Genomic DNA, 57,671 nt, shown 5'->3' with positions numbered 1-57,671 from the left:
GACCACGACCACCTCGGGCCCGGCTGCGGCGAGCTCGGCGATGATCGGGTCCGGTGCCGCCGTGTCCGTGACGATGAGGTCGAGCTCCGAGACCGCCGCGAAGGAGCAGAACGAGTTCCGCCCGAGCTTCCCCGAGATCACCGGGACCACCCGTCGTCGGGCACTGAGGAGCATCGCGCGCTTGGCCGACGCCTCCTCGGGATTGGTCGTCGTCACCCCCTGGGCCGCGGTCATGCCGTTCACCCCGACGATGGCGATGTCGACGGTGAGCGACTGGAGCCGTCGGCTCGTCCATGCGTCGACGGCGGCGCTCGTCAGGCCGCGGACCATGCCCGGCAGCGTGATGACGCCGACGTTCGGGTAGTCGGCGAGGTGTCGGGCCGCCGGCAGGTTGTTCGTCACCACGGTCAGGGCCGACTGTCGCGGGATCGCCTGCGCGGTGAAGAGCGTCAGGGACCCGGAGTCCAGCACGAGCACCCCGTCCTGGGGCAGCTCGTCGATCAGGCGGGCGGCGATGCGCCGCTTGTCCTCCAGCTGCTCGGCGTGGCGTGCGGCGAGGGCGACCTCGAAGGGCACGGCGTCCAGCAGCTGGGCCCCGCCACGGATCCGGCGCAGCAGCCCGCGCCGCTCGAGGGTGTCGAGGTCGCGGCGGACCGTCTCGGTCGTCACCTCGAGGTGCTCGCTGATCTCGGTCACGGTTGCGCGGCGGTCCTCCTCCGCGAGCAGGAAGTCGGTGATCGCCCGCTGCCGTTCCGGCGGGTACCTGGTCAGCATCATCACCTCTTCGTCCTCCGGCCGGCGTGCGCCATCTTCGCAGGTCACCCACCCGGCGCCCGCCGACCGGTTGCCTGAGGTCGGGCGCGCAGGCAAACGATCCGGGCATGCGCGCGGAGCGTCTCGGGCACCCCCGCGTACGCTCGCCACGCGCGAGAGCCCCACGAGGACCTCGCGGCGAAGCATCCGACGAGGCTCGAGGAGGCGCCCGTCATGACCGCTCGACGCACGGCCGCCGGAGCGACCGCGGGGCCGACCCCTGAGCAGCGGTTCGAGCGCCTGGTCGGCTGGTTGACCGCGGAGGGGCGGATCGACGTCGGCGACGCGGCGACGCGGCTCGGTGTCGCCCAGGAGACGGTGCGCCGCGACCTGCGCGTCCTGGAGTCCAGGTCCCAGCTCGTCCGGGTCCACGGCGGGGCGGTCGCGGTCGAGCCCGAGAGCCTGGCCTCCCCTGCGGCGGGTCTGGCGGTCACCCCGGGGAGCGGTCCGGTCGTGTCCGAGGACCGTGCGCTCCTCGAGGCGCTGTGGACGGAGCTCCCCCACGCGGGCACCCTGCTGCTGGGCACCGGGCGGCTCACGCTGGAGCTCGCCCACGTGATCGTCAACGCGCCTCCCGACGACGACCTGACGGTGGTGACGAACTCCCTCGACGTGGGACTCGTCCTGTCCCGGGTGTCCAGCCTTTCCGTCTACAACATCGGGGGGACGGTCAGCCCGCGGACGCGCGCCCAGGAGGGCGACTGGGCGCTGACGGAGCTGCACCGGGTGCACACGGACGTGAGCGTCGTCTGCCCCGTCGGCATCAGCGTCGAACGGGGGCTGAGCCAGCCCACCCCCGCCGCGGCCGCCGTGTCGCAGGCCGAGGTCGCCGCCGGCTCCCGCGTCCTGGCGCTCGTCGAGGGAGCGGCACTCGGCCGGCCGTCGTTCGTGACGTTCGCGGGGATCGACGAGATCGACCAGATCGTGGTCGCCGGGGACCCGTCCCCGGCGACCGTGCAGGAATTCACCGAACGAGATGTCGCATGCACCGACCGTCGCACGATGGTCGGCACCGGGAGAGGACGAAGAAGTTGACGCTGGTCGCAGGGGTGGACTCGTCCACCCAGTCGGTCAAGATCGTGGTCTGCGACGCCGAGACGGGGGCCGTCGTGCGCTCGAGCCGGGCGCCGCACCCCGAGGGCACGGCCGTCTCGGCCGCCGCCTGGTGGGACGCCTACCAGACCGCCGCTCGGCAGCCGGGGCTGCTCGAGGGCGTCGAGGCCATCGCCGTCGGGGGCCAGCAGCACGGGATGGTGACGCTCGACGCCGACGGCGGTCTGGTCCGCGACGCCCTGCTGTGGAACGACACCCGTTCGGCGCCGGACGCCACCGACCTCGTCGACGAGCTCGGCGGTCCGCAGGCCTGGGCGGACGCCGTCGGTACGGTACCGGTGGCCTCGATGACCATCACGAAGCTCCGCTGGCTGGCGCGGTCCGAGCCCGAGCTGGCCGACAAGGTCGCCGCGGTCGTCCTCCCGCACGACTACCTCACCTGGGAGCTGGGCGGCCGCTCCTTCGCCCCGACCACCGACCGCGGTGACGCCTCGGGCACCCTCTACTTCGACGCGGCGACGAACACCTACCGCGAGGACCTCGTACGCCGGGCCTTCGGCCGGATGATCGACCTCCCCCGCGTCGCCGCTCCCTCCGAGGTCGTGGGGCACACCCCCGACGGCATCGCCATCGCGGCCGGCACCGGCGACAACATGGCGGCCGGCCTCGGCCTCGGGCTGGAAGCCGGCTCGGCCGTGGTGTCGCTCGGCACCAGCGGGACCGCCTTCGCCCGGACGACGACCCCGACGCACGACCCGACCGGCACCGTGGCCGGCTTCGCCGACGCGACCGGGGAGTTCATGCCCCTGGTCTGCACCCTCAACGGGGCGCGGAACCTGGTCGCGACGGCCGACGTCCTCGGGGTCACGCTCGACGAGCTGGCCCGGCTAGCGCTCACCGCACCCCCCGGCAGCGGCGGACTGGTGTTCCTCCCCTTCCTGGAGGGAGAGCGCACGCCGTCTCTGCCGAACGCGAACGGCGAGCTCGTCGGCCTGACCCTGTCGAGCATGAAGCCGGCCAACCTCGCGAGGGCGGCGATCGAGGGCGTGCTCTGGAGCCTGGCTTATGGGGTCGACGTCTTGCGTGACCAAGCGGGCACCATCTCCGCCATCACCCTGACCGGCGGAGCCTCGCAGTCCGAGGCCGTACGCCGTATCGCCACGAGCGTCTTCGGGCTACCCGTCGTGGTCACCGAAGCCTTCGAGAGCGTTGCCGTCGGCGCTGCGCGCCAGGCGGCCTGGGCTTTGTCCGGGGAGCTGCCGACGTGGAAGGTGCCCGTCGCCGGCCGGTACGACCCCACCGACGCTGACGTCGCCGCGGCTGACGACCTCATGGGCCGCTACACCGAGGTCCTGCGACAGCACTTCGATGTTCCCGCGTTGAAGGGCTGAACGCTTCCTCCTGATCAGGAGACCTGGAGAACGAGAAAGGGCCCGGTCGGTTCGTCAGACAGCTGACGAACCGGCCGGGCCCCTTCTTCTTGCGCACTTGCAGCACCTCCAAGAAGGCCCCGAGCGCTGTCCGCAGGTGTACACCTGCGGTTCGCGAGCGGTAGCTTGCGGTGCCGATCGGCGTTCTTTTCGCGCGGCAACCTACCGTTCGCCATAGTCGACGACTGAATGATCCTTGAATGCGATTGAGTCTACGGAATGCGTCTGGACGTAGAAACACCTCAGGGTCGACCACGAATGGTTGACCCTGAGGAGTTGTGTTGTCCGGCGACGTCCTAGTCTCCCACACGGTCTCCCGTGCAGTACCATCGGCGCTGTAAGGCTTAACTTCCGGGTTCGGAATGGGACCGGGTGTTTCCCTGACGCTTTGATCACCGAAACTCTATGGAGATGTGGTGCGAAACCAGTCTCGATCGGAGACGACTGGTCTTTCGACCGTGTCTCGAGAGACCTCACAGTGGACGCGTAGCATATTTGTAGGAACAAGCCCTCGGCCTATTAGTATCGGTCAGCTCCACACATTGCTGTGCTTCCACATCCGACCTATCACCCAGTGTTCTGCTGGGGGCCTTACCAGGCTATCCTGTGGGAGCCTTCATCTTGGAGCGTGCTTCCCGCTTAGATGCTTTCAGCGGTTATCACTTCCGAACGTAGCCAACCAGCCGTGCCCTTGGCAGGACAACTGGCACACCAGAGGTTCGTCCGTCCCGGTCCTCTCGTACTAAGGACAGCCCTCCTCAAGACTCCTACGCGCGCAGCGGATAGGGACCGAACTGTCTCACGACGTTCTAAACCCAGCTCGCGTGCCGCTTTAATGGGCGAACAGCCCAACCCTTGGGACCGACTCCAGCCCCAGGATGCGACGAGCCGACATCGAGGTGCCAAACCATGCCGTCGCTATGGACGCTCGGGCAAGATCAGCCTGTTATCCCCGGGGTACCTTTTATCCGTTGAGTGACGGCGCTTCCACATGCCACCGTCAGATCACTAGTCCCGACTTTCGTCCCTGCTCGAGGTGTCCCTCTCACAGTCAAGCTCCCTTGTGCACTTACACTCGAAACCTGATTGCCAACCAGGCTGAGGGAACCTTTGGGCGCCTCCGTTACCTTTTGGGAGGCGACCGCCCCAGTCAAACTACCCATCAGGCACTGTTCCTGATCCAGATAATGGACCTAGGTTAGATATCCAGAACAACCAGAGTGGTATTTCAACGTTGACTCCACGACAACTGGCGTCGCCGCTTCACAGTCTCCCACCTATCCTACACAAGCTGTACCGAACACCAATACCAAACTATAGTGAAGGTCCCGGGGTCTTTCCGTCCTGCTGCGCGTAACGAGCATCTTTACTCGTAGTGCAATTTCGCCGAGTCCGTGGTCGAGACAGCGCCCAAGTCGTTACGCCATTCGTGCAGGTCGGAACTTACCCGACAAGGAATTTCGCTACCTTAGGATGGTTATAGTTACCACCGCCGTTTACTGGCGCTTAAGTTCACCGCCTCGCTCGTGAGAGCTAACAGTTCCCCTTAACGTTCCAGCACCGGGCAGGCGTCAGTCCGTATACATCGTCTTACGACTTGGCACGGACCTGTGTTTTTAGTAAACAGTCGCTTGGGCCTGGTCTCTGCGGCCTTTCACGCCAACCACAGCTTGTGTGGCGAACGCGTCCGGCCCCCCTTATCCCGAAGTTACGGGGGCATTTTGCCGAGTTCCTTAACCACGGTTATCTCGATCACCTTGGTATTCTCTACCTGACCACCTGTGTCGGTTTAGGGTACGGGCGGCTCTAGAACTCGCTCACGAAGATTTTCTAGGCAGCATAGGATCACTCACTCGCCGGTCCGTAGACCGACCAGCCGTCACGTCTCAGGCATCATGAAGTGCGGATTTACCTACACTTCGCCCTACACGCTTAGCCCGGGATCACCTTGCGGATACCATCGCCCGGGATGAGCTACCTTCCTGCGTCCCTCCGCAGCTTGCCTAATACAAGTCTGGTTCGCAGACTCGTCGACACATCACCCGAAGGCTCCGTGCGACTCGCGTGCTTAGCATCGCTCGCCTCGGCATGATCGCGCTAGCGCCGGTACGGGAATATCAACCCGTTGTCCATCGACTACGCCTGTCGGCCTCGCCTTAGGTCCCGACTTACCCAGGGCAGATTAGCTTGACCCTGGAACCCTTGGTCTTTCGGTGGAGGAGTTTCTCACTCCTCATTCGCTACTCATGCCTGCATTCTCACTCGTGTGCTCTCCACGGCTAGGTCACCCTGCCGCTTCATCGCGCACACGACGCTCCCCTACCCATCCACGCCCCTGCACAAATGTGAGGGTGTTACGTAGATGACACAGCTTCGGCGGATGGCTTGAGCCCCGCTAAATTGTCGGCGCGGAATCACTTGACCAGTGAGCTATTACGCACTCTTTCAAGGGTGGCTGCTTCCAAGCCAACCTCCTGGTTGTCTCCGCAACTCCACATCCTTTTCCACTTAGCCATCGCTTAGGGGCCTTAGCTGGTGTTCTGGGCTGTTTCCCTCTCGACTACGAACCTTATCGCCCGCAGTCTCACTGCCGCGCTTGGCTTACCGGCATTCGGAGTTTGGCTAATTTCGGTAAGCTTGTGGGCCCCCTAGACTATCCAGTGCTCTACCTCCGGCAAGAAACACGCGACGCTGCACCTATATGCATTTCGGGGAGAACCAGCTATCACGGAGTTTGATTGGCCTTTCACCCCTATCCACAGCTCATCCCCCAGGTTTTCAACCCTGGTGGGTTCGGGCCTCCACGACGTCTTACCGTCGCTTCACCCTGGCCATGGATAGATCACTCCGCTTCGGGTCTAGAGCATGCGACTCGACGCCCTATTCGGACTTGCTTTCGCTACGGCTTCCCCACACGGGTTAACCTCGCCACATACCACTAACTCGCAGGCTCATTCTTCAAAAGGCACGCCGTCACCTCACCCTTACGGGCTCAGCTCCGACGGATTGTAGGCAATCGGTTTCAGGTACTATTTCACTCCCCTCCCGGGGTACTTTTCACCTTTCCCTCACGGTACTAGTCCGCTATCGGTCACCAAGGAGTATTTAGGCTTAGCGGGTGGTCCCGCCGGATTCACAGCCAATTTCAGGGGTTGGCTGCTACTTGGGGTGACACTCAGCAGTGACACACTTACGTCTACAGGGGTGTTACCTGCTATGCCGCGCCTTCCCAGAACGCTTCGACTTCATGTGTCATTTTTGACTGCTCGACCGGTCGACAGCACGGTCAGAATGGCCCCACAACACCGCACATGCAACGCCTGTCAGCTATCACACACGTACGGTTTGGCCTCTTCCGCGTTCGCTCGCCACTACTGACGGAATCACTGTTGTTTTCTTTTCCTGTGGGTACTGAGATGTTTCACTTCCCCACGTTCCCTCCAACCGCCCTATATATTCAGGCGGAGGTCGCCGGACATTACTCCGGTCTCTTTCGAGGTTTCCCTATTCGGAGATCCCCGGATCGAAGCTCGTTTACCAGCTCCCCGGGGCTTATCGCAGGTTACGACGTCCTTCATCGGCTCTTGGTGCCTAGGCATCCACCGATTGCCCTTAGTAGCTTGTTGTTACTACAAAGATGCTCGCGTCCACTGTGAAGTTCTCAACACACGGGCGGTAGCACAGCCCCACCACCGAGGTGGCGGGGTCTGAGTCCGCACAGAAAGAAAGGCTGCCACCCCAACCCCTTGACGGGGTTGGAGGGCGACCGAACCTTCAGGACCCAACAGCGTGCCCAAACCGACCCCCACCCTCGCCCCGGATTTCCACTCCCACGACTCCTCCTTACAAAGAAGAGCGGGTTGTACTCACGAGGCCAGCAGCAGACGCCGGCTCAATAGTCAATGTTCCACATTCCAGAGCTGCCCAGCCAGACACGAACGGCCTGGCACTGAGCGCATGGACCCACCCGAAGGCGAGCCGCAATGCTCCTTAGAAAGGAGGTGATCCAGCCGCACCTTCCGGTACGGCTACCTTGTTACGACTTAGTCCTAATCGCCAGTCCCACCTTAGACGGCTCCCTCCACAAGGGTTGGGCCACCGGCTTCGGGTGTTACCGACTTTCATGACTTGACGGGCGGTGTGTACAAGGCCCGGGAACGTATTCACCGCAGCGTTGCTGATCTGCGATTACTAGCGACTCCGACTTCATGGGGTCGAGTTGCAGACCCCAATCCGAACTGAGACCGGCTTTTTGGGATTCGCTCCACCTTGCGGTATCGCAGCCCTTTGTACCGGCCATTGTAGCATGCGTGAAGCCCTGGACTTAAGGGGCATGATGACTTGACGTCATCCCCACCTTCCTCCGAGTTGACCCCGGCAGTCTCCTATGAGTCCCCACCATGACGTGCTGGCAACATAGAACGAGGGTTGCGCTCGTTGCGGGACTTAACCCAACATCTCACGACACGAGCTGACGACAGCCATGCACCACCTGTACACCGACCTTGCGGGGGCTACATCTCTGCAGCTTTCCGGTGTATGTCAAACCCAGGTAAGGTTCTTCGCGTTGCATCGAATTAATCCGCATGCTCCGCCGCTTGTGCGGGCCCCCGTCAATTCCTTTGAGTTTTAGCCTTGCGGCCGTACTCCCCAGGCGGGGCACTTAATGCGTTAGCTTCGGCACGGAGAACGTGGAATGTCCCCCACACCTAGTGCCCACCGTTTACGGCGTGGACTACCAGGGTATCTAAGCCTGTTTGCTCCCCACGCTTTCGCTTCTCAGCGTCAGGTGATGCCCAGAGAACCGCCTTCGCCACCGGTGTTCCTCCTGATATCTGCGCATTCCACCGCTCCACCAGGAATTCCGTTCTCCCCTGCATCCCTCTAGTCCGCCCGTATCAAAAGCAGGCTCGGGGTTAAGCCCCGAGTTTTCACTCCTGACGCGACGGACCGCCTACAAGCCCTTTACGCCCAATAATTCCGGACAACGCTCGGACCCTACGTATCACCGCGGCTGCTGGCACGTAGTTAGCCGGTCCTTCTTCTGTAGGTACCGTCACTTGTGGCTTCGTCCCTACTGAAAGCGGTTTACAACCCGAAGGCCGTCATCCCGCACGCGGCGTTGCTGCATCAGGCTTGCGCCCATTGTGCAATATTCCCCACTGCTGCCTCCCGTAGGAGTCTGGGCCGTATCTCAGTCCCAGTGTGGCCGGTCGCCCTCTCAGGCCGGCTACCCGTCGAAGCCTTGGTGAGCCATTACCTCACCAACAAGCTGATAGGCCGCGAGCCCATCCCTGACCGCCGGAGCTTTCCACCCCAGTCCAGGAGGACCAGGGTCATATCCGGTATTAGCAGCTGTTTCCAGCTGGTATTCCGAAGTCAAGGGCAGGTTGCTCACGTGTTACTCACCCGTTCGCCACTCGTATGACCCCGAAAGGCCTTACCGTTCGACTTGCATGTGTTAAGCACGCCGCCAGCGTTCGTCCTGAGCCAGGATCAAACTCTCCGTTGAAAAATATCGGAAGACGACCCACACCCAGAAGGCGCAGACCGTGGAACCGTCAAAAACAACGAGCTTGACCTTGACATTAGACCCAACTGGGTCAATCAATTTCAATCTCAAAGGAACCACACCCGACCAGAACAACCCCCCAAATAGGAGGCAGCCTCGCCGAGCACGGGTTCGATAGTGCTATTTGGCATTGACTTTTAAGCACGCTGTTGAGTTCTCAAACTTCGCTCGCACACCGCACCAGACCCTTACAGCCTGACTTGGGGCAACTCGATAAACATTACCCGGTCTCATCCAGCAGATCAAATCCGCCTTTTTCGACCCCCACCGGAGACATCTCAGTTCCGGATCTTCGTGGGCTCAGACAAGAGCGCGCACCGATCCGGTCCTTCTTTGGCCCAGTGGTTCCCGCCCGGTTCCGGCCGAGTCATCCGGTGGCCCGAAGGCCTCCGTCTTGCTCGTCCGCGTCCCCGGGGGGCGAGATGGAACATTACGCCCGTGTGACACCCCGGTCAACCTGAGGTGTCGTGCCGGTTCTCACACGGCCTCCGCCTTGCCCGCCCTTCGGTTCAGCTGCCGGTGATGGTAATGGCACCCACCGTGCGCTTGCCCCGCCTGACGATGACCCAGCGACCGTGCAGCAGGTCGTCTGCGCCGACCGTCGCGTCGCCGTCACCGGCTCTCCGGTTATTGAGGTACGCACCCCCCTCGGCTGCCGCCCTCCGACCGGCGGACCGGCTCGCGACCACCCCTCCGGTCTGGAGCACCTCGGCGACGGTCGGCCATCCGCCGTCGACGTCGATCGCCCCTCCCCCCAGCTCCGCCACCACTCCGGCCAGCACGGACTCCGGCAGCTCAGCAAGGTCGTGCTGACCGAAGAGCGCTTGGCCGGCGGCGACCGCAGCGTCACGCTCCGCCTCGCCGTGCACCAGCGCGGTCACGTCGTCGGCCAGCGCCTTCTGCGCCGCCCGGCGGAACGGCTCCTCTCGCGTGAGCCGCTCGAGCTCGTCGATCTCCTCCCGGCTCCGAGGGGAGAACACCTTCAGGTAGTCGACGACCTTCTCGTCCTCCGCCTGCAGGAAGAACTGGTGGAAGGCGTACGGGGACGTCATCTCGGCGTCGAGCCAGACGGTCCCGCTCTCGGTCTTGCCGAACTTGGTCCCGTCCGCCTTGGTCAGCAAAGGGGTGGCGACCGCGTGCACCCGCGCCCCCTCGGCTCGTCGGATCAGCTCGACGCCGGCCGTGATGTTCCCCCACTGGTCGCTCCCGCCGAACTGGAGCGTGCACCCCTGGGACCGGAAGAGCTCCAGGTAGTCCATGGACTGCAGCAGCACGTACGAGAACTCGGTGTACGAGATCCCGTCCTCGAGCCGGTTGCGCACGACGTCCCGCGCCAGCATCCGATTCACCGGGAAGTGCTTCCCGATGTCCCGGAGGAAGGTCAGCACCGACATCGGCCCGGTCCAGTCGAGGTTGTTGACCAACCGGGCCGGATTGGCGCCCTCCAGATCGATGAACCGCGCCACCTGGGCCCGGATCTGCTCGACGCGACCGGCCACCACCTCCGGGCTGCTCAGGACCCGCTCCCCCGACTCCTTGGGGTCGCCGATCATTCCCGTCGAGCCCCCGACGAGCAGCAGGGGCCGGTGCCCGGCACGCTGGAAGATCCGTGCCACTACGAGCTGCACGAGGTTGCCGAAGTGCAGGCTCGGCGCCGTCGGGTCGAAGCCCACGTAGAACGTCGCCGGCCCGGCGTCGAGGTGCGCGGCGAGCGCTTCCTCATCGGTCGAGTTGGCGAGGAGTCCTCGCCACTTCAGCTCGTCCAGCACAGTGGTCACGGTCGTCAACCCTATGCGTCACCGTCGCCGTGAGCCGCCTCGTTTCCGCGGGCTCACGGGTACCGGTGCTGCGCTCGCAGCTGCCAGTGCCTCCTCCTCCCGCCGCTCGAGCTCGGCGAAGCTGGCCTCGTGACCCAGCCACGGCAGCTCGTCCTTCTCGGCGTAGCCGGGGTCCCAGGGCATCCGCTCGCCCCTGATCAGCGTCGTGCGGGTCATCTCCCCGTGCTCGACCGTGAGCGAGAACAGCTCTCGGTTGTCGCCCTGCTCGCCGACCACGACCCCGTTGACGTCGTGGTCGAACGTGAACCGCCGGAACCAGTGGTCCCCGCTGGCCTCCGCGTGCGCACCGGGCCGCAGGAAGTGGTCGATCAGGTACTCCAGCCAGGCGGCGCCGGCGTAGAACTTCTCGGTGCCGTTCCACGACAGGCAGCAGCCCCGCGGGCACGGCACCCACTGGCACCAGTAGCCCGGCTGGCCGTCGGCGATCCGGTTGTAGCGCTCGGCCGCTGCGTCGCCGTGCAGCGTCGGCGCCTCCTCGTGCGGGTCGGCGGGAACACCTCGTACGGTCCCCGGTCGCGGTAGCTCCGACGGCTGTGCGAGAACGCCCGCAGGTAGTCGTACTCGTCCTGGTTGAGCGGCGGGCTGATCTGAACGTGGCCCAGGTATCTCGTGGTGACGCCCATGACGGTCCTCTCGACGGTGTTGGTCACCGAGAGCATCAGGACATCGCGCCGGACGTGCCGGTCCGACCGTCACCTGTGGACGACGGTCACTGCACCCTGTGGACAGCCCAGGTCTTCGCGGCCTCCAGGGCGCTCGCCACCTCGTCGAGCTGCTCGCGCACCCGGACGGTCGCCGTGCCGCCTCGCCCGGTGCGGCTGTCGATCGAGCCGGGGACAGTGAGGACGTCGAGCACCTCAGCCTGCAGCAGCGGCGAGATCGCCTGCAGCTGATCGGGCGTCAGGTCCGACAGCTCCAGCCCGCGCTCCTCGCAGTAGCGCACGGCGGAGCCGGCGACGTCGTGCGCGACGGCGAAGGGCACCCGCTGCCGGACGAGCCAGTCGGCGAGGTCCGTCGCGAGGGAGAAGCCGCGCGGCGCGAGGCTCGCCAGCCGCTCGGTGTCGAAGGTGAGCGTCCCGACCATGCCGGCCACCGCCGGGAGCAGCACGAGCAGCTGGTCGACGGAGTCGAAGAGCGGCTCCTTGTCCTCCTGCAGGTCACGGGCGTACGCGAGCGGGAGGCCCTTGAGCGTGGTGAGGAGGCCGGTCAGGTTGCCGACCAGGCGCCCCGCCTTGCCGCGGGCGAGCTCGGCGACGTCGGGGTTCTTCTTCTGCGGCATGATGCTCGACCCGGTGGACCAGGCGTCGTCGAGCCGGGCGAAGCCGAACTCGTACGTGCACCACAGGATGACGTCCTCCGACAGGCGCGAGAGGTCGACCCCGACCTGGGCCAGGACGTAGGCCGCCTCGGCGGCGAGGTCACGTGCCGACGTGCCGTCGATCGAGTTGGCCACCGCGTCCTCGAAGCCGAGCTCGTGCGCGACGAAGGTCGGGTCGAGCCCCAACGACGTCCCAGCCAGGGCCCCGGACCCGTACGGGCTCAGCGCGAGCCGGGCGTCGAGGTCGCGCATCCGGTCGACGTCACGCAGCAAAGGCCAGGCGTGCGCAAGCAGATGGTGCGAGAGCAGGACCGGCTGGGCGTGCTGCAGGTGGGTGCGCCCCGGCATCGGGACGCCGAGGTGCGTGGTCGCCTGGTCGTGGAGCGCGACGACCACCTCCGAGACGGCCGCGGCGACCAGGCGCAGGTGGTCACGAAGCCAGAGCCGCAGCAGGGTGGCGATCTGGTCGTTGCGCGAGCGCCCGGCGCGCAGCCGTCCGCCCAGCTCCGGGCCGAGGACCTCGGTCAGGCGCCGTTCCAACGCGCCGTGCACGTCCTCGTCGTCGGGCGCTGGTGCAAAGGCGCCGGCGTCGACCTCGTCCCGGAGCGTGGCGAGGCCGGTGAGCATCCCGGCGAGCTCGTCGTCGGTGAGCAGCCCGGCACGGTGCAGCGCGCGGGCGTGCGCGACGGAGCCGGCGAGGTCGTACGGGGCGAGCCGCCAGTCGAACTGGGTCGACCGGCTGAGCGCCGCCATCGCCGGTGCGGTGCCGCCGGCGAAGCGGCCGCCCCAGAGGCGTCCGGCGTGCCCTTCGACAGGCTCGGGGAGCGGTGTGTCGTGGTCGGTCACTCGACTCTTCCTGTCAGGGGCTTGCCGGTCTCGCTCATCTGCATCAGGTCACGGGCCAGCTGCTCCCCGCCGCCCGGGCTCCGGGTGATGAGCAGGATCGTGTCGTCGCCGGCGATCGTGCCGAGCACGGAGCCCCAGCCGACGCGGTCGATGGCGGAGGCGAAGTACTGGGCCGCGCCGGGCGGGGTGCGCAGCACGACGAGGTTGGCGGAGGACTCGGCGGAGACGAGCACCTCCTGGCAGAGCCGCGCGAGACGGTTCTCGAAGGTGGCGAACTCGCCGACGAACGGGGTCCGGTCGCCGCCGTCACCGGGGACGGCGTAGACGAGGTGGCCCGAGGTCCCCCGGACACGCGAGGCGCCCAGCTCGACCAGGTCGCGCGACAGCGTGCCCTGCGTGACGTGCAGACCCTCGGCGGCCAGGAGCTCCGCCAGCTCGGCCTGCGACCGGACCTGGTGCGTGCCGAGCAGCCCGACGACCCGGGCGTGCCGGGCGGTCTTGGTCGGCGGCGCGGCGTGGGTCACGGCGCTCACGCCGTCTCGCGGACCGGGGCGAGCAGGCCGGAGGGGTCGACGAGCCCGGAGCGCTCGAGCAGGAAGGTGAGCACGGCCTTCTGGGCGTGTCGCCGGTTCTCGGCCTCGTCCCAGACCACCGAGCGCGGGCCCTCGAGGACCGCGTCGCTGACCTCCTTGCCGCGGTAGGCCGGCAGGCAGTGCAGGAACAGGGCGTCCGCGTCCGCGTGAACCAGCAAGGCCTCGTCCACCTGGTACGGCGCGAAGGCCGCCTCGCGGTCGAGACCGTCCTCCTCCTGCCCCATCGAGACCCAGGTGTCGGTGGCGACGGCGTCCGCGCCGGCGACGGCCTCGGTGGGCGAGTCGGTGACGGTGACGCTGCCCCCGGTCGTCGCGGCAAGGGCTCGCGCCCGTTCGAGCAGCCCGGACGCCGGGTGGAACCCCTCGGGTGCCCCGATGCGGACGTGCATCCCCGCGGTGACGCCGCCGAGGACGTACGAGGCGGCCATGTTGTTCGCGCCGTCGCCGACGTAGGCGAAGGTCAGCCCGGGCAGCGACCGCCCGTGCTGACGCAGGGTCTGCAGGTCGGCCAGGATCTGGCACGGGTGGTAGTCGTCCGTGAGCGCGTTGACCACCGGGACCCCGGCGTACGCCGCCATGGTCGCGAGGTCGGCCTGGGCGAACGTGCGCCAGACGATCGCCGAGGCCTGGCGGCCGATCACGCGGGCCACGTCGGGGATGGACTCGCGCTTCCCGATCGCCGCCAGCCGGCCGTCGACCATCATCGGGAAGCCGCCCAGCTCGGCGATGCCCGCGCTGAACGACGCCTGCGTGCGCAGCGTCGGCTTGTCGAAGATCACCGCGACGCTGCGCGGTCCGCCGAGGGGGTGGGCGGCGTACGGGTCGGTCCGGAGACGTTCCGCGAGGTCGAGCACGACCGCCTGCTCGTCCTGGCTGAGGTCGTCGTCGGCGAGGAGGTGCCGCACCTCGGAACCAGCCACAGCGTGGGTCCCGGTGCCGGTCACGAGGTGGCCCCGGCCACGGCGGCGTCCAGGAAGCCGGGCAGCGCGTCGACGAACGTGTCCAGCTGGGCCGCGGTGATGATCAACGGCGGGGCGATCCGCAGCACGTGCGGACGCGGTGCGTTGATCACGAACCCCGCCTCGAGCGCGAGGTCGGAGACGGCCGGCCCGAGGTCGGCGGTCAGCACGATCCCGCGCAGCAGCCCCCGTCCGCGGACCTCGGAGACGAGCGGGTGGCCCAGACCCTCAACCCGCGCGACGAGGTGCTCGCCCATGGCCCTCGCGTTCTCGAGCAGGCCGTCGCGCTCGATGACGTTGATGACGGCCAGCCCGGCGATCGAGGCGACCGGGTTGCCCCCGAACGTCGTGCCGTGGCTGCCGGGTCCGAGCAGTCGCGACGCCCGCCCGGTGGCCAGGCAGGCCCCGACCGGGAAGCCGTTGCCGAGCCCCTTGGCCACCGTGACGACGTCCGCGACGACGCCCTGGGCCGTGTGGACCAGCCAGGACCCCGTCCGGCCCATGCCGGTCTGCACCTCGTCGATCCAGAGCAGCGCTCCAGCGGCGTCGCACAGCTCGCGAGCCTGGGCGAGGTAGCCCGCCGGCGGGACGATCACGCCGTTCTCGCCCTGGATCGGCTCGAGCACGACGGCGGCCACGGTCTCGTCGACCACGGCCGCGAGGGCCTCGACGTCGCCGTACGGCACGAAGGTCACGTCACCGGGCAGCGGCTCGAACGGCGCGCGGTACTTCGGGTTGTGCGTGATCGCGAGCGCGCCCATCGACCGGCCGTGGAACGCGCCCTCGGTCGAGATGATCTTCGTCCGCCCGGTCATCCGGGTGATCTTGAACGCGGCCTCGTTCGCCTCGGTGCCCGAGTTGGTGAAGAACACCTTGGCGTCGGGGTCGCCGGTGAGCCCGGCGAGCCGCGTGGCCAGGGCGACCTGGGCGGGGGTGGCGAAGAAGTTCGACACGTGGCCGAGCGTCGAGATCTGCCCGGTGACCGCCGCGAGCACCGTGGGGTGGGCGTGGCCGAGGGCGTTCACCGCGATGCCCGCGAGCAGGTCGAGGTGCCGGCGTCCGTCGGCGTCCCAGACGTAGCAGCCCTCGCCGCGCACGAAGACGCGCTTGGGCGGGCCGAACGTGTTCATGACCGACTGCGCGTAGCCCTCCAGCACGCCGGCGGAACCGCGCGGCGCCGGGCCGGCCAGCTCGGCGCTGACCATGACGTCGCTCGTCCCGACGCCGTTCACGAGAGCCCCGCCGTGTCGTCGAGGGCCGACGGCGCCGGATCGTGCGGAGCGGGCTCCGGCTCAGGCTCCGGCGTGCGCAGGAACTCACCGTTCTCGTACTCGTGCTCGGGGATGCCCTCGGCGGCGGAGAAGACCCGGCTGCCGAGCCGGACGAGGCCGTCCTGCGTGACCATCGTGCCGATGCCGGCGTTGGTGAAGATCTCGAGCAGCAGCGCGTGCGGGACCCGGCCGTCGGTGACCGTGGCCCGGGTGAGCCCGCCCTCGACCGCGCGGAGGCAGGCCTCCATCTTGGGGAGCATGCCCGACTGCAGCGACGGCATCAGCGCGCGTAGCTCGGAGGCGCTCAGCTCCTCGATCACCTCGGTCGAGCTGGGCCAGTCGCGGTAGAGGCCGTCGACGTCGGTGAGGACGACGAGACGTTCGGCGCCGAGGGCCACGGCGAGCGCGGCCGCCGCGGTGTCGGCGTTCACGTTGTGCACGACGCCCTCGGCGTCGGGGGCGATGCTCGCCACGACCGGGACGCTGCCCGCGTCGATGAGCCCGCGGATCGCCTCCGTCCGCACGGAGACGACGTCGCCGACGAGGCCGAGGTCGATCTCCTCGCCGTCGACGACGGTGCCGCGACGGGCCGCCGTGAACAGGCCGCCGTCCTCGCCGGAGAGTCCCACGGCCAGCGTGCTGTGCCGGTTGATCAACCCGACGAGGTCACGCCCGACCTGGCCCACGAGCACCATCCGGACGACGTCCATCGCCTCGGGTGTCGTCACCCGGAGACCGCCACGGAACTCCGAGGCGATGCCGAGCCGGCCCAGCATCGAGGAGATCTGCGGGCCGCCGCCGTGCACGACGACGGGGTGCACGCCGCAGCGCTTCATGAAGACGATGTCGGAGGCGAAGGCGCGCTTGAGATCCTCGTCGACCATGGCGTTGCCGCCGTACTTGATCACGACGGTCTTGCCGACGTACGTCTCCAGCCAGGGCAGGGCCTCGGTGAGGATCGACGCCTTCTCGATCAGCGAGAGCCGTTCGAGGGCCCGGGGGGCTGCGTTGCTCACGTGGAGTACTCCGCGTTCTCCTTGACGTAGTCGTACGTCAGGTCGTTGGTCCAGACGGTCGCCTTGGCGCGACCGTTCCGCAGGTTGACGTCGACGCGCACGTCGCGGGTGGAGAGGTCCACCTGGCTGCGGTCCTCGCCGATCGCGCCGTCGCGGCACACCTCCACGCCGTTGAAGGCGACGTCGATCCGGTCGGGCTCGAAGTCGGCGCCGGTCGTGCCGATCGCCGCGAGGACGCGGCCCCAATTGGGGTCGCCCCCGAAGACCGCGCACTTGAAGAGGTTGCTGCGGGCGACGGCGCGGGCGACCTCGAGGGCGTCGGCCTCGGTCGCGGCGTGCTCCACGGTGATCGCGATGTCGTGGGCGGAACCCTCGGCGTCGCGCAGCAGCTGCAGGGCCAGGTCGTGGCAGGTCTCGTCGAGCGCGGCCTGGAAGTCGCGCGCGTCGGGGCGGACACCGGAGGCGCCGCTGCTCATGAGCACCACGGTGTCGTTGGTCGACATGCACCCGTCGCTGTCGACCCGCTCGAAGGTCGTCGAGCACGACTTCCGCAGGTACGTCCCGGCCGCCTCGGCGTCGAGCACGGCGTCCGTGGTGAGGACGACGAGCATCGTGGCCAGGCCGGGCGCGAGCATCCCCGCGCCCTTGGCCATGCCGCCGACCGACCAGCCCTCGTCGGCGTAGGCCGCCGTCTTGGGCACGGTGTCGGTGGTCATGATCGCCCGCGCCGCGTCGGCGCCGCCGTCCTCGTCGAGCGCGCCCGCCGCGGCCGTGACGCCCGCGGTGATCAGGTCCATGGGGAGCCGGGTGCCGATGAGGCCCGTCGAGCAGACCGCGACGTCGCCGGCCCCGACCTCGAGCCCGAGACCCGCCAGCGCGTCGGCGACGTGCTCCGCGGTGTGGTGGGTGTCGGCGAAGCCGGCCGGGCCGGTGCACGCGTTCGCGCCGCCGGAGTTGAGCACGACGGCCTGCAGCCGGCCGTCCGCGACGGCCTGCTGCGACCACAGCACGGGTGCGGCCTTGACCCGGTTGGTGGTGAACACCGCGGCCGCGACGTGGTCGGGCCCGGTGTTGACGACCAGCGCAAGGTCCGGCTTGCCGCTCGGCTTGAGGCCGGCGGTGACGCCGGCGGCGCTGAAGCCGGCGGCTCTCGTGACGCTCACGCGTTCCTCCAGGTCATGGCGCTACTCCTACCCGGGGCAGCCCGGTGGTCTCGGGGAGGCCGAGGGCGAGGTTCATGCACTGGACCGCGCCCCCCGCCGTGCCCTTGGTCAGGTTGTCGAGGGCGGCGACGGCCACCAGCCGACCCGCGGCGCGGTCCACGGTGACCTGCACCTGGACGACGTTCGAGCCGAGCACGGACTGCGTCTGCGGCCACACCCCCGGGGGCAGCAGCTGGACGAACGGCTCGTCGGCCAGCATCTCCGCGTACACCGCGTACGCGGCCTCGGCCGTGATCTCGGGGTCGACGAGCGGGGCCGTGCAGGTGGCGAGGATGCCCCGCGACATCGGCACGAGGACGGGGGTGAAGGAGAGGGTCGGCGTGCCCGTGGCCCCGGCGACGCGGAGGTTCTGGAGGATCTCAGGGGTGTGCCGGTGTCCCCCGCCGACCCCGTACGCGCTGGCCGAGCCCATCAGCTCGGCGCCCAGCAGGTGCGGCTTGAGGGACTTCCCGGCCCCGGACGGGCCGCTGGCCGCGACCACGACGACGTCGTGCCCGTCGACCAGGCCGCCCGCGACGGCCGGCAGCAGGGCCAGCGTGGTCGCGGTCGGGTAGCAGCCGGGCACCGCGACGCGCCGGGTGCCGGCGAGCAGCTCGCGCTGGCCGGGGAGCTCGGGCAGCCCGTACGGCCACGAGCCCGCGTGCGGGGAGCCGTAGAACTGCTCCCACGCCGCCGGGTCGGTGAGCCGGAAGTCGGCCCCGCAGTCGACGACGAGCACGTCCGGGCCGAGCGCCTCGGCCACCGCCGCGGACGTTCCGTGGGGCAGGGCGAGGAAGACGACGTCGTGCCCGGCCAGCGTCTCGGGCGTCGTCGCCTCGATCACCCGGTCGGCCAGCGGCGTGAGGTGGGGCGACACGTCGCCCAGGCGTGAGCCGGCGCTGCTCGCGCCCGTCAGCGCACCGATCTCGACGTGCGGGTGCGCGAGCAGCAGCCGGAGCAGCTCGCCACCCGCGTACCCGGTCGCGCCCGCGACCGCCACCCGAAGAACCATGTGCATGATTATGGCTTTCCCTGCAAAGTTACTCAAACCCGGGGGGTCTTTTACGCTCGCAAGCAGGAGCACGACCCCCTTCTGTCGCCTAGGATTCGGGCGTGACCTCGCCCGACGCCCCGCACGTCGCCGGGTCACGTCCCGTGGTCGGCGTCGTCGTCCCCGCCTACCAGGCTGCGGACTTCGTCGTCGAGACCCTCCGGTCGGTGCAGGCCCAGACGTTCTCGAGCTGGGAATGCGTGGTGGTCGACGACGGCAGCACCGACAGCACCGCCGAGAAGGTGGCAGAGGTCGCCAGGAGCGATCCGCGGATCAGGCTGGTCCAGCAGGAGAACAAGGGACTCTCGGGGGCGCGGAACACCGGCATGTCAGCGCTCTCGGACGACGTGGAGTACGTCGCTTTCCTCGACTCCGACGACGTCTGGTGCGACACCATGCTCGAGGTGCTGCTGAAGGCGATGAGCGACGACGAGGCGGCGGTCGGGGCCTACGGCTACGCCGAGTTCCTCGACGAGACCGGCGCATCGATCCAGCCGGGCTTCCACTCCGCACGGCAGCGTTCCCGCCACGGACTGACGGGCCGTCTGAAGAGGCCCGTCGAGGAGGGTACGCCCGTCCGGTTCGACGAGATCGTGGTCGACAACCCCATCTGGCCCCCGGCGGTCGCCCTGCACCGATGGGAAGTCGTTCGGTCGGTGGGTGGTTTCGACACCGCGCTCAAGCAGCTCGAGGACGTCGACTTCCTGACCCGGATGTGCCGGTTCGGGTCTTACGTCAGCTGTGCGACACAGGTGGCCTGGTACCGACAGCATCCCGGGCAGATGACGCGACGTCGGGCCGAGTTCTGGCTGTCCTACGACACGCTCCGGCGCAAGACCTGGGAGTCGGAGGAGAACACCGAGGAACAGCGGCTGTCGGTCGAGCGTGCCTGGCAGATCGCGCAGGGGCGTCGACTTGCGCGCTGCTCGGTCCGGCTGGCCCAGTCCGCGGCTCGGCGGGACTGGCCGGCCGCGAGACGCCTCTTCCGTGGCTGGCGGGTCCTGGTCGGTCAGCTCGCCCACCGCGTACCACCCCTGCCGAACATCGATCACGTCCTCTGGACCGGCCGGGACATCTGAAGGAGATGGACGAGTTGGCGAGCGAGCGCCTGGACGGGGCACCGGGCCAGAACGCGGCCTCCGACGAGGGTAGGACGCGTCCCTCGAGCCGCACACCCACGATCGGTCTGGCCATCGCCACCATCGGACGTCCCGAGATCGGCGACCTGCTGGAGTCTGCGGGCGCGTCGAACATCCGACCGCTGGTCGTCGCGATCGGTAACCAGTCGGGGGGTCCGCTGCCGATCGACCTGCACGCCTTCCCGTTCGAGGTCGTCGAGGTCACCAGCTCGGGCGGGGCGAGCCAAGGCCGGAACGACGCGGTGCGGGCGATCGCCGACCGGGTCGACGTCCTGGGCTTCCCGAACGACGACAGCACCTTGCCGCCCGACAGCCTGGGCGAGATCGCCAGGGCTTTCGCCGAGAATCCCCACGAAGCCCTGGCCGGCGCCCTGGTCGAGTTCGGAATCACCCGTTTCGCGCTCCCCCCCAAGGGGACCCTGCTCGACCCGGTCTCGGCCTGGCGGGCCATCGAGCAGACGTCGTACGTCCGGACGGAGGTCTTCCGACGCCTGGGCGGGTTCCGGGCCGACCTTGGGACAGGCTCGGCCGGGGCGTGGCAGTCGGGAGAGATCACCGACCTCCTCCTGCGCATCCTGGAGGACGGAGGTTCGATCGTGAGTCGACCGGACATCGCGGTGCTTGGCCGCGGCGAGCAGCGGCAGCTCTCTGTCGATGCCATCGTGGCCAAGCACCGGCGGTACGCCCGGGGCACGGGCTACGTCTACCGCGTCCACCCGTACCCGGCAACGACCCGCCTCAAGACCGTCCTCGGGCCTTGGCGTCGCCCCCTCGAGCACCACCCCGATCCGCGCGTCTCGCTCCGGATCGCCACTGCGCGCTCGGCGGGAAGGATCGAGGGCCTGCTCGGGCGCGTCTTCCCCAGCCCACGCCGGGAGCCCGGACCTCGGTCCTGAGGGCTGTGACCGATGGCACCAGGCGGCTTCTCGTGAACCGCACCCCGAGCACCGACGAGCATTAACATGGACACCTGAGCAACGCAGCTTGCGTCCGACTGTTCATCACACGCATTGTCTCGGGGAGTAAAGAAGTGACGCAGGTTATGCCGAACACCACATCAGATTCGGAGATATCCGAGGGTCTGAACCGGATGCTCGACGAGGGCGGAACGCCTCACAAGCGAAGCCTCATCCGCACCATGCTCCCCCTCCTGATCTGCATCCTCATCGGCGCCGAGGTCGGCCTCGGCCTCGGCCTGCTCTCGGCGCCCGACCCGCAGGCGACGGCTCGGATCCAGGTCGTCCCGGACCCCTCCGTCAGCGGCAACCTCCCCGACACGTCCCAGGCCAACCGCTTCGTCCAGGGCGAGGTCCTGAAGATCTCCGGGGACGACCTCCAGGAACAGGCGCAGAACGCCGTGGGCGGTGCTCCCGCCCTGTCGATCACCGCCACGCAGGTCGAGTCGACGGACGTCGTCGAGGTCACTGTCGTCGCCTCTACCGCCGATGAGGCGGTCCAGCTCACCCAGGCGCTCATCCAGGCGTACGCCGACGGGCGCGAACAGGCGTTCGACCAGGGCATCGACGCCAGTCTCGCGGTCGTCAACGGCCAGCTCACCAGCCTCGCCAAGTCGTCCGCGCCGCGGTCCGACACCGGCCTCGAGTACACGCGTCTCCTCGCCCAGCGCAACGGTCTCCAGCTCGCCCGTGACTCCCGCCAGACCGCTGTCCCCGTCATCCTGCGTCCCCGGGTCGTCGAGCAGAGCAGGTGGCCGACAGCCGTTCGAGACGCCTTCGTCGGTCTGGTCCTGGGCGGACTTCTCGGTCTGGTCCTCAAGCTTCTGGTCGACCGTTCTTCGCGTCGTCCGGGTGAGGCACCTCGGTCCTGGTCGTGAGCAGGACCAGGAAAGGCTCGTCCGGTCCCTGGTGGCTGTCCCCCGCCGGGACGGTGGGCCTCATCGTCCCCTTCACGCTGGCCCTGGCTGCGTTCAACTCAGACGGACACTTCCGCGCCAGCTGGCGGACCGGCAAGTTCCTGACCTCGGCTGACATCGCCCTCTTCGCCGCTGCAGCCGCCGTGTTCGTCGTCGGTCTGGTCTGGCCGATGCTCCTCAGACGCAATCCCCGGCCCGACGCGCAGTGGCCGGGCTCTGCGGAGGAGCGGCACGTCCGGCTGACCAAGGCGGCCGGGGTGCTCTTCTGGGCCACCATGTTCGGCTACATCAGCTTTCTTGTGGTCGGGGCCGCACGCGGCGTCCGACCGGCCGACCTCATCACGTTCATCACGAAGCAGGACGCCTACGACTCCCCGTTGCGCACCTACTTCGCCCCTGTGGCCGGCCTGACGACCTTCACGCAGGTGGGGATCGCCTACGTCATCGTGGCCGCGCTCCTGCTCAAGCAGCAACGATCGGCCAAGGTCCTGCGCCGTGTCGTCCTCGTCGTGTTCCTGGGTCTCCTGCGAGCGCTCTTCCTCAGCGAACGGCTCGCGCTCATCGAGCTCGCTGTGCCCGTCGTGGCGGTCGTGTTCGCGGTCGGGACCCCGGTGCGACGACGGTCGCGCCAGGTGCTCCTGCAGCTGGGACCGGTCCTCTTCCTCCCGCTGGTCATCGGCGCCTTCGGTGTCTTCGAGTACTTCCGCAGCTGGGTGTTCTACTCGGCCCTGAAGCAGCAGTCCTTCCTCGAGTTCATGCTCGACCGGCTCGCCGGCTACTACGCGACGGCGTACAACAACGGAGCACTGGCCCTGCAGGCGGCGCACGGCATCCCTCGGTTGCCCTACCAGAGCGTCGAGGTCCTGTGGACGGCGCCGGGCGTCGGCGCGCTCGACCTCTACGGACGTCTGAGCTATCACATCTCGCCCACGAGCTACGACACCCTGCTGATGCAGCATGCAAACCCGGAGTTCAACAGCCCCGGCGGGCTGGCCATCCCGTTCCTGGACTACGGCACGGTCGGCGGCTTCGTCTTCCTGCTGCTGGTCGGCAGCCTCATCGGACTGGTGTACCGCGAGCTGCGGGACGGGACGAGCTGGGCGACGCTGCTGTACCCGCTTCTCGTGACGGGGCTGTTCGAGCTGCCGCGCTACCTCTACTGGGCCCAGGGACGCATCACCCCGGCCCTGCTCGGCCTCGTCCTCACGCACTGGTGGATGAAGTCCGCCAAGGTGCCACCCTCGGCGGCTGCACCGGCCCCAGAGCTGCAAGACGCACACGGCCGATGACGGACGAACCTGCCGGCGACCTGGACGGCGCAGCCCCCGAGCCTCCTCTGGTCGGTGTGGTCATGCCCGCCAGGGACGCGGAGGAGTGGATCGAGGCCTCGCTCGGTTCGCTGCAGGCGCAGACGATGGAGCGTTGGGTGTGTGTCGTCGTCGACGACGGCTCGCTCGACCGCACGCGGAGCATCGTCCAGGCCTTGGCAGCCACCGACGACCGTGTGGTCCTCCTGCGGCAGCCGGGTCGCGGGGTGGCCGCGGCACGGAACGCCGGGCTCGACGCGCTCCCACCCGGGTGTCGCTACGTGGGGTTCCTCGACAGCGACGACCTCTACCTGCCCGACGCGCTGGCCGGGCTCGTGGCTGCGCTCGAGAGACGTCCCGACGCTGCGGCCGCGTTCGGGCTCGCCGACTACATCGACGAGGCCGGCCGGCTCCTGAACCCCGGTCTGCACCCGAGCCGGCAGCGCTGGCATCGCCAGCTCCGGTCCGGCCGGCTGGTCCTCCAGGAGGCCGAGGAGGACGTCACCTTCGACTCGCTCGTGGTCGACGACCCGGTCTGGCCGGCCGCCGTGGCCCTGCACCGCACCGAAGCGGTCTCGAGGGCCGGCGGCTTCGACGTGTCGTTCCCGCTCCTGGAGGACTGGGAGCTGCACCTGCGCGTCGCTCGCCAGGGCCCGTACGTCGCCACCGACCAGCACGTCGCCCTCTACCGGCGGCACAGCTCGAACCTGACCGGCCGTCATCATGACGCCGAGTTCCATCGCGCGCGCGTCCGCCGGCTCGCCTGGGCCGCCGACGAGGCCTCTCCACGCGAACGGGCGGCCGTCGCGACAGCGTGGCGGCTGCTCGAACGTCGGCAGGTGCTCGTGCTCGGCAAGCACGTCGTCCGCAGCGTTCGATCCCGGCGCTGGCGCTCGGCGCGGCGGGCGTCGGTCGGGCTGGTCGTCGCCGGTGTGACGTCGCTCGGCCGTCGGCCACCGGCCGCCTCCCTGCGACGGACCCGTCTGACCCGTCCCGACGACCTGCTGGGGATCCCGCTCTGAGGCGTCCTCTGCTACGCGCAGTAATCCCAGCGACGGTCGGGCCGTCCCGTTAGTCTGAGCCATCGTGACGAGGCGGCCGGCGGTGTTGAGCGATCCGCTCCGGATCACCCATGTCGTGACCAACGCCAACTTCGCCGGGACCGAGCGCTACGTGGTGGACGTCAGCAACGAGCTGGCGGCCCGCGGTCACGACGTGCTCGTGGTCGGCGGCGACCCGGTCGTCGTCCCCCGCGAGCTGGCAGGCCCACGCTGGTCCCCCGGTGCGACGACGTGGGAGGCGCTGCGCGAGCTCCGGCGGTCAGGTCGTCGTGACGTGGTCCACAGCCACATCGCCAGGAGCGACTTCGTGGCCCTCGCCGCAGACCCTTGGACGCGTGCCCGACGGATCTCGACGCGGCACATCACGGCACCGCGTGGTTACCGGGCGCCGGTCCGCCTGCTGGGCCGAGGGGTCCGTAGGCTGCTCCACCGCGAGATCGCCGTCAGCGCCTGGACGTCGGCCCAGCTCGATCGCCCGGCTGATGCGGTCCTGATCAACGGGGTCCCCCCGGCCGCCGCCGGGGCCCTGCCGCGTGAGCGGGTCGTCCTGATGGCGCAGCGGCTCGCCCCGGAGAAGGACACCTCCACCGGGCTGCGGGCCTGGGCTGCGAGCGACCTTCGCGACCAGGGCTGGCGCCTCGTGATCGCGGGGTCCGGAGAGCTGGAGGACGCTCTGGCCAAGGAGGTGGCGGCGCTCGGGATCACCGACAGCGTCGACATGACGGGGTGGGTCGGCGACCTCGACGTCCGCCTCAGGACTTGCGGACTCTTCCTCGCACCGGCGCCTTCGGAACCGTGCGGCCTCACGTTGTTGGAAGCCATGGCCAGGGCGACGCCCGTCGTCGCGGCAGGGGCGGGCGGTCACCGGGAGACGATCGGTTCGCTGGCTGACGCCGCGCTCTTCCCCCCGGGGGACGCTGCCCGAGCCGCCGAGCTGCTCAACGACCTCGGCGCCTCGGAGCCGACCCGCAACGCCTACGGGGCGGCGCTCCGACGTCTCCAGCAGGAGAAGTTCACCATCAGCACGCACGTCGACGGGTTGCTCGCGGTTTACCGCTCCTGACGGAAGCAGCAGCGCTCCGCCCCCTCGCCAAGGCCGGCGACGTCAGCCCCGACGCGACAGGGCGAGCACGAGGCGTGACGCCGGTCCGGGGACGGTGCCCGCCACCCACTCCACGTCGCTGTGGTCGAGCATCCCGACCAGCCGGGAGCCCAGTCCCAGGACGGCCATGAAGGCCACGACCGAGAGGACCAGGCCCAACGGTCCGGCGACCAGGTGCTGCAGGAGCACTGCTGCTCCCCCGGCGGCCAGCGCCACGAGGCCCGCGCGGACCAGACGCCACCAGCGGAGGTCCACCACCACCCCGCTTCGCAGCGAGTAGACGACGAGAACACCCGCGCTGACCAGCTGTGCGGAGATCGTGGCGATCACGGCGCCCGTCGTCCCGAGACCCGGGATGAGCGTCCAGGCCAGAGCGATGTCGATGACCGCGGCCGATCCGCCGGCGATGAGCACCGGGCGGAGCCGACCCGTCCCGCTCCAGAACGTCGAGTAGAGCTGGGCGAGCGGCGTGAGGAGAAGGCTGAACCCGAGCCACCGGACGAGCCTGGCCGATTCGACGAAATCGCGACCGTAAGCAAGCACCAGCACGCCCGGCCCCACCGTCACCGCACCCGCCACGACCACCAGCTCGAGCGTCAGCAGGACACGGGCGGCCCGACCCAGGGCCAGCTCCACCGCTCGGGGCTCGCGGGCGTTCCGCGCCGCGATCGCCGGCATGGCGGCCCCGATCAGCGAGCCCAGCAGCGTGGTGGGGATGCTGATGAGGCTGAACGCCACCGAGTACATGGCGACCGAGCGCGCGTCCGAGTACCAGTCGAGGAACACGAGCTCCAGACGACGCTCGACGATCTGGACGATCAGGCCGGAGACGACGAACATGCCCCACAGGCGTGCCACGGGGCGCCACTCAGGGGCAGGGCGCTCGCGCGGCGGGAACTGGTTGGTGCGGACGTCGATGGCCCGGAGTGCGACGGTCAGGACGATGCTGACCACGAGCTGCACCGCGAAGACCGCGTCGATCCCGAGCCCGGCGTAGATCGCGACGATCGCCAGCAGGGGGTTCACGGCCTGAGCGACGAGCCGCCTGGACGACGTCGGGCCCCACCCCTGCTGGGCGATGTTGCGGCAGGCGTGCGCCCAGCCGACCGCATCGACCAGGGTGGTGCAGGCAGCGAGCACCCACAGCAGCCGGTAGTCCTGGCGGTCCAGCCCCGCCAGCAGCAGGATGCTCGCCGAGAGCAGACCGGTGGCGATGTGGACGTGGTACGACCAGCGCGCCAACCAGGCGGCCTTCTTGACGTCGTGGTCACCGGTCGCCGAGGCGAGCAGCTGCACGCTGGCGATCGTGACCGAGAAGACGAGGATGTGCGTGATCGACGAGGCGACGTAGGCGACCAGGCTCTGCTCCCCGAGCACGTCGGTGCCGAGCCGGCGGCCGATCACGATCGACAGGGCCAGCGTCCCGGCCATCGGCAGCACCGCCGAGGCAGCGCTCCAGATGCCTCCCGAGAAAGCGCCACGGCGGCTGGTCGCCTCCGTCACCGGAGCCGTGGGCGCCAGCGCTTCGGACGTGGTCAGCGGCGGGACCGGACCGAGCGGTTCGGCATCGGACCCGGGCGTGGAGCCGTCGTCAGTCATCGAGGGCCGCCCCGTCTCGCGGCTCGGCCGGTCCGGCGTGCGACCCGCGGGCCACCAACGAGCAGATCGCCGCCACGATCTCCGCGGACCGGTCCCAGGTGAAGCGGGCGAGGTCGATGCTGGGCGGACGTGGATCCTCGATCGCCTCACGGAGGCCGCCGGTGATGCTCTCGACGGACCGCGGGTCCACGTAGTGCGCCCCGTCGCCGCAGATCCAGCGGAACACGGGCAGCTCTGAGATGACCAGCGAGCCGGCCCCTGCCGCCGCAGCCTCGACGAGCGGCAGACCGAAACCCTCGGCGTGGCTGACGAACACCACCGCGCGGCAGCCTGCGTACAGCGCGCGCAGCTCGTCGTCGCTCACGTAGCCGGCGTCGACGACCTCGGCGGGCCAGCTGATCTGCTCGGACCGGAAGATGCCGGCGCCCCCGCCCACCACGACCAACGGGTGAGTGGTCCGCTCCGCGTCGGACAGTGCCGCATAGGCCTGGGCCAGCAGCGGGAGGTTCTTGCGCGGGTCCAGGCTGCCCACCGCGAGCAGGTAGGAGCCGCTCACGAGACCCCGGGACAGCAGCACCGCCGCGTCGTCCGGGCCGCTCGGGGCGCTGAAGACGGTGCTCGGCGCGTTGGGCGCCACCCGGACAGGGACGTCGTACGCGGCCAGCTGCTCAGCCACGGGCTCGCTGACCGCCACCAGCGCCTGAGCGGTCCGCAGCTGTGCCCGGAGCAGCGGCGCGTGGGTCCACACGTAGGCCCGGCTGAACCACTCGGGGTTGGTCAGGACGAACAGGTCGTGGACGACGAGCACGTGTCGGCGTGCCCACAGCGGCGCCCTGGCGGTCAGCGAGACCAGGACCCGCGACCCGGCCCGCAACGGCAACGCGGAGAGGGTCCAGGCCCACACACGCAGGGCCGACGTGCGCCACCACCCGGTCGGCTCGAGCATCACGACCCCGGGTCGTGACCGTAACCGGCTAGCGATCTCGTGGGCGTAGCGCTGCTGCCCGGTGACGCGCTGCGTCACGTAGCTCTGGTTGACGGCGACGGTCGTGCGGGTCATCGGCCTACCCATCCGTGGATCTCCTGCTCGAAGCGCCCGCGCGAGAAGGTCCGCGCATGAGCGATCCGGTCGGTCCGGCCGGTCGCCATCGCGGCCTCCGCGGCGGGACCCATCTCGTCGTGGTCGTCGAAGGTGATGAGCGCCCCCGTGAGTCCCGGCACGACGCTCTCCGCCGTGCCGCCGAGGGCCTGGGCCAGCACCGGCGCCCCGGCGGCCATGGCCTCCACGGGCATGATCCCGAAGTCCTCGACGGCCGGGAACACGAAGAGGTCCGTGGTCTGGTAAAGCGCTCGCAGCATGGCGGTCGAAGGCCCCTCGAGGATCACCACGGGGACGGATGCCGCCTCGCCGACGGCCCGCAACCTGTCGAGCTCAGGACCCCGGCCGGCCAGGACGACCGGCCGACCCGCGCGCTCCCCGACCGCGACCACCAGCTCCAGCCGCTTGTACGGGATGAACCGGGAGGCCCCGAGGACGAAGCCTTCGGGCAACGAGTCCAGCACGGCCTGCTCCTCGACGGTCAGCTCGTCGCGCCAGCTGGGCACCGCCTGGATCGACTCCACCTCGACCGGGGGGAAGATCACCCGGCTGTCGACCTCCCAGGTGGAGGCGACGCGCTCGCGCACGAAGGCGCTGTTGGCGGCGAACTGAGCACCTTCGTGGGCTCGCTTCCGGTCCATCGGTTTCAGCAGGGCCGAAGCCGCCCGCAGCGGCAGGCTCGCGCCGCGACCGTCGTGATCCGGGGTCCAGATGTAGCGGGCCGGGCTGTGCACGTAGACGAAGCGCGGAAGGTCTGCACGTCCGCCGAAGCGGGCGTGGTGCGCGAAGAGGTGCGAGCTGATCAGGGCCCAGTCGTAGCCACGGTCCTCCAGCCTGCGCCAGGTGGCGGGCATGAAGGGCAGCGCTGCGACCTTGCTCCGCCTCAGCGGGGTGCGCGCCAGCCACGTCTCGTTCAGCTGGCGGCCGGCGAAGCGCCCCACGGAGTCGTTCCACAAGCAGTAGAGATCGGCCTGCGGAAACATCTCGCTGAACGCCTCGAAGACGTTCTCGGACCCGCCCGACTGGGCTATCCACTCATGGACGAGCGCCCCACGGGCGTGCGTTTCGGTCACCATGTCTCCCCGGAATGTCGGCGCGGGCGACTGGTCTTGCGATGACCAGGTCTGCGGCATCGCAACGCTGGTCGACGACCAGCTCCCCCAAAAGAAGTTGTCGAACCGCCCCCGGTCCGGCGGACCTCACTCTATCGGTCCGGACGAATCCGCTCACCCGGAACGGCAAATACCCACGAGGTGGAGTGCGTCACCCACCGAGCCAGCAGGCTCGTCCTTCGGCGTCCGCCACCGCGTTGCGGTAACCTGCAGAGCATCGTGGACTGCAGCTCAGCCTTGTTTCGCGTCCTCGCGGCGGTGGTCATCGTTGGTTGGACGGCCGCCGGGTGCGGTAGCACCACCGAACCCCCGCCGCCCCCCAGCACCACGACGCCGGCCACCACGTCAGGTCTCTCACCCCAGTCCTTCGGGGCCGTGGGCGACGGTTCCACCGACGACACCGCAGCGCTGCAGCGGGCTCTCGACGCCCTCCGCCCCGGGCAGACGTTGGACATCGCCGCCGGGAAGGTCTACCGGCACAGCGACATCCTGACGGTGCGGCAGCCGGACGTCAGCATCAGCGGCTCGGGCACCTTCCTCGCCACGAACGAGGACCGTTCCGAGGTCCTGCTCGACGCCGACCGCGTGGTCGTCGACGGTCCGACCTTCAAGATGCAGTCCACCACCCGACGCGGCGAGACCTTCGAGCAGATGAAGCTGCGCTTGGCGGACCACACGGGCATCGTCGTGCGGAACGTGGTCATCGACGGCTCCTCGGCAGCCGGGGTCTACGTCGGCTCGGGGGTCTCGAACTTCCTGCTCGAGAACCTGCAGGTGCGGGACACGCGCGCCGACGGCATCCACATCACGGGGACCGCGCACGACGGCGTCGTGCGGAAACCCGTCGTCGACCGGGCGGGGGACGACGGCGTCGCGGTGGTCTCCTACCTGGAGGACAAGGAACCGGTCCGCCGCGTGATGGTCGAGTCGCCCACGGTGCGCAACAGCACCGGGGGGCGCGGGGTGAGCGTCGTGGGCGGCGAGGACATCACCTACACCGACGTGAACGTGCTCGCCTCCAGCTCGGCCGCCGTCTACATCGCGAGCGAGGGCAGCCCGTACTACACGTTCGCGCCCGAGCGCGTGAAGGTCGTCGGCGCCACGCTCGTCGACTCCAACACCGCCGCGAGCGTCGACCATGGGGCGTTCCTGGTCTACGCGGGCAACCCGGGCCACCCACCCTCGGACATCTCGGCCAGCGACGTCACCATTCGGGGCACCCGGCCCGGGGCCTCGTCGCAGGTCGGGGTGCGGGCCGACCCCTCCTGCACCGCCGAGCGTGTGACGCTGACCGACTTCACCGTCGAGGGCGGGGGCAAGGCCTTCCTGGCCAACGTCCCTGCGTCGTCCTACACGCGCTCGGGCTGGAAGGTCTGAGCAGCCCGGACGCTCGCGTCTGAGCGTGCGGTGCGCACGAATAGACCGGACACGCGATCCGTCCGTCCCTGCGCTCCCTCGCTTGCCGGCGATCCGTCGAGACTTGCCCAATCTGGTGCGGAGGTCGCCGCAGGACGCTAGATTGCCGCGAGCGAGGCCACGCGTCCGCCCATCGCCGGGCGACGCAGGTGCTGGGTCTCGTCACACCGCTCGGGGACTCCTGCACAGCAGCACACGGGGATCGACGCTGCCTGCTCAGCCCCGAGAGGTCCCATGGCTCCTCACGCCGACCGGACGCACCAGCACCTCAGCACGCCTACCGTCCTGGCTCGTCGAGCGGCGGCACTGGGCGTCGTCGTGCTCGTCGCCCTGACGGGTCCGCTGCCCTCAGCCTCCGCCGCCACGACGACGCTGACCCCGGAAGCCTTCGGGGCCGTCGGGAACGGGAAGGTCGACGACACCGCCGCTCTCCGGCGGGCCCTCGACGCACTCCGACCCGGCACGACCCTGAAGCTCGGGGCCGGGAAGGTCTACGCGCACGACGACGTTCTCACCCTCCGCACCCCGCGCGTCCGCATCGCCGGCAAGGCGACCCTCCTCGCGACGGACGAGAGCCGCTCGGCCGTGTTCGTCGACGCCGACCGGGTCGAGATCGACGACACGACCTTCTCGGTGCGGTCGACCACGCAGCGCTGGGGGACGTTCGACCAGATGAAGCTCCGGCTCGGCGAACGTAGCGGCATCGTGCTGCGCCGCGTGACCGTCGACGGGTCGGCTGCGGCGGGCATCTACCTGTGGGGCACGTCCCACTTCGTCATCGACGACGTGCGGGTGCGCGACACGAGAGCGGACGGCATCCACGTCACGGGTCCGTCGCACGACGGCACGATCCGCCGCGCGGTCGTCGATCGGGCGGGTGACGACGGGATCGGCATCGTCTCCTACCAGCAGGACGGGGTGCCGGTGAAGAAGGTCCTCGTCGACGCACCGACCGTGCGGGACAACAGCTGGGGGCGCGGGATCAGCGTGGTCGGGGGCGAGGACCTCACCCTACGGAAGGTGGACGTCCGGGCGTCGAGCTCGGCGGCCGTCTACATCGCGAGCGAGGGCAGCCCCTGGAACACATTCGCGCCGGTGCGGGTGAAGGTCCAGGGAGCGCGCTTGCGCTCGTCGAACACGGCAGCCGGTGTCGATCATGGAGCGTTCCTGGTCTACGCCGGCAACCCGGGGTTCGCGCCGCGGGACATCTCCGCCGACAAGGTGAAGATCACCGGAACCCGCCGGCAGGCGAGCTCGCAGGTCGGGATCCGGGCCGACCCGGGGTGCAGCGTGCGCAAGATCAAGCTCAGCCGCTTCACCGTGAGTGGAGGTGGCCACGTCTTCTCCAGCAACGTGCCCGCCTCGGCCTACCGCCGGACAGGCTGGAAGTCGAGGAGCTGAGCCACGACTTAGCCCTGAGGCTGCGGGAGCGAGCCAGCAGGAAGGGCTGAGGCAGGAGACCGAACCGCACGGGGAACCACTGCACGGGGGACCACTTGCACCGGGCGCAGCGTCGTGCGCCGGGTGCGCGAACCCCCGGAGGAAGCCATGTCCACCACCGCCCTTCACCGTTGTCCGCCCGGGCGTGGGAAAGCCCTCCTGGGCGCGATCGTCCTGGCCCTGCTCGCAGGCTCGGTGGCTGCGCCTGTGGCCACGGCGGCGCCCCGGGCCGCAGCGGCCCCGACGTCTCCGGCCGCAGCACCGGCTCCGACCACCGTCGCCCCGGCACCTCCGCTCACCCCCGAGAGCTTCGGCGCGGTGGGCGACGGTTCGACCGACGACACTGCGGCGCTCCAACGCTCCTTGGACGCCCTCCGACCGGGCGACACCCTCGCGATCGGCGACGGCAAGGTCTACCGGCACACCGACATCCTCACCGTGCGCACTCCGGACGTGCGGATCGTGGGCCAGGGAACTCTCCTCGCGACGAACGAGGCCCGCTCCGAGGTGTTCGTCGACGCCGATCGGGTCGAGGTGGACGACATCACGCTCAGGATGCAGACGACGACGCGCCGCTGGGGGGCGTTCGAGCAGATGAAGCTGCGTCTCGGAGCTCGGACCGGCATCGTGGTCCGCAGGGTCGTCATCGACGGCTCCGCCGCCGCCGGGATCTATCTCTGGGGCAGCTCGAGCTTCCTGCTCGAGGACGTGCAGGTGCACGACACGCGGGCGGACGGCATTCACCTCACCGGTCCGACCCACGACGGGACGGTCCGACGAGCCCTCGTCGAGCGGTCGGGGGACGACGGGGTCGCCGTGGTCTCCTACCGGAACGACAGGGTCCCCGTGGCGCGGGTGCTCATCGACCGGCCGACGGTGCGGGGGAACACCTGGGGTCGAGGAGTCAGCGTGGTGGGCGGGGACGACATCACCCTGCGCGACGTCAAGGTCCAGGCCTCGAGCGCGGCCGCCATCTACATCGCCAGCGAGGGAGATCCCTGGAACACCTTCGCCCCGAAGCGGGTGCGGGTCCAGACGGCGGATCTGCAGGGCTCCAACACCGCCTCCGGGGTCGATCACGGCGCGTTCCTGATCTACTCGGGCAACCCGTCCTCACCCCCGAGGGACATCTCGGCCGACCACGTCACCATCAGCGACACCCGCCGCGGCGCGTCGTCGCAGGTGGGCGTGCGGGCTGACGGCGGTTGCGCGATCGTGCACGTGTCCCTCTACAAGTTCACCGTGCGCGGTGGCGGGAACGTCTTCTCGGCCAACGTGCCCTCGGACGTCTACACCCGCACGAGCTGGGTGGGCTGAGACCGGAGCCCCCACCTCACTCGGTCCGCTGCACCGCCCCCAGCTCGGTCGTCGCCGCGACGGCCGCGTCGCGGGCCGCACCGACCTCGGCCGCGGCGAGCGTGCGGCCGAAGGCGCGGAACCGCAGCGCGTAGGCCAAGGACTTCTTCCCGTCGCCGATCTGCGGGCCGCGGAACACGTCGAACAGCTCGAGCGACTCGAGCAGCTCACCACCGCCGCGCCGGAGCGCGACGGCGACGTCCTCGGCCGTGACGGCCTCGTCCACGACGAGGGCGACGTCCTCCTTGGCCACGGGGTAGGACGACAGCGGTGCCACCTCGCCCCGGTCCGGGGCGCCGGCCAGGAGCACGTCGAGCTCGAGCTCGAGCGCGCTCGTCCGGGGCGGCAGCCCGTACGCGGCGCAGACCGTCGGGTGGAGCTCGCCCGCGTGGCCGACGACCACGTCGGTCTGCGTCAGTCGCAGCTCGGCGCAACGGCCGGGGTGCCAGGGAGCCCGTTCCGCCGGGTGCCGGTCGAGCGACGTCCCGACGGCGGCGGCCGCCTCCTCGGCGAGCGCGACGGCCTGGGTCCAGCCGGCCGGCTGGGCGGGACCGCGCCAGCCGGCCCGCACCCAGGCGCCGGTGAGCACGGCGGCGAGCATCCGCGGCTGGTCGCCGAGGGCGTCGTCCATCTGCTCGAGGGCGAGCGCGTCGGGCCGACGGTCGACGCCCGGCCGGGGTGCGGTGATCGACGGGACGGCGGCGAAGAACACCGACCCGGTCTCGAAGATCGCGAGGTCGTCCAGCCCGCGGCTGGTGTTGCGGGTGACCGCGCCGAACAAGCCCGGCAGCAGCGTGGTGCGCAGCGCCGGCTGCGTGTCGGACAGCGGGTTGACCAGGCGGTTGAGCGAACGACGTCGGTCGTCGGCGGGCAGCCCGAGCCGGTCGAGCTCTCCGGTCGAGAGGAACGGGAAGTTCAGCACCTCGACCGCGCCCACCGTGGCCAGGCGCGCGGTCACCGCACGGCGGTCGCGCTGCGACCGGGTGAGCCCTCGTCCGGGCGGGGCGGACGGCACGACCGGGGTGATGTTCTCGAAGCCGACGAGGCGGCCGACCTCCTCGACGAAGTCGTACGGGTCGCGCAGGTCGGGCCGCCAGGTGGGCGGCAGGACCGTGAGGGTCCCCGAGGCGTCGTCCTGCACCGTGGCGCCGACGGCGACGAGCAGCTCCTCGACCCGGGCGCGCTCCACGGGCGTCCCCAAGATGCGTTCCGGGAGCGTGACGTCGAAGCGCGTGGTGGGCGGCACGGGAACGGTGCCGGTGACGGTCTCCTCCGCGCGCAGGGTCCCCCCGCCCAGCTCGACGAGCAGGGCGGCAGCGCGGTGGGCGGCGGCGTACCCGGCGGCCGGGTCGACGCCACGCTCGTAGCGCCGGGAGGCCTCGGACGACAGCTTGTGGCGTCGCGACGTGCGGGCCAGGGTGAGCGCGTCGAACGCGGCCGCCTCGATGACGACCGAGGTCGTCGTGCCGCGTACTTCGGTCGCGGCTCCGCCCATGACGCCGGCGAGGCCGATCGGGCCGGAGTCGTCGGCGATGACCAGGTCGGCCGGGTCGAGCGCACGGACGGTGTCGTCCAGCGTCCGCAGCTTCTCGCCGCGCTCGGCCTGTCGGGCCACGACGGTCCCTGTGAGCGACGCCGCGTCGTACGTGTGCAGGGGCTGGCCGGTCTGCAGCATCACGTAGTTGGCGACGTCGACGACGAGCGAGATCGGGCGCATCCCGGCCAGCTGCACGCGGCGGGTCAGCCAGCGCGGGCTCGGGCGCGACGGGTCGAGCCCGTCGACGGTGAGGGCGGTGAAGACGCTGCAGGCCTCGGACTTGATCGACACGGGGTGGCCATCGGCCTTCGGGGCGGGCACCGGACGGTCGACCGGATCGGTGAACACGGTGCCGGTCGCCTGCGCCGCCTCCCGGGCGAGGCCGCGGACCGAGAGGCAGTAGCCACGGTCGGGCGTCACCGCGATGTCGAGGACCTCGTCCTCGAGGTGGAGGACCGGACGGGCGTCCTGGCCGGGGACCGGCTCGGGCTCGCCCGCGTCGGCTCGCAGCACGATGATCCCGGAGTGGTCGTCGCCGAGACCGAGCTCGGCGGCCGAGCAGATCATGCCGTCGGACACGTGGCCGTACGTCTTGCGCGCGGCGATGTCGAAGTCGCCGGGCAGCCGGGCGCCCGGCAGCGCGACGACGACGAGGTCGCCGGCCGCGAAGTTGTGGGCCCCGCAGACGATGCCGCGCGGTTCGGGCTCCCCCACGTCCACCGAGCACCAGTTGATGGTCTTGCCGTTGCTGTGCTCCTCGGGCGTGAGCTCGAGGACGCGACCGACGACGACCGGGCCCTGGACGTCGCCGCCCACCTCGTCGACGGACTCGACCTCGAGCCCGGCGCGCACGAGCGCGTCGGACAGCTGCCGACCGGTCAGGTCGGCGGGCAGGGCCGCGTGCTCGCGCAGCCAGGAGACCGGCGCCCTCATCGGGCGGTCCCCACGAGCGAGCGGCTGAACCGCACGTCACCCTCGACCATGTCGCGCATGTCCTCCGCCGCGTTCCGGAACATCAACGTCCGCTCGACCCCCATGCCGAAGGCGAAGCCCGAGTAGACCTCGGGGTCGATCCCGCAGGCCGCCAGCACCCGCGGGTTGACCACGCCGCAGCCGCCCCACTCGATCCAGCCCTCGCTTCGGCAGGTCTTGCACGGGCGGTCGGGACTGCCGACCGAGTCGCCGTGGCAGACGAAGCAGAGCAGGTCGACCTCGGCCGACGGCTCGGTGAAGGGGAAGTAGTTGGGTCGCATGCGCGTCCGGGTGTCGCCGAACATCGCCCGCGCGAAGTGGTCCAGCGTGCCGCGCAGGTGCGCGAGCGTGATGCCGCGGTCGACGACGAGGCCCTCGATCTGGTGGAACACGGGCGTGTGCGTCGCGTCGTACTCGTCGGCGCGGTAGACCTTGCCCGGGCAGACGACGTAGATCGGGGGCTCGCGGGTCAGCATGGTGCGCGCCTGCACCGGCGAGGTGTGGGTGCGCAGCACGAGGTTGCTGCCCTCCGGCTCGACGAAGAGGGTGTCCTGCATCGTGCGCGCCGGGTGGTCGGGGACGAAGTTGAGGGCGTCGAAGTTCAGCCACTCGGCCTCGAGCTCGGGGCCCTCGGCGACCTCCCAGCCCATGGCGACGAAGACGTCCTCCATGACGTTCATCAGGGCGGTGATCGGGTGCACGGCCCCGACCGGGCCCAGCGCGACGGGCAGCGTGACGTCGACGCGCTCCTCGCGCAGCCGGCGCTCGAGCTCGACGGTGCCGATCTCGGCCTCACGCGCCTTGAGCGCCGCGTTGATCGTGCCGCGCGCCCGTCCGACCCGGGCCCCGGCGTCCTTGCGACCCTGAGGGGGCAGCGCGCCGATCTCCCGGTTGGCCAGCGCGATGGGCGACCGGTCGCCGGCGTGCGCGAGCCGCGCGGCCTTCAGCTCCTCCGTGCTGCCGGCGGCCTCGAAGGCGGCGAGGGCGTCCGCCACCATCGCCTCGACGTGCTCGGCGTCCAACGGGGTCACCTGGACCGGGTCGTACGTCTTGTTCGGGCCCGACATCGCGTGCTCGACCTCCTGGGGGCGGTACTCGTCACAAACCCCAGCAGTCTAGGAACGTTCCGGGTGGGTCCGCGACCACGTTCCGCAGGGCACGGCCAGCCGCACGGCGGCCACGGCCTGTCGCGCCCGCCGCAGCGTGCTCTTCCACCCGTATCGACCTCCTTCGACAGCGTGGTCTGGGAGAATCGAAGCTCTGTCGAGCCACGTGAAGATGCAGGGAGAACTGAGTTGGTGCACCAGGCCTGGCGCCACGTGCTGGGCCGCCGGCAAGAGGTCGGTGGCAGTCCCACGGAGCTCGAGGACGGCGGCGCCGAAGAACTGGTCTCCGCGTTCTTCACGTCGTACGCGACCGCCGCCGGCTCACGAGGTCTCGGCGTCCTCGAACAGCTCCCGAGGTCTGTCAGAGCCCTCCGTGCCGCGCGGTCTCTCCCCGTCCTCACGATCGACGTCTCGGACTCGATCGAGGGCCGGGTCATTCGCCAAGGGCTGGCCCACTTCGGGCGACGGACGCTCAAGACCGCCTTCATCCGTACGCCGCTGCACGAGGTCGCCAGCGTGCTGATCCTGCCCAAGACGCCGAAGCAGTACGCGGAGGGGCGGTCGAAGCAGACACTCCGACGCAAGACGCGGGCCGCAGAGAGGGCCGGGGTGCGCTGGGAACCCGTCGACGATGTCGCCGAACGCCGGCGTCTGGTCGCGCTGTCCGAAAGCAGGGAGCGGATCCATCCCCAGGAGAGATACCGCTCCGCGGACGTCGACAACTCGCGTCTGCTCGATCACCGCCTGTGGCTCGTCGCCTACTCCCGAGACGACGTCCCGCTGCTCATGGCCGTGGTGCCGACCGACGGGGCATGGTCGATGCTGGCCTACTTTCGCACGCTGGAGGACTCCACGGACGCGAGCAACGCCCGCTACCTGATGAGCTCGGTGCTCGCGGAAGCGCTGGTCGCCCGTGGCGTGCGGTACCTGGTCGACACCGCCACGATGAGCAACCTTCCCGAGGGCCTGCGTCACTTCCAGCGCATGCTGGGGTACCGGGTCGTCCGAGTCAGACTCTCGGCCGCCCTCCGGCGCCGTCAGCAGCCACCCGACTCCGAAGTCTCCGCGGCGCCCCCTGCTTCTGGTTCCGGCAGTGCGAGCCCATCTCCGGTCGAGGTCGACCGGAGCGGCACGGAGACGACATCGGTTGGAGCTTCGTCCGTGCAGGTCGAGACCGCTCGCGCTAGGACATAGGCGTCTGCCCCGAGCGACGCCCCACCCCGGACGAGAGCAGTCGACGGGCTCACGAACGTTGCCCCCGGACGTGCCTGAGCCCGCCGAAGCAGTGCTTCGACGGGCTCAGGAGGTGCGTACGGGTGAGGGTCAGCGACCCTTCTTGGCCGTCCCGACGCCCGGGTTGTTGGCGACGCCGACGTCGACGGCGTTCGGCCGGGCACCGGTGATGGCGGCGTAGCTGGCGCCGGCGATGGCCGCACCGATGATCGGGGCGACGATGAACAGCCAGAGCTGCGACAGCGCTGCGGGGCCGGCGAAGATGGCCACCGCGATCGAGCGGGCCGGGTTCACCGAGGTGTTGGTGACCGGGATGCTGATCAGGTGGATGAGGGTCAGCGCGAGGCCGATCGCGATCGGGGCGAAGCCCTTGGGCGCGCGGTCGTCGGTGGCGCCGAGGATCACGTAGAGGAACGCGGCCGTCATGACGATCTCGGTCAGCAGCGCCGCGCCGAGGCCGTAGCCGCCCGGTGAGTGCGCGCCGTAGCCGTTGGACGCGAAGCCGCTCTCGCTGGCGCTGAAGCCGGACTTGCCGCTGGCGATGATGTAGAGCACCAGCGCGGCGAGCGTGCCGGAGACGATCTGCGTGACGATGTAGGGCAGGACGCCCTTCCACTCGAAGCGCTTGGCCACGGCGAGGCCGATGGTGACCGCGGGGTTGAAGTGGCCGCCGGAGACGTGGCCGAAGGCGTACGCGCCGGTGAGCACGGTGAGGCCGAAGGCGAGGGCGACACCGACGAAGCCGATGCCGAGCTGCACGCCGTCCTCGGTGAGGAACTTGGCGGCCAGGACGGCGCTGCCGCAGCCGCCGAAGACGAGGCCGAAGGTGCCGAGAGCCTCGGCTCCGAGCTTGGCTCCCAGGGTGGGTTCGTTCATGAGGGGGTCCTTCTGGTTCAGAGGTGGGTCACAGGATGATCGTGGTGGAGGTGCGGCGTCGCAGCTGATCGAGGTCATCTTGCTGTACGCGCACCGAAAGAACAGTCAGGCTCGCGCGGCGGCCCCTGAGGTCGATCGCCGCATCGCCGGTTCGTCGGTCTGCACCTGGGCCGCGTCGACGGCGGCCTTGCGCTGGTCGATCTCGACCCCCAGCTCGCGTGCGAGCCGGTTGTCCGCGCGGACCAGGTCCGTCAGGACGTCGTACGGGAGAACCAGGACGGTCACCTCGCTGACCGCGGTGAGCGTCCACGGCGTCCCGGTGCGGGTGAGCGCGGTCTGCCCGAGGAGGTCGCCCGGCCCGAGGTTGAGCACGCCCAGCTCTCCGCCGAGCGGGGCGGGCACCCGGAGGGCCACCGTGCCCTCGCTGATCCACCGCATCGCGGTCGGCACCTGCCCCACGCGCTGGAGCACCTCGCCCGGCGCCCAGCGCTCGAGGTCCATCCGGGGGGCCAGCTCGGCCACCTGGTCGGCTTCGAGCCGCAGCCGCGTCGCGGCGCGGGCGAGCAGGACCTCCACGTCGGCGGTGCTCTCGCCCTGCCAGATGTCCGCGCCGTTCAGCGCCAGGTTCGCGCGGCGTGCCGCGTACCAGAGGCGGGTGAGCAGCTCGGCGGTGGCCTCGCCGCTGTCGGCGAACGTCGTCAGCGGGATCGAGGTCGCGTACTTTCCGGACCCGGTGCGGACGGTGCTGGGCTCGTGCCCGGGCGCCAGCCGCGGCAGCCCCCGCGCGACCTCGTTGCAGAGGTCGATGACGTCGCGCGGCGGGTCGTTCTCGGTGAAGGTCAGCTCGACCGTCTCGGTCCACTGCGTGGTGGGGCGGCTGAGGTTGGTGAACGCCCCCTCGGCGAGCGAGGAGTTCGGGACGATCATGATGCCGTTGTCGACCTCGATGTGGACCGCGCGCCAGTTCACCCCGACGATCCGGCCCCGCGTCTTGCTGTACTCGATCCAGTCCCCCAGCTTGAAGGGCTGCTCGAAGAGGAGCAGCAGCCCGCCGACGATGGAGCCGAGCGCGTTCTGCAGGATGAGGCCGAGGACGATCGAGGTCACGCCGAGCGCGGCGAAGAGGCCACCGACGTCGGCGCCCCAGACCACGGACAGCAGCACGGCGAGCCCGACGCCGATGATGATGATGCGGACGATGTCGATGAAGATCGACGGCATCCGGCCGCGCCACGACGCCGCCGAGGCGTTGAGGAACAGCGCGGTGTTGAGCCCCGACAGCACGAAGACGAGCACCGTCAGGCCCAGCACGGTCGCCGTGATCTTGACGATCCCGCTCTCGTTCGACACGACGGAGTTGGGGACCTGGGTGAGCAGCACCAGCAGCGCGCCCACGGGCAGGATGAACGCCCGCAGCAGGCGGACGGGCCGGGCCATGGAGCTGCGCCGGCGGACGAGGCGGCCCTCGACCTCGGTGAGCACGATCGTCAGGACGGGCAGCCCGACGACCACCAGCACCGCCCAGCCGAACCACGGCTGCTGGACCAGGTCAGACACGGGCGTCCACCTCCAGCCGCCAGACGGGTTCCTCGCCGGTCTTGGTGGTGATCTCCCCGGCCGGGCTGAAGGTGTGGGCGTCCCGCACCCGCTGGTGGACGGCCTCGGTCAGGTAGATGCCGGGCTCGCGGTTCGCCGCCTGGGTGCGGAAGGCGAGGTTGACGCTGTCGCCCCACAGGTCGTAGATGGCGGCGCCTCCCACGAGCCCGCTGGTCACCTTGCCCGAGTCGATGCCGACCCGCAGGCCGAGCTGGACGCCGTGCTGGGCGCTGAACAGCTGGACCGCCTGCCACATCTCGGTGGCGAAGTCGACCGAGCGCAGCGCGTGGTCGACCCGGGGGACGACGAGCCCGCAGCTGGCGATGTAGCCCGAGCGCAGCACGCGGACCTTCTCCACGCCCGTCCGCTCGGCGGCGCGGTCGAAGCTCGCGACGAGCTCGTTCAGCAGGCTGACCCCCTCCGACACGTCCTCGCCCTGACCCAGCGCGTCGAGGTTGTCGATCGTCGCGTAGAGGACCGAGACGTCGGTGTGCTCCTCGGCGATGTTCGTCTCGCCGGTCCGGTAGCGCTCGGCCACGGCGGCCGGCATGAGGGTGCCGAGCAGCCGGTCGTTCTCGGCCATCTCGGCGTCCAGCAGCTCCTGCTTGGTGCTGAGGCTGGACCCCATGTCGTTGAACGCGGTGGCGAGGTCCGCGAACTCGTCCTGGCCCCGGACGTCCACCCGCGCGTCCAGGTCACCACCGGCGACCTGGCGGACGCCGCTGACCAGCCGGTCGACGGGGCGGGTGAAGACCCGGGCGAGCAGCAGGGACGCGAGCGTGATGACCAGGACGATGCCGAGCGTGGTGAGACCGAGCGTGCGGAGCAGGTCGCTGACCGGTCGCAGCGCCTCGTCCTCGTCGATCTGCGAGATCACGGCCCAGTTGACGCCGTTGATCGCGACGGGGGCGTACGCGGTGAGCACGCGCCGGCCCAGGTAGTCGGTCTCGACCGAGGTGCCGGTCTGTCCCCGCAGGGCCTCCTCGACGGCCGGGGTCTCCACGTCCTGACGCAGGATCGGGTTCTTGTCCGCGACGATCCGGTCGGCCACCTGAGGCGGCGTGCCCTGGGCGACGACGGCGGCCCGGTAGGCCTCGGGGTCCTCCTCGAGCAGGCGCGACGTCGACCGCAGCGTCCCGTCCGGCCCGACGAGATAGCTCTCGCCGCTCTCCCCCAGCCCGGTCTGGGCCCACTGCCCGTTGGACGTCATGACGTCGTTGATGGCCGTCGTGGGCAGCTGGACGACGAGCACGCCCGTGAGCTTGCCGTCGACCCCGATCGGGGACAGGGCGAAGCCGATGGGGACGTCGTAGGAGGGGGCGTACGGCTCGAAGTCGACGACGCTCACGTCGTTGACCGTGTTCGAGCGCAGCACGGCGCGGAACGCGTCCTCGAGGCCGGAGTCCTTGTAGGGCCCGGTCAGCAGGTTCGTGCCGAGGTCGACACCCTTGTACGCGGTGTAGACGACGTTGCCGTCGGGGTCGACGAGCAGGGCGTCGTCGTAGCCGTAGGACTCCACGACCTGTCGGAAGTAGGGGTGGTACTTGGCGTGGTCGGCCGACCAGGCCGAGCCGTCGCCCGCGTCGTCGACCTTGATCGCCGCGTCGAAGTCGCCCTTGCTCGGCACGGTGTAGCGCGACTGGAGGTAGCGCGCGGCGTTGCCCGTCGGCTCGAAGCTCTGCGCGGTCACGTCGCCGTCCGTGTTCTTCCGGAGCTCGGGCAGGAAGACGTCCTCGTAGTAGCCGTTGAGCGCGCTCTGTTCGCCTGACGTCGCCGCCCGGCCCTGCAGCTCGGCGTAGTCCCGGCTGAAGGCGCTCATGGCCTCCGTGGCCGTGGCGTTCGCGCTGTTCAGCACGGCCGAACGGCCCAGGCTGGTGAAGGTCTGCTGGATCTGCCGCGTCCGGGCGTCGCGGATCGACGTCAGCTGCTCCGTCGCCTGCGCGGTCAGCGCCCGGCTGGACGAGCGGTAGGCGAAGAAGCTCGCCGCGAGGATCGACAGGATGCTGACGACCAGCAGCATCGCGAGCAGCTTGGAGCGGATGCCCAGCCGGCCCCAGAGGTAGGTGCGCCGCCGGCGGCGCGGGCGCGCGGACAGGGCGGGCGTGGGGGCGTTCTCGAGGGACACGGGACTCCGGGGGTCGTCGGGTGGTGCGGGTGCAGGGTCGGACGGGTCTGGCTCAGCGGTTCGTGGAGCGGTCGGCGCCGGCGGGCAGCGCGTGGCGCGCCTGGACGACGAGCCGCTGGTCGTGGAAGGGACGGGCGACGAGACGCACGGAGAGCCGTTCGAAGGCGGACGCGCCGAGCCGGCGGGCCTCCGGACCGGTCAGCTCGAACGCCGTGACGCCGAGCTCCCCGGTCTGCTGGCCCAGCTCGACGAGGTCGGCGTACGAGCCGACGCCGTGCACACGGCGGTCGAGGGCGTAGACCACGAGGCTCGACGCCGGCCCGGCCGAGTCCAGGTCGACGCTGAGGATGATCCAGGCGGCCGGGTCCAGGCCGGCCACCTCGTACAGGCTCGGGCCGGTGGTCGTCGGTCCGGACTCGTCGGCGGCGGCGGTGCCCACGAAGTCGTTCCAGGACGCCAGCGCGGGTCCCAGCTCACCTACCTGTGCAGCGATGGTTCCTCCTCGACGCGCGCTCGTGCTCGGGGGTGGCACGGGCGACATCGTCCGAGTCCGAAAATTAGGGGCCGGGACCGACCTTGAACCGTCCGGTCCTGGGCTGTGCGGGGCGGGGCGGGTTTTCGGGCGGGCCCGGTACGGATATCGTGCGGACGTGGGCGGTAACGGCGGCGGCTCGCAGGTCTTCGTCGGCCGGTCCGACGAGGTCGCCCGGGTCCGTACCGTCGCCGGGGAGCGCGGCCAGGTCGGACGGACGCTGGTCGTCACCGGCCCGCGCGGCATAGGACGCTCGAGCCTGCTGCGCGCGGCGCTGACAGACTTCGAGGGCGACCTGATGTGGCTGTCCGGTAGCGCGAGCAGCGGGTCGGAGCCGTGGGCGGCGGTCCGGAACGCCGGTCCGACCGTCCGCGGGGTGGTCGACTTCGCCCGCAGCGGCAGCGACGGGCTCGTGGCCTCGGCCGTCGAGGACGGGCTGGACCCCGAGGAGCTCGGACGCCGGATCACCGAGCGCTACCGCGCGATGCCCGAGCGTTCACGGCCGGTGGTGGTGGTCGCCGACGACTTCCACCGCTGCGACCCGCAGTCGCTCGCGCTCCTGGTCTTCCTCGCCCACCACAACCACACCTTCGACGTCTCGTACGTCCTGAGCTGCCCCGACGAGGCGTTCCCGCCGGGCGCCGCCGACCTGGAGCGCCTGCGGCTCGGCGGCCTGGGGGCGGCGGAGGCCCGGGAGGCCCTCGCCGGGTGGACCGGACGCCAGGTGGCGGCGCCCGTGGCCGAGGCCCTGGCCCGGCTCACCGACGGCAACCCGCTGCTGCTCCGCGAGGTCGCGGCGCACCTTGACCCCGACCGGCTCGAGGGGTCTCGGACCCTGCCGTTCCGCCTCGCGGTGTCCGCGACGAGCCGCAGCGTCGTGGCGCCGGACCTGGAGCGCCTGACGCCGCGCGAGCTCCGGGCGCTGGCCTGCTTCCCGCTCGGCGGCACCGTGCCGCCCGTCGTGCTGGACGGGGTGACCGGCTCCGGGCCGCTCGCGTCGCTGCTCGACCGGCGCCTGGTCGAGGCGGTGCCGGGCGGGTACCGTCCGCGGCGCACCGCGTCGGGCTGGCTCGCGGAGGACCGGCTCGGCCACACCGCGCGCCAGGACCTCGCCGCGGCGCTGGGCACAGCCTGGGCCGGGCTCGACCCGGTCCGCAGCGCGTTGCACGCGCTCGACACCCCCGCGCCCGCCCCGGAGGTGCTCGCCCGGGCCCGCCGCGCCCTCGCCGGGGCCGACGCGGCCGTCGACGACCGCCTCGCCGAGGCCCTGGCCTGGGCCGTCGTGGGCCACGCGGACCCACCCACCACGCACGACTGGCTCCAGCTCACCGCCCGCGCGGAACGTTCCGGGCACCTCCTCGACGCCCGCGACGCCTTCGAGCAGGCGGTGCGGGCCCCGGCCGTCGACGAGGCCGACCTGCCGGAGCTGACCCGGTGGCGCGGGTTCCTGAGCCAGGTCGCCGACGACCGTGCGCTGGCGGTGCCGTCGGAGAAGCTGCTCTCGGCGCTCGAGCTGATCCGGCCCGCGGTCGTCTTCGAGACCATGACGCTGACGGCCTGGAACAGCCTCCTGGTCGGCGCGGACGTGCAGGCCCGCAAGTACCTCGACCGCGCCCGTCAGGCCAGCCGCTCGGCGAGCCTGGCCGACCGCGCCCTCTGGCGGCTGGTCGACGTGAGCCGGCAGCGCGCGGCCGGAGCCGCCCGGGCCGACACCGTTCGCGAGGCGGCGCTGCGCTGGCGCGACTCCTCCGAGGGCCGCGGCTGGTACGACGACTTCCTGCTCGCCACCGTGCTCGTCGAGGCGGGCGCCCACGCCGAGGCGGAGGAGCACCTGTTCGAGGCCGCCAGCGCGCACCGGCAGGCCGGCCGCCACGCCACCCACTTCCTGACTGCCGCCCGCCTCCAGCTCGAGGTGGCGACCTGGCGGGTCGGGGCCGCCCGACGCACGGCGGACGAGCTCGTCGACCTCGCGCTGCCCGGGCCGGTGCACGTCCGCGGGCTCGACCCCGCGCTGGTGCGGCTCGAGACGCTCACGGGCTTGCCTCCGGGGACCCTGCACCCGGGCGAGGCCGCGTACGCGTCGGAGGCGCCGGCGCTCGCGCAGGCCCGGGCCGAACGACAGCTGGTCGACGGGCGGTACCGGGAGGCCGTCGTGGGGCTCCAGGCCCTGGCGCGTCGGCAGCCGCCGCTGCCGCCGGAGCAGCGGTGGCTCGTGCTGGCCGACCTGGTCGAGGCCCAGGTCGCGGACGGGGAGCCGGCGGCCGGGAAGCAGGCCCACCGGGCGGCGGGCCTTCCTGAGCCCGCGGGTCCCGGCGCCGTCGCCGCGGCGGCCCGGGCGGCCGCGCTCGTCTCCCCTCCGCTCGAGATCCGGCCCGCCTTCGCCCGCGCGCTGGCCGTCGCCGAGGCCGAGGAGGGTCAGGTCGGCCGCGCCCGCGCGCTGCTCGCGCTCGCCCGGCGCCTGGGTCAGCTCACCGCCGGGCCTGAGGCGGACCGGCTCCGCGACGAGGCGGCGCTCGTCTTCGCCCACCACGGGCTGGAGGGCTGGCGACGTCACGCGCTGGCGCTGTCCTGGGCCCCGCCGGCGGAGGACGTGCAGGGTCGGCTGCTCAACAGCCGGCTGGACGAGCAGCAGACGCGGATCGTCCGGCTGCTGATGCTGGGCCAGAAGAACAAGGAGGTCGCCGACCGCCTCTACCTCTCCCTGCGCAGCCTGGAGAAGGCGCTCACCCGCATCTACGCCGAGCTGGGGGTGGCCTCGAAGGCGCAGATGCTGGCCCTCGTGCGCGCGGACGGGGCCGTCGGGGGCACGACCGCGGTCCGGGACGACGAGGTCCTGGAGGCCTGAGCCTCAGCCCGGGTGCTGCGCGGTCGCGGTGGCGTAGAGGCAGACGGCGGCGGCGGTGGCCAGGTTGAGGCTCTCGGCGGCCCCGAACAGCGGGACGCGGACGACGCGGTCGGCCAGCGCGCGGTCCTCGGCCGGCATCCCCCACGCCTCGTTGCCGAAGAGCCAGAGCGTGGGGCGGACCAGGTCGCCCGTCCGCGACAGCTCGGACAGCTCGACGTCGCCCGATCCGTCCGCCGCGAGGACCTGCAGGCCCGCCACGTGCGCGGCCTCGACGACGGCGGCGAGCCCCGCCCCGACGGCGACCGGCAGGTGGAAGAGGCTGCCCACGCTCGCGCGGACGGTCTTGGGGTTGGTGAGCTCGACCGAGCCCGTGCTCAGGACGACGCCGTCGGCACCGAACGCGTCGGCGCAGCGCACGACGGTGCCGGCGTTGCCGGGGTCGCGGACCTGGACGCAGCAGACGACCAGCCGCGTACCGGGGCGGACGACCTCGGCCAGCCCGACGTCGACGCGGCGGCACACGGCGACGACGCCCTGCGGCGTGACGGTGTCGGTGAGGGCGGCGAGGTCACGCCCGGCGAGCTCGCGGGGCGTGACGCCGAGCTCCGCCGCGAGACCGATCAGGTCGGCGAGCCGCTCGGCGACCGTGGGGTCGACGTAGAGGTCGGTGACGACCCCGGCGCGCAGGGCCTCGCGGACGGCCTGCGGGCCCTCGGCGAGGAAGAGCCCGGCCGCCTCCCGCTCCTTGCGGCGCTGGAGACGACCGGGTCCCGGGCGAGATCCGATCAGGGTGTGCCTCAGGCCGCGGTGGTGGCCGGGACCTCGGCGGGCGCAGCCGCCTTGGCGACCGCGACCAGCGCGGCGAACGCGGGAGCGTCCGACACGGCCAGCTCGGCCAGGATCTTGCGGTCGACCTCGACACCCGCGGCCTTGAGGCCGGAGATGAAGCGGTTGTAGGTCATGCCCTCCGCGCGGGCCGCAGCGTTGATGCGCTGGATCCAGAGCTTGCGGAAGTCCCCCTTGCGCGCGCGGCGGTCGCGGTACGCGTACATCAGGGAGTGGGTGACCTGCTCCTTGGCCTTGCGGTACAGACGCGAACGCTGACCGCGGTAGCCGGAGGCCTGCTCGAGGATCTCGCGGCGCTTCTTGTGCGCGTTGACTGCGCGCTTGACGCGTGCCATCGGTGTTCCTTACTGGAGTGGGGCCGGGCCCCGAGGTCTCGGGCGTCCGGCGGGAGGAGGAAGAAGGGGCAGCGTCAGCTGCGGCGACCGAGCATCTTGCGCACGCGGGCGGCGTCGCCCGGCGCGAGCTCGGCGTCACCGGTGAGGCGACGGGTCTGCGAGGACGGCTTGTGCTCGTTCAGGTGCATCTTGCCGGCCTTGCGGTGCATGACCTTGCCGGTGCCGGTGAACCGGAACCGCTTCTTGGCACCGGAGTGCGTCTTCATCTTCGGCATCTGCCGCTCCATCTCTTCCCTCACCCGCGCCAGGCGCGGGCGTGTCACGTCCCGCCGAGGGGCTGCCCCCGGCGGGTCCTGCTCCGCGGCGTGGTGCTGGTGCCGCGGTCGTGCTGGTCCTGCCGATCCGGTGCCGGCTCAGACCTCGATGTCGGGGTCCATGTTGTCGGCGGGGCCGCGACGGCGCGGGACCGAGGGCTGGGCCGCGTGCTGCGCGCGCTGCTCGGCGGCGGCCTGCTCCTCAGCGGCGATGTTCTCGGCCCGGGCGGCCATGCGGCGGTCGCGCTCGGCCGCGATGTCGACCTTGGCCTCGGTCTTCTTCTTGTGCGGGCCGAGGACCATGATCATGTTGCGCCCGTCCTGCTTGGGCGACGACTCCACGAAGCCGAACTCGTCGACGTCGGCGGAAAGCTTCTTGAGCAGGTTGTAGCCCAGCTCGGGCCGCGACTGCTCACGACCGCGGAACATGATCGTGATCTTGACCTTGTCCCCACCCTTGAGGAACCGCACGACGTGACCCTTCTTGGTCTCGTAGTCGTGCACGTCGATCTTGGGGCGGAGCTTCATCTCCTTGATGATCGTGTTCGTCTGGTTACGACGGCTGTCCCGCGCCTTCTGCGCGTTCTCGTACTTGAACTTGCCGTAGTCCATGAGCTTCGCGACCGGCGGCCGGGCCATCGGAGCGACCTCGACCAGGTCGAGCTCGGAGTCCGTCGCCAGCTGCAGCGCGGTCTCGATCTTCACGATCCCGACCTGCTCGCCCGCGGGGCCGACGAGGCGGACCTCGGGGACGCGGATGCGGTCGTTGATGCGCGGTTCGGTGCTGATATGTCCTCCAGTTGTGGTGGTGCTCTGGGTCATGCGGTCGTACGTCTGAGGCCGTCGGCGCCGAGCCGGCCTCGGGACGGATCCGCCCGGAACGAGGACAAGGGTCCTCGCGCACGCGCGAAGACCCTGAACACCACAGCGACCGGCGAGCACGCCGGTGCGATGGACCGACCCGACAACAGCCTTCGCGGCGTGAGCCGCAGGAGTCGTACGGGTGGGAGATCAGGTCTCCGCTTGCGGATCCGGCGCGGACGCCGAATCGGTCGGCACCGATGCTAGCACCGACGACGGCGTCCGGGCACGTTCGCCCGGGCCTCCGACGCCTGGAACAACGTCCTACGGCGCTCGGGCTATTCCGGGCCGTCGTCCGTGGGGTCGGCCACGGGGACGGCCCAGCCGAACTCCCCCGGCTCCACCTCGACCAGCCGGTGCCCGACGGCGAGCGCGTCCAGCACCTCCCCCTCGATCACCAGCGGGTGGGGGCCGGCGACGTCGACGAGCACCGTCGTCACCTGCTCGGCCCGGGCGGTCCGCGCCGCCAGGTCGAGGGTGACGGGGACCGGGCGGGCGTCCGCGCGCCACGCCTTCAGCGCGTCCAGGCCGGTGAAGCCGAGGAGCGCGCGGCGGCCGTCGGCCGCCTCGAGCATGACGACCGACATGTCGGCCTCCTTGTCCCCCACGAGTCCCCCGGACGTGGTGCCCACGCGGGTGGCCGTGGCCACGACGGGGACGAGGACGCGCGTGGTGCACAGCGCGGTGACGGCCCGCAGGTAGGTCTCCGTCCCGGGCTCCCGGACCGCCGCGGCCAGGGCCCGGCGGGCCGCCGGGTCGGCCAGGCCGTCGTCGCCGGGGAAGGGTGAGGGCGCCAGCGTGCGCTCGAGGTGCGGGGGGTGCTGGGCGTCGGGCATGCGGGCCACCGTACGCGGGACCAGGGGTGGACCGGGTGCTCTCCCCGATGCTCCGGGGAAGTTCCGGTGGCACGCTGGGACGGTGCCTGCCGTAGACGTCGTCCTCCTGCCCCTCTGCATCGGCCTCAGCCTGCTGGGGGTGGTCGTCGCGGTGGTGCTGTTCCTCCGGGGCCGACGCGGACGCGCGCTCCAGGGCCTCGCCTTCGCCCTGGCCGTCACCGCCCTCTACCTGGTCGGGCTGCTGCGCCTCGTGTGGGACGCCGTCGTCGCCGTCGTCCGCTGGGCCACCGGCAACGTCTTCGACCTCACCGCCTGGATCGGCTTCGGCCTGCTCGCCCTGAGCGTGGTGCTCTGGTTCGTCGGGCGGACCCTCGGGCGGCGCAGCCGCAGGGCCGCGAAGGCGGCTCCGGCCGGGTCGGCTGCGTCGAAGGAGGTCACGGGCGGAAAGGCTGCGGCGGGCCAGCCGCCCGCGGGCCGGGCCCCCGCGACCACCGGCGGTCGTCAGACGAAGGCGGCCGCGCCTGCCCAGGACGACGACATGGCCGAGATCGAGGCCCTGCTCAAGTCGCGCGGGATCCAGTAGCGCGGGCCTGCGCCAGCCGTCGCTTCAGCTCGACCACGGCCTCGCGGGCGTACGCCCCGTCCCCGGCCTGGATCCCGACGAGGTAGCGCTTGCGCGTGTCCATGTCGGCGGTGAACTCGCCCTCGGGACCGCCCTCGGGGCGCATCAGCGCGAAGGCCCAGGCGTCGCCGGGCCGCAGCACGACCTGGTGGACGCGCGACCAGGGCTCGTGGTGCACCCGGAGGCCGTTGCGGACGCGGAGCCCGTCGGCGTCCGCCCGGACCGAGCTGGCGGCGACGCCGAGCACGGTGAGGACCAGCGCCGCGAGGAAGCCGAGCAGGGTCAGCAGCTGCGAGACGGTGAACAGCACCCGGACCTCCCGCGGCAGCGCGAACCAGCCGTAGAAAGTCAGCGCGACCAGGGCGACCGCGACGACGACGCCGACCACGCGGAGACGCCGGGGTGCGAAGACCACGGGCTGGACGGGGTCGGGCTGGACGGGGTCGGTCGGGCCGACCGGCGACGCGGGCACGGGCGTCAGAACCGGCAGGCGGCGATGTCGGTGACGAGGATGGCCCGGGCGCCGAGGCCCCAGAGGTCGTCCATCACCTGCTGAGCCTCTCGCCGAGGCACCAGGGCACGGACCGCCTGCCAGCCCTCGCGGGCCAGCGGCGAGACGGTCGGACCCTCGAAGCCGGGCGTGATCGCGCACGCGGCGTCCATCACGTCGTCGGCGACGTCGTAGTCCATCATCACGTAGTTGCGGGCGATGAGGACGCCGTTGAGGCGGCGCTCGAGCCCCTCGAGACCGCCGGGGACCGCGGCGTCGCGGCGGCGGATCAGGACCGCCTCGCTGAGGAGCAGCGGTTCGCCGAAGAGCTCGAGGCCCGCCTGCCGCAGGGTCGTGCCGGTCTCGACGACGTCGGCGACCACGTCGGCCACGCCGAGGCGAATCGCGGTCTCGACCGCCCCGTCGAGCGAGATGAGCCGGGCGGTGACGCCGCGCTCGGCGAGGTAGCCCCCGACGAGGCCGGCGTACGAGGTGGCGATGCGCAGACCCTGGAGCGACGGCACGTCCAGGCCGCTGCCGGCGGGTGCGGCGAAGCGGAACCGGCTGCGGCCGAAGCCGAGCGGCAGCACCTCGGTGACCGGGGCGCGGGAGTCGAGCAGCATGTCGCGGCCGGTGATGCCGACGTCGAGGGTGCCCTCCCCCACGTAGACGGCGATGTCGCGGGGGCGGAGGTAGAAGAACTCGACGCCGTTCGCCTCGTCCAGCAGGACGAGCTCCTTGGTGTCCGTGCGCTGCCGGTAGCCGGCCTCGCGGAGCATCCCGGAGGCGGACTCCGACAGCGCGCCCTTGTTGGGGACCGCCACGCGGATCAGGCGACGTCCTCCGTCGGCCCCGCCGTCGACCCCTCGGTCGGCCTCTCGGTCCACGCTGCCCAGGCTCGTCACGGCCGTCATCCTAGGTGGGGCGGTGGGAGCGACCCCGGAGTTCTCAGGTCAGGTCGGGGGCCCTCAGAGGTGGGAGTAGACGTCCTCGAGCGAGAGGTCGAGGGCCAGCATCATCACCTGGAGGTGGTAGAGCAGCTGGCTGATCTCCGTCGCCGCGTCGTCCTTGGACTGGAACTCGGCGGCCATCCAGACCTCGGCGGCCTCCTCGACGACCTTCTTGCCGATCTCGTGCACCCCGGCGTCGAGGCGGGCCACCGTCGACGACCCGGGCTCACGGGCGGCGGCCTTGGCGGCCAGCTCGGCGTACAGGGTCTCGAACGTCTTGCTCACGATCGGCCACCCTAAGCGCCGCGCACCACAGCCGCCGCTCCCTGAGCCTTTGAAGGGCCCGGAACGGGTTGGCACTCGTCTGCTGACGGGCTGACGCCAACCTCTCCGAGGCCCTTCGACAAGCTCAGGGAGCGTGAGGGCCGAGGGTCAGCCGACCGTCTCGATGACCGGGTCGGCGGCGGCGATCGGCTCGCCCTGGCGGCCAGCACGCTCGAGGCGGAGCCAGGAGACGAAGCCGAACACGCAGAAGGCGCCGTAGACGATGTACATGATCGCGGAGGGGTAGTAGCCGGCGACGAGCAGCAGCGGCACGCCGACGACGTCGACCGCCACCCAGACGAGCCAGAACTCCACCCAGCCGCGGGCCATCCCGTACGTGGCGAGGATCGAGCCGGTCAGGATCCAGGCGTCGGCGGGCGCGTTGTAGGAGTGCAGCGCACCGAGGATGAAGTAGAAGGCGACCCAGAGCACGACGGCGCCGACCAGGAGCTGCAAGCGTCCCCGCATCCCGGCCCACCTCGGGGTGACCCCCGCGCCGCCCGAGCCGCCCTGACGGCGGAACTGCGACCAGCGGACCCACCCGTAGACGCTCACGACCACGAAGAACACCTGGCGACCGGCCTGGCCCCAGAGGTCGGACTTGCCGGCCTCGTCGAACGGGCCGCCCAGGGCACCGCCGACGAAGACGGTGAAGAGCAGCACGTTCCCGACGATGCCGACGGGCCAGGCGGAGACGCGACGGCGCATCCCCAGCAGGGCGCTGGCCAGCCCGAAGACGTTCCCGACGATCTCCCGCCAGTAGACGCCGGGTCCCCAGTCGAGCTTGGCTTCCAGCAGCCGGTTCAGCAGGTCCATGTTCGTGCTCCGCTCGGTACGCCGCAGGCGTCCGGGGTGCGCAGGCACGTCCAGGCGCTCGCTCGGCTCCGAGCGGGCGCGCGGACAGGCTGCGGCGTGATCCTCCCATCCGGACTCTCACCGTCGGTCGTGGAGTTTCACCACATCAACCGGACGCGGCCCCGGGTGGGGCTGCGTACGGGTCGCGGACTGTCACCGCCGGCTCGGACTTTCACCGACCCCGGAACACGCGCGAGCTCGTTCAACTCGTCGGGTGAATCCTAAGCGTTCCCGGCAAGCCCCGCGCGCGAAGGCCGAGGCGTGACCCTCAGAGGGCCACGCCGAGCAGGGCGTCGACGGTCTGCGCCACCAGGCTCGGGGCGTACGCGTCGTCGGCGTCGACCGCGAGCGAGGCGTCGGCCCAGGCGTCCACCGCGGCCAGGGCGCGCGGTGCGTCGAGGTCGTCGGCCAGCGCGGCCCGGACCTCGGCGAGGACCCCGTCGGCGTTCAGCCCGCTGTCGAGCCGGACGGCCTCGCGCCAGGCGGCCAGGCGGTCCTGGGCGGCGACCAGCAGGTCGGGCGTCCACATCCAGTCCGAGCGGTAGTGCTGGGAGAGCAGCGCGAGCCGGATCGCCATCGGGTCGACGCCCTCGCGTCGGAGCGCGGAGACGAACACGAGGTTGCCCCGCGACTTGCTCATCTTCTCGCCGTCGAGGCCGACCATGCCGCTGTGCAGGTACGCCCGGGCGAACGTCTCGCCCGTGGTCAGCTGCGCCTCGCCGGCGCACATCTCGTGGTGCGGGAAGACCAGGTCGCTGCCGCCGCCCTGGACGTCGAAGGCCGGGCCGAGCCGGTCGAGCGCGATGGCGGCGCACTCGACGTGCCAGCCGGGCCGTCCGCGGCCGAAGGGCGAGTCCCACGCGGGCTCCCCCGGTCGCTCGAGGCGCCAGACGAGCGCGTCGAGGGGGTCGCGCTTGCCGGGCCGGTCGGGGTCGCCGCCGCGTTCCGCGAACACGGGGCGCGCCTCGTCCGGGCTCAGGTGGGACAACGACAGGAACGTCGGGTCCGCCGTCTGGGCGAAGTAGAGGTCGGGGTGCTCGGGGTCGTCGACGGCGTACACGTTGCCCTCGCGCTGGTGGCGCTCGACCAGCTCGACGATCAGCGGCACCGCCTCGACCGCGCCGACGTAGCTGGCGGGCGCGAGCACGTTCAGCGCCTCCATGTCCTCGCGGAACAGCTCGATCTGGCTGTCGGCGAGCTCGCGCCAGTCGACGCCGTCCCGGTCGGCCCGCTCGATCAGCGGGTCGTCGACGTCGGTGACGTTCTGCACGTAGTTCACGAGGAGACCGGCGTCGCGCCACGCCCGGTTGAGCAGGTCGAACGCCACGTACGTGTTCGCGTGCCCGAGGTGGGTGGCGTCGTACGGGGTGATCCCGCAGACGTACATCCGCGCGGTGCCGTCGGTCGGACCGACCTCGACCAGCCCCTGCGCCTTGGAGTCGTACGCCCGCACCCGCACCGCGACCTTCGGGGCGGGGAGCTCGGGAACGGGACGGGAACGCCAGGCCTGCACCGCAGCACCCTACCGGCGCCAACCGGAGCGAAGCCGCGACCGCGGAGCTATGAGCGTGGTGCGCCTCTGCCGCCTGGAGGAACGGATCGTGAAGCACGCCCAGCCCCAGCACCGCGGGAGCTGCGCTTCACGAGAAGAGACGAAGGCGGCAGATCAAGGCGCACCACGCTCAGAGCGACAGATCAGAACGGCGGCCAGGGGATGGACGGCCACTGGCCCTTCGGGCGCGGGAGGTGGTTGCGGTCGAGCAGGCGGTCGGCGCGACGCGCGAAGACGTCCACCTCCTCGTCGTCCAGCAGCCCCACCAGGACCGCCGGGGCCTCGTCCCGAGCCCGGCGCACCAGCTCGCGCTCGTCCTCGGTCAGCTCGGAGCCGCCCCAGCCCCACAGCAGCGTGCGCAGCTTGTTCTCGACGTTGAAGGTCACGCCGTGGTCGATGCCGAAGAGGTGGCCCTCGCTGGAGAGGATGTGGCCGCCCTTGCGGTCGGCGTTGTTCACGAGCACGTCGAAGACGGCCAGCCGCCGCAGCGCCGGGTCGTCCGCGTGGATGACCGCCACGGCGGTGTCGTCGGCGCCGAGCCCCTCCACGCACCGGAACCAGCCCCGCTTCGGCACCCGCTTGCTGGGCACCAGGTCGACCAGCCGGGCGACGGCGTCGTCCTCGGACTCGACCCAGACCTGCAGCGAGCCGGGCCCGAAGGGACCGTCGATGAACACCGTCACCGGGACGCAGTCGAAGCCCGCCGCGCGCGACACCTCGTACGCCGCCACCTCGCGACGGCCGAGCGTGTCGGTCGGGAAGTCCCACAGCGGTCGCTCGCCCTGCGTCGGCTTGTAGACGCACGTCAGGTCGAGCCCGTCGGTCCGCAGCTGACCCAGGAACGTCGCGTTCGACGCGGTCAGCAGCCGCCCCGTGATCTCGAGCTCCTCGCGGTCGAGGCGGCCGCTGCGCAGCGGCGCGGTGAGCGCAGGGTGCCGCGACCCGTCCGCGTGGACGAGGTCGTGCGCGGCGTCGGTCACGTCAGCGTCTCGGGGGTTCGCGCGGGCTCAGGAGAACAGCGCGCGGCGGTAGCCGTTGGCCCGCGGGCAGATGTGACCGGTCGGCTCGATCGGCTGCAGGCAGAAGGGGCACGGGGGCCGTCCGGCGGCGACGAGCGCCTGCGCGCGGGTCACGAACTCACGGGCGTACGAGGCGGTGATCTTGACCACGAACACCTCGTCGGCCTCGACCTCGGCGTCGAGGCCGGCGGGCGTACCGCCCGTCCCCTCGCCCGGCGTCTCGGTCTCGTCCTGGTCGATGTTGGAGAACAGCTCGATGACGATCCGGTCGATGCTCGGGTCCCACGCGATCGTCATCGTGCCGACGCGGAACTCCTCCGCGATCGGGGCGTCGAGCGGGTCCACGTCCCGCGCCCGCCCGGTGCTGACCGACGAGCCCGAGGTCAGCGTCCCGCGCTTCACGATCTCGTCGAGGACGCGGTCGAGGTGCTCGGCGAGCACCGAGACCTGCTGCTTCTCGCACGCGACGCTGGTGATGCGGTTGCCCTCGCGGGCCTGGAGGAAGAAGGTGCGCTCGCCGGGGGTGCCGACGGTGCCGGCGACGAACCGGTCCGGCGCGTCGTAGCGGTGCACGAGAATCGCCATGGAACCAGCCTAGTGCGCCGCGGAGCGGTGTCCGGGCGTCCGGGCGGAGCCGACCTACGCGTGCCCGCCCGCGCCGAGCCCGCCGCCCACCGCGGCGTCGTCCGCAGAGCTGTCACCCGCGGCGGCGTCGCCCTCGGCGGCCTTCTTCGGGGGCGGCGTCAGCAGCTTGCCCAGGTCGGCGTTCGTCGAGTTGGTGGTGACGACGTACGGGCGGGTGGCGGTGTAGCGGATCACCGAGAGCGAGGCGGGGTCGACCATGATCCGCTGGAAGCTGTCGAGGTGCAGGCCGAGCGCGTCGGCGAGGATCGCCTTGATCGGGTCGCCGTGCGAGACCGCGGCCCAGACCGCGTCGTCGCCGTGCTCGGCCGCGATCTCCGCGTCCCAGCGCCGGATGGTCTGCACGACCCGGGACGACATCTCGGTCATCGACTCCCCGCCCGGGAAGCGGACCGCGGACGGCTGGGTCTGCACCGTCTTCCAGAGGTCCTCCTTGGCCAGGTCGCGGAGCGACTTCCCGGTCCAGTCGCCGTAGCCGCACTCGGTCAGACCCTGCTCGACGGTGAGCCCGAGACCGTCGGTACGGGCCGCGAGCAGCGCCTGGCTGGTCTGCCGGCAGCGCCGCAGCGGCGAGCTGACGAGCGCGCGGAGGGGGACGCCGGCGATCCGCTCGCCGAGGGCGCGGACCTGCTCGCGCCCGAGCTCGTCGAGCTCCACCCCGGAGGAGCGGCCGGCGAGCACGCCGGCGGTGTTGGCGGACGTACGTCCGTGCCGGACGAGCAGGACGGTGGTCACGTCCGTCAGGCTAGTGCGGGCTCGGAAGCACCGCGATCGCGTCGATCGAGACCAGCAGCCCGCGCGGCAGGCGGACGTTCGCCGGGGCGGAGCGCGCGGGCGGAGGGTCGGGCATGTGCCGGGCGTACACGGCGTTGAGGGCGGCGAAGTCGTCGACGTCGGCGTAGAAGATCGTGGTCCTCACCAGGTCGTCCATCGAGGCGCCCGCGGCCCCGAGGACCGCGGCGAGGTTGAGCAGCGCCTGCTCGGTCTGCGCCTCGATCCCGTCGGGGGCCGACCCGGTCGCCGGGTCGATGCCGGCCGTGCCGGAGCAGAACACGAACCCGCCCGCGACGACGGCCTGGCTGTACGGCCCGAGCGCGGCCGGCGCCCGGGAGCTGGTGACGGCTCGTCTGGTCATGGCTGACCGTCCCGCACCGCGGCTCCGGGGTCAAGGGTGCGGGCTCAGTCCCCGGTGACCGCCCGGTAGCGGCCCCGGACGTGGGCCAGCAGCCCGTCCGTCGGCACGTCAAACAGCTCGACGTGCTCCACCGTGGCCCGCACGAGGAGGCCCCAGCCCGCGTGGCCGGGCGGCTCCGCGGTCAGCCGCGCCCCGATCCACCCGGCCGACCCGAGCAGCACCGGACCCCACGCCGACTCCGTCCACTCCCCCAGCCGGAACACCCCGCCCGGGGCGGGCGCCTGGCCGGCGAAGGCGTCCGCCAGCTGGCGCTGGTCCCACCCGAGCAGGTTGACGACCACGGCCGGCTGGGCCTCGGGGTGGGTCAGGAGCTCGCCCAGGTCGCTGTCCTCGTCGACGAGCCCGAGGACCTCGGCCGGCTCGCCCTCGGCGACGAGGAACGACGACACGGTCCAGCCCGCCCGACGCCCCTCGCCGAGGGCCGTCCAGACGCTCACCGGGGACACCATGCGCCCTCGGAACCGGCGCAGGGGGCTGCGGTCGCCCGCGGCCTCGGCGAAGGGGTGCTCGCTGTGGATCGTCATGCCGTCAGTTCTAGCGCC

At 70.8% G+C, this 57,671-nt stretch carries 49 protein-coding genes, 3 rRNA genes and 1 riboswitch (2 of these 53 cut by a window edge); of the genes, 14 read left to right on the top strand and 38 right to left on the bottom strand.

Features of this window, described 5'->3' with window-relative positions:
- Positions 1-777 carry the 5' portion of a DeoR/GlpR family DNA-binding transcription regulator gene (locus FHX39_RS06015; RefSeq protein ID WP_183337234.1) on the bottom strand. The gene continues 3 nt to the left of window position 1, outside the view, so the window shows 777 of its 780 coding nt (coding positions 1-777); it begins with the start codon at positions 775-777; its stop codon lies off the left edge, out of view.
- A 210-nt stretch (positions 778-987) separates the two neighbouring features.
- Between FHX39_RS06015 and FHX39_RS06010 the strand changes: the two genes are divergently transcribed.
- Together FHX39_RS06010 and xylB are read left to right on the top strand one after the other, a co-directional pair.
- Positions 988-1,848: a DeoR/GlpR family DNA-binding transcription regulator gene (locus tag FHX39_RS06010; protein ID WP_183337233.1), complete on the top strand. Its 861-nt coding sequence runs from the start codon at positions 988-990 to the stop codon at positions 1,846-1,848.
- Positions 1,845-3,257, top strand: a complete 1,413-nt coding sequence (gene xylB / locus FHX39_RS06005) for a xylulokinase (RefSeq protein ID WP_232530585.1) — start codon at positions 1,845-1,847, stop codon at positions 3,255-3,257. Before FHX39_RS06010 ends, xylB begins: the two co-directional genes overlap by 4 nt.
- 322 nt (positions 3,258-3,579) lie before the next feature.
- Here xylB and rrf read toward each other — a convergent pair.
- The 12 genes from rrf to argC all read right to left on the bottom strand — a co-directional run bounded on the left by rrf (position 3,580) and on the right by argC (position 18,923).
- Positions 3,580-3,696: ribosomal RNA gene (gene rrf, locus FHX39_RS06000) — 5S ribosomal RNA — on the bottom strand.
- 99 nt (positions 3,697-3,795) lie between these two features.
- A 23S ribosomal RNA gene (locus tag FHX39_RS05995) occupies positions 3,796-6,922 on the bottom strand.
- Positions 6,923-7,290: 368 nt separating this feature from the next.
- Positions 7,291-8,808, bottom strand: a 16S ribosomal RNA gene (locus FHX39_RS05990).
- The 16S, 23S and 5S rRNA genes sit together here, the layout of an rRNA operon.
- 569 nt (positions 8,809-9,377) lie before the next feature.
- A complete protein-coding gene (gene tyrS, locus FHX39_RS05985; RefSeq protein ID WP_183337231.1) occupies positions 9,378-10,646 on the bottom strand; it encodes a tyrosine--tRNA ligase in 1,269 nt (422 codons plus the stop codon).
- Between the two features lie 18 nt (positions 10,647-10,664).
- Positions 10,665-11,096 (bottom strand): hypothetical protein, encoded by a 432-nt coding sequence (locus FHX39_RS05980; protein ID WP_183337230.1) that lies wholly within the window; start codon positions 11,094-11,096, stop codon positions 10,665-10,667.
- A 319-nt stretch (positions 11,097-11,415) separates the two neighbouring features.
- Positions 11,416-12,870: an argininosuccinate lyase gene (argH, locus tag FHX39_RS05975; protein ID WP_332836689.1), complete on the bottom strand. Its 1,455-nt coding sequence runs from the start codon at positions 12,868-12,870 to the stop codon at positions 11,416-11,418.
- Entirely contained in the window at positions 12,867-13,394 is a 528-nt protein-coding gene (locus tag FHX39_RS05970) for an arginine repressor (protein ID WP_183340997.1), read from the bottom strand. The genes argH and FHX39_RS05970 overlap by 4 nt, the downstream gene beginning before the upstream one ends.
- Positions 13,395-13,399: 5 nt before the next feature.
- The gene (gene argF / locus FHX39_RS05965; RefSeq protein ID WP_183337229.1) at positions 13,400-14,368 is read right to left on the bottom strand and encodes an ornithine carbamoyltransferase; all 969 of its coding nucleotides are present in this window, start codon (positions 14,366-14,368) and stop codon (positions 13,400-13,402) included.
- Between the two features lie 35 nt (positions 14,369-14,403).
- The gene (locus tag FHX39_RS05960) at positions 14,404-15,627 is read right to left on the bottom strand and encodes an acetylornithine transaminase (RefSeq protein WP_183337228.1); all 1,224 of its coding nucleotides are present in this window, start codon (positions 15,625-15,627) and stop codon (positions 14,404-14,406) included.
- A 23-nt stretch (positions 15,628-15,650) separates the two neighbouring features.
- The gene (argB, locus tag FHX39_RS05955; RefSeq protein WP_183337227.1) at positions 15,651-16,709 is read right to left on the bottom strand and encodes an acetylglutamate kinase; all 1,059 of its coding nucleotides are present in this window, start codon (positions 16,707-16,709) and stop codon (positions 15,651-15,653) included.
- Positions 16,706-17,872: a bifunctional glutamate N-acetyltransferase/amino-acid acetyltransferase ArgJ gene (gene argJ, locus FHX39_RS05950; RefSeq protein ID WP_183337226.1), complete on the bottom strand. Its 1,167-nt coding sequence runs from the start codon at positions 17,870-17,872 to the stop codon at positions 16,706-16,708. Before argJ ends, argB begins: the two co-directional genes overlap by 4 nt.
- Before the next feature lie 13 nt (positions 17,873-17,885).
- Positions 17,886-18,923, bottom strand: coding sequence for an N-acetyl-gamma-glutamyl-phosphate reductase (gene argC, locus FHX39_RS05945; protein ID WP_183337225.1), 1,038 nt, complete (start codon positions 18,921-18,923; stop codon positions 17,886-17,888).
- Between the two features lie 101 nt (positions 18,924-19,024).
- Here argC and FHX39_RS05940 point away from each other — a divergent pair, with 101 nt between their 5' ends.
- The 6 genes from FHX39_RS05940 (at position 19,025) to FHX39_RS05915 (ending at position 25,405) form a co-directional block, all read left to right on the top strand.
- The gene (locus FHX39_RS05940) at positions 19,025-20,041 is read left to right on the top strand and encodes a glycosyltransferase family 2 protein (protein WP_183337224.1); all 1,017 of its coding nucleotides are present in this window, start codon (positions 19,025-19,027) and stop codon (positions 20,039-20,041) included.
- A 5-nt stretch (positions 20,042-20,046) separates the two neighbouring features.
- Positions 20,047-20,997: a glycosyltransferase family 2 protein gene (locus FHX39_RS05935; RefSeq protein ID WP_183337223.1), complete on the top strand. Its 951-nt coding sequence runs from the start codon at positions 20,047-20,049 to the stop codon at positions 20,995-20,997.
- 242 nt (positions 20,998-21,239) lie between these two features.
- On the top strand, positions 21,240-21,935 hold the full coding sequence (locus FHX39_RS05930; protein ID WP_183337222.1) for a GumC domain-containing protein: 696 nt from the start codon (positions 21,240-21,242) through the stop codon (positions 21,933-21,935).
- Positions 21,932-23,263, top strand: coding sequence for an oligosaccharide repeat unit polymerase (locus FHX39_RS05925; protein ID WP_183337221.1), 1,332 nt, complete (start codon positions 21,932-21,934; stop codon positions 23,261-23,263). Before FHX39_RS05930 ends, FHX39_RS05925 begins: the two co-directional genes overlap by 4 nt.
- A complete protein-coding gene (locus FHX39_RS05920; RefSeq protein ID WP_183337220.1) occupies positions 23,260-24,303 on the top strand; it encodes a glycosyltransferase family 2 protein in 1,044 nt (347 codons plus the stop codon). The genes FHX39_RS05925 and FHX39_RS05920 overlap by 4 nt, the downstream gene beginning before the upstream one ends.
- Before the next feature lie 85 nt (positions 24,304-24,388).
- Positions 24,389-25,405 (top strand): glycosyltransferase family 4 protein, encoded by a 1,017-nt coding sequence (locus FHX39_RS05915; protein ID WP_183337219.1) that lies wholly within the window; start codon positions 24,389-24,391, stop codon positions 25,403-25,405.
- A 42-nt stretch (positions 25,406-25,447) separates the two neighbouring features.
- On the opposite strand, the gene FHX39_RS05910 is transcribed toward FHX39_RS05915, so the two are convergent.
- Genes FHX39_RS05910 through FHX39_RS05900 form a run of 3 tightly spaced genes read right to left on the bottom strand, consistent with a single transcriptional unit; the run spans position 25,448 to position 29,218 of the window.
- The gene (locus FHX39_RS05910; RefSeq protein WP_183337218.1) at positions 25,448-27,043 is read right to left on the bottom strand and encodes a lipopolysaccharide biosynthesis protein; all 1,596 of its coding nucleotides are present in this window, start codon (positions 27,041-27,043) and stop codon (positions 25,448-25,450) included.
- Positions 27,036-28,103: a glycosyltransferase family 4 protein gene (locus FHX39_RS05905; protein ID WP_183337217.1), complete on the bottom strand. Its 1,068-nt coding sequence runs from the start codon at positions 28,101-28,103 to the stop codon at positions 27,036-27,038. Before FHX39_RS05905 ends, FHX39_RS05910 begins: the two co-directional genes overlap by 8 nt.
- A complete protein-coding gene (locus tag FHX39_RS05900; RefSeq protein ID WP_183337216.1) occupies positions 28,100-29,218 on the bottom strand; it encodes a glycosyltransferase in 1,119 nt (372 codons plus the stop codon). The genes FHX39_RS05905 and FHX39_RS05900 overlap by 4 nt, the downstream gene beginning before the upstream one ends.
- Before the next feature lie 411 nt (positions 29,219-29,629).
- On the opposite strand from FHX39_RS05900, the gene FHX39_RS05895 reads away from it, so the two are divergent.
- The 3 genes from FHX39_RS05895 to FHX39_RS05885 all read left to right on the top strand — a co-directional run bounded on the left by FHX39_RS05895 (position 29,630) and on the right by FHX39_RS05885 (position 33,427).
- A complete protein-coding gene (locus FHX39_RS05895; protein ID WP_183337215.1) occupies positions 29,630-30,631 on the top strand; it encodes a right-handed parallel beta-helix repeat-containing protein in 1,002 nt (333 codons plus the stop codon).
- A 273-nt stretch (positions 30,632-30,904) separates the two neighbouring features.
- On the top strand, positions 30,905-32,071 hold the full coding sequence (locus tag FHX39_RS05890; RefSeq protein WP_183337214.1) for a right-handed parallel beta-helix repeat-containing protein: 1,167 nt from the start codon (positions 30,905-30,907) through the stop codon (positions 32,069-32,071).
- Between the two features lie 234 nt (positions 32,072-32,305).
- Positions 32,306-33,427, top strand: a complete 1,122-nt coding sequence (locus FHX39_RS05885; protein WP_183337213.1) for a right-handed parallel beta-helix repeat-containing protein — start codon at positions 32,306-32,308, stop codon at positions 33,425-33,427.
- A gap of 16 nt (positions 33,428-33,443) precedes the next feature.
- Here the strand turns inward: FHX39_RS05885 and pheT are convergent, their stop codons facing one another.
- Together pheT and pheS are read right to left on the bottom strand one after the other, a co-directional pair.
- Positions 33,444-35,936, bottom strand: coding sequence for a phenylalanine--tRNA ligase subunit beta (gene pheT / locus FHX39_RS05880; protein ID WP_183337212.1), 2,493 nt, complete (start codon positions 35,934-35,936; stop codon positions 33,444-33,446).
- Positions 35,933-37,042 carry a phenylalanine--tRNA ligase subunit alpha gene (gene pheS, locus FHX39_RS05875; protein WP_183337211.1) on the bottom strand — a complete coding sequence of 370 codons (1,110 nt, stop codon included), beginning with the start codon at positions 37,040-37,042 and terminating at the stop codon, positions 35,933-35,935. Before pheS ends, pheT begins: the two co-directional genes overlap by 4 nt.
- 231 nt (positions 37,043-37,273) lie before the next feature.
- Here pheS and FHX39_RS05870 point away from each other — a divergent pair, with 231 nt between their 5' ends.
- Positions 37,274-38,275, top strand: a complete 1,002-nt coding sequence (locus tag FHX39_RS05870) for a hypothetical protein (RefSeq protein ID WP_183337210.1) — start codon at positions 37,274-37,276, stop codon at positions 38,273-38,275.
- Between the two features lie 129 nt (positions 38,276-38,404).
- Here FHX39_RS05870 and aqpZ read toward each other — a convergent pair whose 3' ends face one another.
- From aqpZ to FHX39_RS05850, 4 genes are all read right to left on the bottom strand, one after another.
- Positions 38,405-39,190: an aquaporin Z gene (aqpZ, locus tag FHX39_RS05865; RefSeq protein WP_183337209.1), complete on the bottom strand. Its 786-nt coding sequence runs from the start codon at positions 39,188-39,190 to the stop codon at positions 38,405-38,407.
- Between the two features lie 105 nt (positions 39,191-39,295).
- Complete coding sequence (locus FHX39_RS05860) at positions 39,296-40,747, bottom strand: mechanosensitive ion channel domain-containing protein (RefSeq protein ID WP_183337208.1); 1,452 nt, start codon at positions 40,745-40,747, stop codon at positions 39,296-39,298.
- Complete coding sequence (locus tag FHX39_RS05855; protein ID WP_183337207.1) at positions 40,740-42,911, bottom strand: adenylate/guanylate cyclase domain-containing protein; 2,172 nt, start codon at positions 42,909-42,911, stop codon at positions 40,740-40,742. Before FHX39_RS05855 ends, FHX39_RS05860 begins: the two co-directional genes overlap by 8 nt.
- A 52-nt stretch (positions 42,912-42,963) precedes the next feature.
- Positions 42,964-43,443, bottom strand: coding sequence for a hypothetical protein (locus tag FHX39_RS05850; RefSeq protein WP_183337206.1), 480 nt, complete (start codon positions 43,441-43,443; stop codon positions 42,964-42,966).
- A gap of 118 nt (positions 43,444-43,561) precedes the next feature.
- Here FHX39_RS05850 and FHX39_RS05845 point away from each other — a divergent pair, with 118 nt between their 5' ends.
- Entirely contained in the window at positions 43,562-46,288 is a 2,727-nt protein-coding gene (locus FHX39_RS05845) for a helix-turn-helix transcriptional regulator (protein ID WP_183337205.1), read from the top strand.
- Between the two features lie 3 nt (positions 46,289-46,291).
- On the opposite strand, the gene FHX39_RS05840 is transcribed toward FHX39_RS05845, so the two are convergent.
- The 5 genes from FHX39_RS05840 to FHX39_RS05820 all read right to left on the bottom strand — a co-directional run bounded on the left by FHX39_RS05840 (position 46,292) and on the right by FHX39_RS05820 (position 49,480).
- On the bottom strand, positions 46,292-47,089 hold the full coding sequence (locus FHX39_RS05840; RefSeq protein WP_183340995.1) for a TrmH family RNA methyltransferase: 798 nt from the start codon (positions 47,087-47,089) through the stop codon (positions 46,292-46,294).
- Entirely contained in the window at positions 47,086-47,469 is a 384-nt protein-coding gene (gene rplT, locus FHX39_RS05835; protein WP_183337204.1) for a 50S ribosomal protein L20, read from the bottom strand. Before rplT ends, FHX39_RS05840 begins: the two co-directional genes overlap by 4 nt.
- 74 nt (positions 47,470-47,543) lie before the next feature.
- Positions 47,544-47,744 carry a 50S ribosomal protein L35 gene (gene rpmI, locus FHX39_RS05830; RefSeq protein WP_183337203.1) on the bottom strand — a complete coding sequence of 67 codons (201 nt, stop codon included), beginning with the start codon at positions 47,742-47,744 and terminating at the stop codon, positions 47,544-47,546.
- Between the two features lie 138 nt (positions 47,745-47,882).
- Positions 47,883-48,605, bottom strand: a complete 723-nt coding sequence (gene infC / locus FHX39_RS05825) for a translation initiation factor IF-3 (RefSeq protein WP_183337202.1) — start codon at positions 48,603-48,605, stop codon at positions 47,883-47,885.
- Between the two features lie 317 nt (positions 48,606-48,922).
- Complete coding sequence (locus FHX39_RS05820; RefSeq protein ID WP_183337201.1) at positions 48,923-49,480, bottom strand: SseB family protein; 558 nt, start codon at positions 49,478-49,480, stop codon at positions 48,923-48,925.
- Positions 49,481-49,562: 82 nt separating this feature from the next.
- Here FHX39_RS05820 and FHX39_RS05815 point away from each other — a divergent pair, with 82 nt between their 5' ends.
- Positions 49,563-50,063, top strand: coding sequence for a hypothetical protein (locus tag FHX39_RS05815; RefSeq protein ID WP_183337200.1), 501 nt, complete (start codon positions 49,563-49,565; stop codon positions 50,061-50,063).
- On the opposite strand, the gene FHX39_RS05810 is transcribed toward FHX39_RS05815, so the two are convergent.
- The 11 genes from FHX39_RS05810 to FHX39_RS05760 form a co-directional block, all read right to left on the bottom strand.
- Positions 50,041-50,574, bottom strand: coding sequence for a PH domain-containing protein (locus FHX39_RS05810; RefSeq protein WP_183337199.1), 534 nt, complete (start codon positions 50,572-50,574; stop codon positions 50,041-50,043). The two genes, FHX39_RS05815 and FHX39_RS05810, sit on opposite strands and share 23 nt — an antisense overlap.
- A gap of 5 nt (positions 50,575-50,579) precedes the next feature.
- The gene (hisG, locus tag FHX39_RS05805) at positions 50,580-51,425 is read right to left on the bottom strand and encodes an ATP phosphoribosyltransferase (RefSeq protein ID WP_198423666.1); all 846 of its coding nucleotides are present in this window, start codon (positions 51,423-51,425) and stop codon (positions 50,580-50,582) included.
- A 135-nt stretch (positions 51,426-51,560) separates the two neighbouring features.
- Entirely contained in the window at positions 51,561-51,827 is a 267-nt protein-coding gene (locus tag FHX39_RS05800; protein ID WP_183337197.1) for a phosphoribosyl-ATP diphosphatase, read from the bottom strand.
- A gap of 147 nt (positions 51,828-51,974) precedes the next feature.
- Positions 51,975-52,682: a nicotinamide riboside transporter PnuC gene (gene pnuC, locus FHX39_RS05795; protein WP_183340993.1), complete on the bottom strand. Its 708-nt coding sequence runs from the start codon at positions 52,680-52,682 to the stop codon at positions 51,975-51,977.
- Positions 52,683-52,775: 93 nt separating this feature from the next.
- Positions 52,776-52,914: riboswitch (FMN riboswitch) on the bottom strand.
- Between the two features lie 75 nt (positions 52,915-52,989).
- On the bottom strand, positions 52,990-54,234 hold the full coding sequence (gene mshC, locus FHX39_RS05790; protein ID WP_183337196.1) for a cysteine--1-D-myo-inosityl 2-amino-2-deoxy-alpha-D-glucopyranoside ligase: 1,245 nt from the start codon (positions 54,232-54,234) through the stop codon (positions 52,990-52,992).
- A 182-nt stretch (positions 54,235-54,416) separates the two neighbouring features.
- Positions 54,417-55,253: an SCO1664 family protein gene (locus FHX39_RS05785; RefSeq protein ID WP_332836688.1), complete on the bottom strand. Its 837-nt coding sequence runs from the start codon at positions 55,251-55,253 to the stop codon at positions 54,417-54,419.
- Between the two features lie 27 nt (positions 55,254-55,280).
- Positions 55,281-55,877 (bottom strand): DUF3090 family protein, encoded by a 597-nt coding sequence (locus FHX39_RS05780; protein ID WP_183337195.1) that lies wholly within the window; start codon positions 55,875-55,877, stop codon positions 55,281-55,283.
- A gap of 54 nt (positions 55,878-55,931) precedes the next feature.
- The gene (locus tag FHX39_RS05775; RefSeq protein ID WP_332836687.1) at positions 55,932-56,669 is read right to left on the bottom strand and encodes a histidine phosphatase family protein; all 738 of its coding nucleotides are present in this window, start codon (positions 56,667-56,669) and stop codon (positions 55,932-55,934) included.
- A gap of 10 nt (positions 56,670-56,679) precedes the next feature.
- A complete protein-coding gene (locus tag FHX39_RS05770; RefSeq protein WP_183337194.1) occupies positions 56,680-57,069 on the bottom strand; it encodes a RidA family protein in 390 nt (129 codons plus the stop codon).
- Positions 57,070-57,113: 44 nt separating this feature from the next.
- Positions 57,114-57,653 (bottom strand): flavin reductase family protein, encoded by a 540-nt coding sequence (locus FHX39_RS05765; RefSeq protein WP_183337193.1) that lies wholly within the window; start codon positions 57,651-57,653, stop codon positions 57,114-57,116.
- Positions 57,650-57,671: the end of an LLM class F420-dependent oxidoreductase gene (locus FHX39_RS05760; protein ID WP_183337192.1), read on the bottom strand. It continues 1,022 nt past the right edge of the window; the window shows 22 of its 1,044 coding nt (coding positions 1,023-1,044); the start codon falls outside the window, past its right edge; it ends in the stop codon at positions 57,650-57,652. The genes FHX39_RS05765 and FHX39_RS05760 overlap by 4 nt, the downstream gene beginning before the upstream one ends.

This window comes from Microlunatus antarcticus (genome assembly GCF_014193425.1).
In the GTDB taxonomy this organism is placed as follows: Bacteria; Actinomycetota; Actinomycetes; order Propionibacteriales; family Propionibacteriaceae; genus Microlunatus; species Microlunatus antarcticus.
The sequence above is the reverse complement of the archived record's forward strand: the minus strand, read 5'-3'. Positions and strand labels throughout refer to the sequence as shown.

Bases quoted from the DNA above. Each gene is read 5' to 3' on its own strand.
- FHX39_RS06010 (WP_183337233.1), top strand. From the start codon at position 988: ATGACCGCTCGACGCACGGCCGCCGGAGCGACCGCGGGGCCGACCCCT.
- FHX39_RS05960 (WP_183337228.1), bottom strand. From the start codon at position 15,627: ATGGTCAGCGCCGAGCTGGCCGGCCCGGCGCCGCGCGGTTCCGCCGGC.
- argC (WP_183337225.1), bottom strand. From the start codon at position 18,923: ATGGTTCTTCGGGTGGCGGTCGCGGGCGCGACCGGGTACGCGGGTGGC.
- FHX39_RS05935 (WP_183337223.1), top strand. From the start codon at position 20,047: ATGGACGAGTTGGCGAGCGAGCGCCTGGACGGGGCACCGGGCCAGAAC.
- FHX39_RS05930 (WP_183337222.1), top strand. From the start codon at position 21,240: ATGCTCCCCCTCCTGATCTGCATCCTCATCGGCGCCGAGGTCGGCCTC.
- FHX39_RS05920 (WP_183337220.1), top strand. From the start codon at position 23,260: ATGACGGACGAACCTGCCGGCGACCTGGACGGCGCAGCCCCCGAGCCT.
- FHX39_RS05910 (WP_183337218.1), bottom strand. From the start codon at position 27,043: ATGACTGACGACGGCTCCACGCCCGGGTCCGATGCCGAACCGCTCGGT.
- FHX39_RS05905 (WP_183337217.1), bottom strand. From the start codon at position 28,103: ATGACCCGCACGACCGTCGCCGTCAACCAGAGCTACGTGACGCAGCGC.
- FHX39_RS05900 (WP_183337216.1), bottom strand. From the start codon at position 29,218: ATGGTGACCGAAACGCACGCCCGTGGGGCGCTCGTCCATGAGTGGATA.
- FHX39_RS05890 (WP_183337214.1), top strand. From the start codon at position 30,905: ATGGCTCCTCACGCCGACCGGACGCACCAGCACCTCAGCACGCCTACC.
- pheT (WP_183337212.1), bottom strand. From the start codon at position 35,936: ATGAGGGCGCCGGTCTCCTGGCTGCGCGAGCACGCGGCCCTGCCCGCC.
- pheS (WP_183337211.1), bottom strand. From the start codon at position 37,042: ATGTCGGGCCCGAACAAGACGTACGACCCGGTCCAGGTGACCCCGTTG.
- aqpZ (WP_183337209.1), bottom strand. From the start codon at position 39,190: ATGAACGAACCCACCCTGGGAGCCAAGCTCGGAGCCGAGGCTCTCGGC.
- rplT (WP_183337204.1), bottom strand. From the start codon at position 47,469: ATGGCACGCGTCAAGCGCGCAGTCAACGCGCACAAGAAGCGCCGCGAG.
- rpmI (WP_183337203.1), bottom strand. From the start codon at position 47,744: ATGCCGAAGATGAAGACGCACTCCGGTGCCAAGAAGCGGTTCCGGTTC.
- infC (WP_183337202.1), bottom strand. From the start codon at position 48,605: ATGACCCAGAGCACCACCACAACTGGAGGACATATCAGCACCGAACCG.
- FHX39_RS05820 (WP_183337201.1), bottom strand. From the start codon at position 49,480: ATGCCCGACGCCCAGCACCCCCCGCACCTCGAGCGCACGCTGGCGCCC.
- pnuC (WP_183340993.1), bottom strand. From the start codon at position 52,682: ATGGACCTGCTGAACCGGCTGCTGGAAGCCAAGCTCGACTGGGGACCC.
- FHX39_RS05780 (WP_183337195.1), bottom strand. From the start codon at position 55,877: ATGGCGATTCTCGTGCACCGCTACGACGCGCCGGACCGGTTCGTCGCC.
- FHX39_RS05770 (WP_183337194.1), bottom strand. From the start codon at position 57,069: ATGACCAGACGAGCCGTCACCAGCTCCCGGGCGCCGGCCGCGCTCGGG.
- FHX39_RS05765 (WP_183337193.1), bottom strand. From the start codon at position 57,653: ATGACGATCCACAGCGAGCACCCCTTCGCCGAGGCCGCGGGCGACCGC.